At 72.7% G+C, this 54,183-nt stretch carries 58 protein-coding genes (2 of these 58 running past the window's edge); 25 read left to right on the top strand and 33 right to left on the bottom strand.

Annotation, left to right across the window (positions count from 1 at the left end):
• Positions 1-408 carry the 3' portion of a GntR family transcriptional regulator gene (locus tag IE258_RS16625; protein WP_189744193.1) on the top strand. 354 nt of this gene lie to the left of the window's left edge, so 408 of the gene's 762 nt are visible here — the last part of the coding sequence; the start codon falls outside the window, past its left edge; it ends in the stop codon at positions 406-408.
• 41 nt (positions 409-449) lie between these two features.
• On the opposite strand, the gene IE258_RS16620 is transcribed toward IE258_RS16625, so the two are convergent.
• From IE258_RS16620 to IE258_RS16610, 3 genes are all read right to left on the bottom strand, one after another.
• Entirely contained in the window at positions 450-1,604 is a 1,155-nt protein-coding gene (locus IE258_RS16620) for an ROK family transcriptional regulator (protein WP_159324733.1), read from the bottom strand.
• Positions 1,605-1,702: 98 nt separating this feature from the next.
• A complete protein-coding gene (locus IE258_RS16615; RefSeq protein ID WP_189744191.1) occupies positions 1,703-2,365 on the bottom strand; it encodes a response regulator transcription factor in 663 nt (220 codons plus the stop codon).
• A gap of 14 nt (positions 2,366-2,379) precedes the next feature.
• Positions 2,380-3,546, bottom strand: coding sequence for a sensor histidine kinase (locus IE258_RS16610; RefSeq protein WP_189744189.1), 1,167 nt, complete (start codon positions 3,544-3,546; stop codon positions 2,380-2,382).
• Between the two features lie 108 nt (positions 3,547-3,654).
• On the opposite strand from IE258_RS16610, the gene IE258_RS16605 reads away from it, so the two are divergent.
• The 3 genes from IE258_RS16605 (at position 3,655) to IE258_RS16595 (ending at position 5,811) form a co-directional block, all read left to right on the top strand.
• Positions 3,655-4,581 carry an ATP-binding cassette domain-containing protein gene (locus tag IE258_RS16605; RefSeq protein WP_189744187.1) on the top strand — a complete coding sequence of 309 codons (927 nt, stop codon included), beginning with the start codon at positions 3,655-3,657 and terminating at the stop codon, positions 4,579-4,581.
• A complete protein-coding gene (locus IE258_RS16600) occupies positions 4,578-5,303 on the top strand; it encodes an ABC transporter permease (RefSeq protein ID WP_189744181.1) in 726 nt (241 codons plus the stop codon). Before IE258_RS16605 ends, IE258_RS16600 begins: the two co-directional genes overlap by 4 nt.
• A 67-nt stretch (positions 5,304-5,370) precedes the next feature.
• Positions 5,371-5,811, top strand: a complete 441-nt coding sequence (locus tag IE258_RS16595; RefSeq protein ID WP_189744179.1) for a hypothetical protein — start codon at positions 5,371-5,373, stop codon at positions 5,809-5,811.
• A 3-nt stretch (positions 5,812-5,814) separates the two neighbouring features.
• Here IE258_RS16595 and mug read toward each other — a convergent pair whose 3' ends face one another.
• The 7 genes from mug to IE258_RS16560 all read right to left on the bottom strand — a co-directional run bounded on the left by mug (position 5,815) and on the right by IE258_RS16560 (position 12,738).
• Positions 5,815-6,354, bottom strand: coding sequence for a G/U mismatch-specific DNA glycosylase (gene mug / locus IE258_RS16590; RefSeq protein ID WP_189744433.1), 540 nt, complete (start codon positions 6,352-6,354; stop codon positions 5,815-5,817).
• 20 nt (positions 6,355-6,374) lie between these two features.
• Complete coding sequence (gene purB, locus IE258_RS16585) at positions 6,375-7,817, bottom strand: adenylosuccinate lyase (RefSeq protein ID WP_189744177.1); 1,443 nt, start codon at positions 7,815-7,817, stop codon at positions 6,375-6,377.
• A gap of 85 nt (positions 7,818-7,902) precedes the next feature.
• A complete protein-coding gene (locus IE258_RS16580; RefSeq protein WP_159324726.1) occupies positions 7,903-8,685 on the bottom strand; it encodes an SGNH/GDSL hydrolase family protein in 783 nt (260 codons plus the stop codon).
• Between the two features lie 111 nt (positions 8,686-8,796).
• Entirely contained in the window at positions 8,797-9,810 is a 1,014-nt protein-coding gene (locus tag IE258_RS16575; protein ID WP_189744174.1) for a hemolysin family protein, read from the bottom strand.
• Positions 9,807-11,243, bottom strand: a complete 1,437-nt coding sequence (locus tag IE258_RS16570) for a hemolysin family protein (protein WP_189744172.1) — start codon at positions 11,241-11,243, stop codon at positions 9,807-9,809. Before IE258_RS16570 ends, IE258_RS16575 begins: the two co-directional genes overlap by 4 nt.
• An 82-nt stretch (positions 11,244-11,325) precedes the next feature.
• On the bottom strand, positions 11,326-11,751 hold the full coding sequence (locus tag IE258_RS16565) for a GNAT family N-acetyltransferase (RefSeq protein ID WP_189744170.1): 426 nt from the start codon (positions 11,749-11,751) through the stop codon (positions 11,326-11,328).
• Between the two features lie 96 nt (positions 11,752-11,847).
• Positions 11,848-12,738 (bottom strand): LLM class F420-dependent oxidoreductase, encoded by an 891-nt coding sequence (locus tag IE258_RS16560; protein ID WP_189744168.1) that lies wholly within the window; start codon positions 12,736-12,738, stop codon positions 11,848-11,850.
• 118 nt (positions 12,739-12,856) lie between these two features.
• On the opposite strand from IE258_RS16560, the gene IE258_RS16555 reads away from it, so the two are divergent.
• Complete coding sequence (locus tag IE258_RS16555) at positions 12,857-13,084, top strand: toxin-antitoxin system HicB family antitoxin (RefSeq protein ID WP_159324721.1); 228 nt, start codon at positions 12,857-12,859, stop codon at positions 13,082-13,084.
• 19 nt (positions 13,085-13,103) lie between these two features.
• Positions 13,104-13,478 (top strand): fic family toxin-antitoxin system, toxin component, encoded by a 375-nt coding sequence (locus tag IE258_RS16550; protein ID WP_189744166.1) that lies wholly within the window; start codon positions 13,104-13,106, stop codon positions 13,476-13,478.
• Between the two features lie 10 nt (positions 13,479-13,488).
• On the opposite strand, the gene IE258_RS16545 is transcribed toward IE258_RS16550, so the two are convergent.
• The 4 genes from IE258_RS16545 to bioB form a co-directional block, all read right to left on the bottom strand.
• Positions 13,489-14,166 (bottom strand): class I SAM-dependent methyltransferase, encoded by a 678-nt coding sequence (locus IE258_RS16545; protein ID WP_159324719.1) that lies wholly within the window; start codon positions 14,164-14,166, stop codon positions 13,489-13,491.
• 184 nt (positions 14,167-14,350) lie between these two features.
• Entirely contained in the window at positions 14,351-15,067 is a 717-nt protein-coding gene (gene bioD / locus IE258_RS16540; protein ID WP_189744164.1) for a dethiobiotin synthase, read from the bottom strand.
• Between the two features lies 1 nt (position 15,068).
• Positions 15,069-16,355 carry an adenosylmethionine--8-amino-7-oxononanoate transaminase gene (locus IE258_RS16535; RefSeq protein WP_189744163.1) on the bottom strand — a complete coding sequence of 429 codons (1,287 nt, stop codon included), beginning with the start codon at positions 16,353-16,355 and terminating at the stop codon, positions 15,069-15,071.
• A complete protein-coding gene (bioB, locus tag IE258_RS16530) occupies positions 16,348-17,568 on the bottom strand; it encodes a biotin synthase BioB (RefSeq protein ID WP_189744161.1) in 1,221 nt (406 codons plus the stop codon). The genes IE258_RS16535 and bioB overlap by 8 nt, the downstream gene beginning before the upstream one ends.
• A gap of 150 nt (positions 17,569-17,718) precedes the next feature.
• On the opposite strand from bioB, the gene IE258_RS16525 reads away from it, so the two are divergent.
• On the top strand, positions 17,719-18,846 hold the full coding sequence (locus IE258_RS16525; protein WP_189744159.1) for an 8-amino-7-oxononanoate synthase: 1,128 nt from the start codon (positions 17,719-17,721) through the stop codon (positions 18,844-18,846).
• 41 nt (positions 18,847-18,887) lie between these two features.
• Here IE258_RS16525 and IE258_RS16520 read toward each other — a convergent pair whose 3' ends face one another.
• Both IE258_RS16520 and IE258_RS16515 read right to left on the bottom strand, forming a co-directional pair.
• Positions 18,888-19,130, bottom strand: a complete 243-nt coding sequence (locus IE258_RS16520; protein ID WP_229892140.1) for a DUF397 domain-containing protein — start codon at positions 19,128-19,130, stop codon at positions 18,888-18,890.
• A 9-nt stretch (positions 19,131-19,139) separates the two neighbouring features.
• On the bottom strand, positions 19,140-20,000 hold the full coding sequence (locus IE258_RS16515) for a helix-turn-helix domain-containing protein (protein WP_189744157.1): 861 nt from the start codon (positions 19,998-20,000) through the stop codon (positions 19,140-19,142).
• A gap of 216 nt (positions 20,001-20,216) precedes the next feature.
• Here IE258_RS16515 and IE258_RS16510 point away from each other — a divergent pair, with 216 nt between their 5' ends.
• The gene (locus IE258_RS16510; RefSeq protein WP_189744155.1) at positions 20,217-20,729 is read left to right on the top strand and encodes an ATP-binding protein; all 513 of its coding nucleotides are present in this window, start codon (positions 20,217-20,219) and stop codon (positions 20,727-20,729) included.
• Here IE258_RS16510 and IE258_RS16505 read toward each other — a convergent pair.
• The 3 genes from IE258_RS16505 to IE258_RS16495 all read right to left on the bottom strand — a co-directional run bounded on the left by IE258_RS16505 (position 20,700) and on the right by IE258_RS16495 (position 22,640).
• Entirely contained in the window at positions 20,700-21,173 is a 474-nt protein-coding gene (locus IE258_RS16505) for a C40 family peptidase (protein ID WP_189744152.1), read from the bottom strand. The two genes, IE258_RS16510 and IE258_RS16505, sit on opposite strands and share 30 nt — an antisense overlap.
• 515 nt (positions 21,174-21,688) lie before the next feature.
• Complete coding sequence (locus IE258_RS16500) at positions 21,689-21,997, bottom strand: hypothetical protein (RefSeq protein ID WP_189744151.1); 309 nt, start codon at positions 21,995-21,997, stop codon at positions 21,689-21,691.
• A gap of 7 nt (positions 21,998-22,004) precedes the next feature.
• Positions 22,005-22,640, bottom strand: a complete 636-nt coding sequence (locus IE258_RS16495; RefSeq protein WP_189744149.1) for an ATP-dependent Clp protease proteolytic subunit — start codon at positions 22,638-22,640, stop codon at positions 22,005-22,007.
• Between the two features lie 111 nt (positions 22,641-22,751).
• On the opposite strand from IE258_RS16495, the gene IE258_RS16490 reads away from it, so the two are divergent.
• The 8 genes from IE258_RS16490 to IE258_RS16455 all read left to right on the top strand — a co-directional run bounded on the left by IE258_RS16490 (position 22,752) and on the right by IE258_RS16455 (position 29,655).
• A complete protein-coding gene (locus IE258_RS16490; RefSeq protein WP_189744147.1) occupies positions 22,752-23,033 on the top strand; it encodes a type II toxin-antitoxin system Phd/YefM family antitoxin in 282 nt (93 codons plus the stop codon).
• 224 nt (positions 23,034-23,257) lie between these two features.
• Entirely contained in the window at positions 23,258-23,560 is a 303-nt protein-coding gene (locus IE258_RS16485) for an urease subunit gamma (RefSeq protein WP_059297606.1), read from the top strand.
• Positions 23,561-23,574: 14 nt separating this feature from the next.
• Positions 23,575-23,886 (top strand): urease subunit beta, encoded by a 312-nt coding sequence (locus IE258_RS16480; RefSeq protein WP_189744145.1) that lies wholly within the window; start codon positions 23,575-23,577, stop codon positions 23,884-23,886.
• Positions 23,879-25,600: an urease subunit alpha gene (locus IE258_RS16475; RefSeq protein ID WP_189744143.1), complete on the top strand. Its 1,722-nt coding sequence runs from the start codon at positions 23,879-23,881 to the stop codon at positions 25,598-25,600. The genes IE258_RS16480 and IE258_RS16475 overlap by 8 nt, the downstream gene beginning before the upstream one ends.
• An 8-nt stretch (positions 25,601-25,608) precedes the next feature.
• A complete protein-coding gene (locus IE258_RS16470; RefSeq protein ID WP_189744141.1) occupies positions 25,609-26,283 on the top strand; it encodes an urease accessory protein UreF in 675 nt (224 codons plus the stop codon).
• A 167-nt stretch (positions 26,284-26,450) separates the two neighbouring features.
• Positions 26,451-27,128, top strand: a complete 678-nt coding sequence (gene ureG, locus IE258_RS16465) for an urease accessory protein UreG (protein ID WP_159324705.1) — start codon at positions 26,451-26,453, stop codon at positions 27,126-27,128.
• A complete protein-coding gene (locus tag IE258_RS16460; protein WP_189744139.1) occupies positions 27,125-27,889 on the top strand; it encodes an urease accessory protein UreD in 765 nt (254 codons plus the stop codon). The genes ureG and IE258_RS16460 overlap by 4 nt, the downstream gene beginning before the upstream one ends.
• A gap of 152 nt (positions 27,890-28,041) precedes the next feature.
• Complete coding sequence (locus tag IE258_RS16455) at positions 28,042-29,655, top strand: alpha/beta hydrolase (RefSeq protein ID WP_189744137.1); 1,614 nt, start codon at positions 28,042-28,044, stop codon at positions 29,653-29,655.
• Positions 29,656-29,744: 89 nt separating this feature from the next.
• On the opposite strand, the gene IE258_RS16450 is transcribed toward IE258_RS16455, so the two are convergent.
• Together IE258_RS16450 and IE258_RS16445 are read right to left on the bottom strand one after the other, a co-directional pair.
• Complete coding sequence (locus IE258_RS16450; protein WP_189744135.1) at positions 29,745-30,770, bottom strand: NAD-dependent epimerase/dehydratase family protein; 1,026 nt, start codon at positions 30,768-30,770, stop codon at positions 29,745-29,747.
• Between the two features lie 79 nt (positions 30,771-30,849).
• The gene (locus IE258_RS16445; protein ID WP_159324701.1) at positions 30,850-31,572 is read right to left on the bottom strand and encodes a lysophospholipid acyltransferase family protein; all 723 of its coding nucleotides are present in this window, start codon (positions 31,570-31,572) and stop codon (positions 30,850-30,852) included.
• 221 nt (positions 31,573-31,793) lie between these two features.
• On the opposite strand from IE258_RS16445, the gene IE258_RS16440 reads away from it, so the two are divergent.
• Positions 31,794-33,269 carry a helix-turn-helix domain-containing protein gene (locus tag IE258_RS16440; RefSeq protein ID WP_189744133.1) on the top strand — a complete coding sequence of 492 codons (1,476 nt, stop codon included), beginning with the start codon at positions 31,794-31,796 and terminating at the stop codon, positions 33,267-33,269.
• 234 nt (positions 33,270-33,503) lie between these two features.
• Positions 33,504-36,701 carry a M20/M25/M40 family metallo-hydrolase gene (locus tag IE258_RS16435; protein ID WP_189744131.1) on the top strand — a complete coding sequence of 1,066 codons (3,198 nt, stop codon included), beginning with the start codon at positions 33,504-33,506 and terminating at the stop codon, positions 36,699-36,701.
• Positions 36,702-36,783: 82 nt separating this feature from the next.
• Here IE258_RS16435 and IE258_RS16430 read toward each other — a convergent pair whose 3' ends face one another.
• The gene (locus tag IE258_RS16430; protein WP_159324698.1) at positions 36,784-38,298 is read right to left on the bottom strand and encodes an MFS transporter; all 1,515 of its coding nucleotides are present in this window, start codon (positions 38,296-38,298) and stop codon (positions 36,784-36,786) included.
• Between the two features lie 141 nt (positions 38,299-38,439).
• Here IE258_RS16430 and IE258_RS16425 point away from each other — a divergent pair, with 141 nt between their 5' ends.
• Positions 38,440-38,898 (top strand): RpiB/LacA/LacB family sugar-phosphate isomerase, encoded by a 459-nt coding sequence (locus tag IE258_RS16425; RefSeq protein WP_189744129.1) that lies wholly within the window; start codon positions 38,440-38,442, stop codon positions 38,896-38,898.
• A 15-nt stretch (positions 38,899-38,913) separates the two neighbouring features.
• Here the strand turns inward: IE258_RS16425 and rocD are convergent, their stop codons facing one another.
• The 3 genes from rocD to IE258_RS16410 all read right to left on the bottom strand — a co-directional run bounded on the left by rocD (position 38,914) and on the right by IE258_RS16410 (position 41,611).
• Positions 38,914-40,137, bottom strand: coding sequence for an ornithine--oxo-acid transaminase (gene rocD, locus IE258_RS16420; protein WP_189744127.1), 1,224 nt, complete (start codon positions 40,135-40,137; stop codon positions 38,914-38,916).
• Complete coding sequence (gene ddaH, locus IE258_RS16415) at positions 40,134-40,973, bottom strand: dimethylargininase (protein WP_189744125.1); 840 nt, start codon at positions 40,971-40,973, stop codon at positions 40,134-40,136. The genes rocD and ddaH overlap by 4 nt, the downstream gene beginning before the upstream one ends.
• A gap of 125 nt (positions 40,974-41,098) precedes the next feature.
• Positions 41,099-41,611 (bottom strand): Lrp/AsnC family transcriptional regulator, encoded by a 513-nt coding sequence (locus IE258_RS16410; RefSeq protein WP_159324694.1) that lies wholly within the window; start codon positions 41,609-41,611, stop codon positions 41,099-41,101.
• Positions 41,612-41,688: 77 nt separating this feature from the next.
• Here IE258_RS16410 and IE258_RS16405 point away from each other — a divergent pair, with 77 nt between their 5' ends.
• The 4 genes from IE258_RS16405 to IE258_RS16390 are packed head-to-tail and all read left to right on the top strand — an operon-like array spanning position 41,689 to position 45,874.
• Positions 41,689-42,447, top strand: coding sequence for a LytR/AlgR family response regulator transcription factor (locus IE258_RS16405; RefSeq protein WP_189744123.1), 759 nt, complete (start codon positions 41,689-41,691; stop codon positions 42,445-42,447).
• 4 nt (positions 42,448-42,451) lie between these two features.
• The gene (locus tag IE258_RS16400) at positions 42,452-42,811 is read left to right on the top strand and encodes a hypothetical protein (RefSeq protein ID WP_161381663.1); all 360 of its coding nucleotides are present in this window, start codon (positions 42,452-42,454) and stop codon (positions 42,809-42,811) included.
• Positions 42,812-42,839: 28 nt separating this feature from the next.
• Complete coding sequence (locus IE258_RS16395) at positions 42,840-44,660, top strand: sodium/solute symporter (RefSeq protein WP_189744121.1); 1,821 nt, start codon at positions 42,840-42,842, stop codon at positions 44,658-44,660.
• Between the two features lie 8 nt (positions 44,661-44,668).
• Positions 44,669-45,874 carry a sensor histidine kinase gene (locus IE258_RS16390; protein ID WP_189744429.1) on the top strand — a complete coding sequence of 402 codons (1,206 nt, stop codon included), beginning with the start codon at positions 44,669-44,671 and terminating at the stop codon, positions 45,872-45,874.
• A gap of 45 nt (positions 45,875-45,919) precedes the next feature.
• Here the strand turns inward: IE258_RS16390 and IE258_RS16385 are convergent, their stop codons facing one another.
• From IE258_RS16385 to IE258_RS16365, 5 genes are all read right to left on the bottom strand, one after another.
• Positions 45,920-46,090, bottom strand: a complete 171-nt coding sequence (locus IE258_RS16385) for a hypothetical protein (RefSeq protein WP_016325678.1) — start codon at positions 46,088-46,090, stop codon at positions 45,920-45,922.
• A gap of 43 nt (positions 46,091-46,133) precedes the next feature.
• Positions 46,134-47,084, bottom strand: a complete 951-nt coding sequence (locus IE258_RS16380; protein ID WP_189744119.1) for a cytochrome c oxidase assembly protein — start codon at positions 47,082-47,084, stop codon at positions 46,134-46,136.
• A 199-nt stretch (positions 47,085-47,283) separates the two neighbouring features.
• Entirely contained in the window at positions 47,284-48,309 is a 1,026-nt protein-coding gene (locus IE258_RS16375; RefSeq protein WP_189744117.1) for a 6-phosphofructokinase, read from the bottom strand.
• A 217-nt stretch (positions 48,310-48,526) separates the two neighbouring features.
• Positions 48,527-49,255, bottom strand: a complete 729-nt coding sequence (locus IE258_RS16370; protein ID WP_109030302.1) for a type 1 glutamine amidotransferase — start codon at positions 49,253-49,255, stop codon at positions 48,527-48,529.
• Between the two features lie 23 nt (positions 49,256-49,278).
• Complete coding sequence (locus tag IE258_RS16365) at positions 49,279-50,517, bottom strand: Mur ligase family protein (protein WP_087810636.1); 1,239 nt, start codon at positions 50,515-50,517, stop codon at positions 49,279-49,281.
• A 178-nt stretch (positions 50,518-50,695) separates the two neighbouring features.
• Between IE258_RS16365 and def the strand changes: the two genes are divergently transcribed.
• Complete coding sequence (gene def, locus IE258_RS16360; RefSeq protein ID WP_189744115.1) at positions 50,696-51,235, top strand: peptide deformylase; 540 nt, start codon at positions 50,696-50,698, stop codon at positions 51,233-51,235.
• 37 nt (positions 51,236-51,272) lie between these two features.
• Here def and IE258_RS16355 read toward each other — a convergent pair whose 3' ends face one another.
• Positions 51,273-51,929: a TetR/AcrR family transcriptional regulator gene (locus IE258_RS16355; protein WP_087810637.1), complete on the bottom strand. Its 657-nt coding sequence runs from the start codon at positions 51,927-51,929 to the stop codon at positions 51,273-51,275.
• 171 nt (positions 51,930-52,100) lie between these two features.
• Between IE258_RS16355 and IE258_RS16350 the strand changes: the two genes are divergently transcribed.
• Positions 52,101-53,327 (top strand): acyl-CoA dehydrogenase family protein, encoded by a 1,227-nt coding sequence (locus IE258_RS16350; RefSeq protein WP_159324687.1) that lies wholly within the window; start codon positions 52,101-52,103, stop codon positions 53,325-53,327.
• Here the strand turns inward: IE258_RS16350 and IE258_RS16345 are convergent.
• Positions 53,324-53,857, bottom strand: a complete 534-nt coding sequence (locus IE258_RS16345; RefSeq protein WP_229892137.1) for a cupin domain-containing protein — start codon at positions 53,855-53,857, stop codon at positions 53,324-53,326. The two genes, IE258_RS16350 and IE258_RS16345, sit on opposite strands and share 4 nt — an antisense overlap.
• Positions 53,854-54,183, bottom strand: partial view of a cytochrome P450 gene (locus IE258_RS16340; protein ID WP_189744113.1) — the end only. It continues 885 nt past the right edge of the window; 330 of the gene's 1,215 nt are visible here — the last part of the coding sequence; its start codon lies off the right edge, out of view — the gene reads right to left on this strand; it ends in the stop codon at positions 53,854-53,856. The genes IE258_RS16345 and IE258_RS16340 overlap by 4 nt, the downstream gene beginning before the upstream one ends.

Raw genomic sequence — 54,183 nt, 5'->3', positions numbered from 1 at the left:
ACGGACCGCGACGAGCCGGTCCACACCGTCCGCCGCTCCCGGGTGAGCCACGGGCAGCCCGTCGCCGCGGAACTGCTCTACGTCCCGTCGTCGTCGGTGCCCGACCTCACCGCCATCGACGCACCCTCGGGCCCCGCACGCGCGCGCGCCGTCCTGCGCGAGCTGCAGCGCGGGGACCTGGAGCGGCAGGAGAGCTCCGTCGAGCTGGGCTCGGCCGGCGCGGACGACGCGAAGGAGCTGGACCGTCTCCCGGGCGCGCCCGTCCTCGTGGTCACCACCCGCTACCTCGCCGAGGGCCGCACCGCCGCCCTCTCCGTCGCCACCTACCGCGCGGACACCTGCCGGCTGACGTTCGGCGACTCCGGCGACGTGGAGATCCACCACGGCCCCGAGACCCGGGCCTCCTGACCGGCCCGCCCCCGCCGCGGCGCCCCACCGCGGCCCGCGGGTCAGCGGCGGGCCGTCGCGCCCTCGACCGCGAACAACTGCTCCTCCACATGGTCGAGGGCGAGCCGCAGCGCACCCGTCGCCACCGCGGCCTCGCCGAGCAGCGACAGCGCCACGCGCGGCGGACGCAGGCAGTAGCGGGCCAGCTCCCGGCGCAAGGGCTCCAGCACACCGTCGAGCCCGGCCGCCCAGCCGCCGATGACGACCATCTCCGGATCGAGCGCCAGCGCCAGCGCCGCCACATCGTGCACCAGCCGCTGTATGAAACGCTCGACGGCCGCGCGGGCCCGCTCGTCGCCCTCGCGGGCCTCGGCGAAGACCTTGGCCACCGCCTGCTCGTCCAGCGGGTGCAGCGGCTGGTCCGTGGTGGACAGCAGCGTCTCCGGCGTCACGTCCCGGCCCAGCAGGTGCAGCGCGCCGATCTCGCCGGCCGCCCCGCCGTACCCCCGGTGCAGCCGCCCGCCGATCAGCGCCCCCGCCCCGGGACTGAGCCCGGCCAGCACGAACACGATGTCGTCGCACTCGGTGGCGGCGCCCTTCCAGTGCTCGGCCACCGCCGCCGCGTTCGCGTCGTTCTCCACCAGCACCGGGCACTTGAAGGAACGGCTCAGCCGCTCACCCAGGCCGAGACCCGTCCAGCCGGGCAGCGCCGTGCCCAGGCGCACCGTGCCGTCCGCCTCGACGATGCCGGGCGTGGCCGCGCCGACCGCCCGCAGTGAGCCGCGCGCCACACCGGCCCGGCGCAGCAGCTCGGCCACGGCCGTGCGCAGCCGCTCCAGCCGCTCGTCGGCCGGCGCGTTCTCGTCCACGTCCTTGGCCTGGGCGCCGATCACCCGGCCGTCCAGGTCGGACAGGAGCGCGGCGACGCGGTGCGGGCCGATCTCCAGGCCCAGCAGGTGTCCCGCCTCGGCCCGGAACCGGAACCGCCGCGCGGGCCGCCCCTGCCGCCGGGCCGTGCCCTCGTCGGCGGCCGCCTCGACGACCAGGCCGGCCTCGATCAGCCCCTCGACGACCCCCTCGACGGTCGGCCGGGACAGCCCCGTCACCCGGGTGATCTCGGTCAGCGTCGCGGAGTCCGTCGCACGCAACGCGTGCAGCACCACGGCGGAATTGATCCTCCGCAACAGTGAAGGGTCCCCGCCGGTCAGGCCTGCCAAGGTCCGTCCTCCCAGCTCGTGCGCGTGTTGGCCGGATGGTACTCGGCCCGCCGGACCCCGGCGAGTTGCGGTCTCCGCTTCCGGTCCGCGAGGCGTCCTCACCCGGGCGCCACGAACCCCGACTCGTACGCCGTGATCACCGCCTGGGTGCGGTCCCGCGCCCCCAGCTTCGCCAGTACGGCGCTCACATGCGACTTCACCGTCTCCGTGCCGACCACCAGCCGCGCGGCGATCTCCGCGTTCGACAACCCCCGCGCCATCAGCCGCAGCACCTCGCCCTCCCGCTCGGTCAGCCGGGCGCGCTCCAACGCGGCGCGGGCCGCGCGGTTCCCGCCGCCGTCCCCGTACTCGGCGGCCAACTGCCGCACCGAGGCCGGGAACAGCAGCGACTCGCCCTCGGCGATCAGCCGCACCGCGTGCACGATCTCGGCCGGCCGGGCCCGCTTCAGCAGGAACCCGTCGGCTCCCGCGCGCAGCGCCTCGTACACGTACTCGTCGTTCTCGAAGGTCGTCACCACGAGGATCTTCGGCGGGTCCGTCACCGTCCGCAGCAACGCGCGCGTGGCCTCGATGCCGTCCAGCAACGGCATCCGGACGTCCATGGCGACCACGTCCGGGCGCGTCTGCCGCACCAGCGGAATGACCGCGGCCCCGTCGGCCGCCTCACCGACCACCGCCATGTCCGGCTGCGCCTCCAGCACCGCCCGCAGACCGGCGCGGACCAGGGGTTCGTCGTCGACGAGGAGCACTCTGACCGGCATCCGGCCAGCCTAGATCAGCCCGGTGGCAGCTCGACGCGTACCTCCCAGTCTCCGGCACCGTCCGGGCCCGTGCGCGCCCGCCCGCCCAGCAGCGCGGCCCGCTCGCGTATCCCGCGCAGTCCGCTGCCGCGACCGGGCGCGGCCCTCCCGTCCGGCAACGGGTTGCGCACCTCCAGAGTGAGCGCGCCGTCCGCGACCCCGACCCGCACCCGGGTCGGCACGGCACCCGCGTGCCGCAGCACATTGGTCAGCGCCTCCTGCAGGATGCGGTAGCCCTCGCGCGAGACCGGACCCGGCAGGGTCTCCAGCGGGCCGGTGACCTCGGCGTCGACCTTGGCGCCCGAGGCACGGGCGGACTCCAGGAGACGGTCGGCGTCCACGAGCGTGGGCCGCGCGCTCACCGGCCGCTCCGCCTCCCGCAGGACGCCGAGCACCCGCTCCAGGTCCTCCAGCGCGGCCCGGCCCGTCTCCTCGATCGCCGTCAGGGCCCGGCCGGTGAACTCCGGGCTGTTCGCCGCGCGGGCGGCCCCCGCCTGGACGACGGCCACGGTCAGCGCGTGGCCGATGGAGTCGTGCAGCTCGCGGGCGATGCGGTTGCGTTCCAGGAGTTGCTCGGTGCGTTCCTCCAGGGCGGTGAGCCGCTCGGCGGCGGACGGTCCCAGGAGGCGGCGGGCGAGCCGGGTGATCAGCTCCCCGGAGCCGACGACGACCGCCGGGAGCAGCAGGAGCGGCAGCGGCGCGAGCAGGCCGTACCACCAGTGCTCTCCGGTGAGGGGGACGTACGAGCCGTGCCCCTGCTGGCCGCCCCGCGCAGCGTTCACCAGATCGACGGCGAGGACGGGCAACTGCACCGTGAGCATCGCGACACAGGAGCCGATGAGCAGGCGAGCCTCCAGCCACACGACCGTGCGTCCGCGGTCGGCCCAGGTCACGGACGGCGCCACGACGATGTCCGGGTTCGCCTCGTCCGGCCGGCGGCCGGTCAGCAGCAGCCTGGCCTGTACGCCCTCGACCACCCGCATCCAGGGCAGCAGACCGGCGAGCGCCAGCGGCACCACCGACGCGAAGGCCCACGGCTCGTCGACGAAGATCCACATGGCCGGCCACACCACGGCCATGAACAGATGCAGCCATCGTGTGTACGTCACCGCCCGGCCGAACGGGCGCAGCAAGCCGACCATGCGCCCATCGTGTCAGCCGCCACCGACACCGGGCCTCCCCCGCGCGGGGGAGGCGGTCTCCACCGGCGGGGGAGGCCAACGCCCCGCCCCGACCGGCACGCTGCTGCCATGACCACCATCGACGTCCACAACCTCACCAAGGAGTACGGCACCCGGCGAGCCGTCGACGACCTCACCTTCACGGTGCGTCCCGGCCACGTCACCGGCTTCCTCGGCCCCAACGGCGCCGGCAAGTCCACCACCATGCGGCTCGTCCTGGGTCTGGACCGGGCCACCTCCGGGACCGCGACCGTCGGCGGACGCGCGTACACCACGCTCCACGAGCCGTTGCGGCACGTCGGCGCCCTGCTCGACGCGGACGCCGCCCACGGCTCGCGCACCGCCCGGAACCACCTGCGTGTCCTGGCGGCGAGCAACCGCGTCCCCGCGCGGCGGGTCGACGAGGTGATGGAGGAGACGGGCATCGCGTCCGTGGCCCGCAGCCGGGTGAAGGCGTTCTCCCTGGGCATGCGCCAGCGGCTGGGCATCGCCGCCGCGTTGCTGGGCGATCCCGAAGTGGTGATGCTGGACGAGCCGTCCAACGGGCTGGACCCCGAGGGCATCATCTGGATCCGCGAACTGCTGCGCCGGATGGCGGCCGAGGGGCGCACGGTCCTGGTCTCCAGTCACCTGATGAACGAGACCGCGTCCTTCGCCGACCACCTGGTCGTCCTCGGCCGGGGCCGCCTGCTGGCCGACACGCCGATGCGGGACTTCATCGACGCGCGCGTGCGGCCACGGGTCCGTGTGCGGACGTCGGACGCGACCGCTCTGAAAGCCGCACTCGCCCGGCACGGCCACGACGCCGTGGAGCACGACGACGGGTACTGGACCGTGCAGCACGCGCGCGTGGACGACATCGGCCGGATCGTGTCCGGCGCGGGTGTGCCCGTCCTCGAACTGGCCTCGGACGAAGGCACGCTGGAACAGGCATACCTCGACCTGACCGCCGCCGAGACCGAGTTCGCCGCACAGCCCAAGGAGGCCCGACGATGAACCTCACGCCCGTCCTGCGCGCCGAGGCGCTCAAGGTGCTCACGCTGCGCTCGCTGTGCGGCACCCTGCTGGCCCTGTTCGCCGTCACCACGGCCTTCTCCGCACTGGCGGGGGTGTCCGACACCTCCGACCCGGACTTCGACCCGCTGTTCATGGCCCTGTCCGGAGTGATGCCGGGCCAGATCGCGGCCGTCGCCTACGGAGCCGTCGTCGTCTCCAGCGAGTACCAGGGCAACGGGATCCGGCTCACCCTGGCCGCGGTTCCGCAGCGGGGGCGGTGGTTCGCGGCGAAGCTGGTGGTCGTCGCCGTACCGGCCCTCGGGGTGGGGCTGGTCACCGCACTCGCCGCCCTGCTCGCCGCGCGTGCGGGTCTCGGCACGGCGGCGGACGCACTCACCGTCGGCGAGCAGGTCAGGGGCGTCGTCGGCTGCGGCGTCTACCTCATGCTCATGGCCCTGTTCGCGGCCGGGCTCACCGCCCTGTTCCGCAGTGGCGTGGCCACCCTGTCCACCCTGATCCCGTTCATCCTCGTCGTCTCCTTCGTGATCGGGGACGCGGCGGGCACCGTCGCCGACTTCCTGCCGGACAAGGCCGGCCAGATCGTCCTGTACCGGACGTACGACGGGACCCTGGGACCCTGGACGGGGCTCACGGTGACCGCGCTGTGGGCCGTGGTCGCCCTCCTCGGCGGATTCTGGCGGCTGCGCCGCCGCGACGCCTGACCACCGGCCGAACGCGGCGGCGGCTGACGCCCCGCCAATTGTCAGTGGCGGCGGGTTTACTGGACCCATGAACATCGCGCGGCACCTCGCCCTCGTCGACGAGCTGTGCTTCCGGCCCTTCCCGGCGGAGCACGGCCCGTCGGACGGGGGCACCGCGGCTCCCGGGCACTTCACGGCGGTGCTGGAGAGCAGCCGCGGCCTGAGCGGCCGTGACCCGGGGGAGCGGGCGGCGACCATCGAGCAGTACGAGAAGGACCGGGACGCCCTCTACGAGCGACTCGCCCCGCGCTGGGGCGAGACGGACCCCGTCAACCTGCAGACGGTCCTGCTGCGGACCGAGCGGGAGGAGATACCCGAGCCGTGGGCCGGCCTGAGCGCCGGCGCCCGCGCGGCGTACGTCTGGGAGGCCGCCGGCACCGGCCGCTGGGTCGCGGTGGCCGTCGCCGACCGCGACGAGACGGACGAGGTGCGGCTGCTGGCGGTGGTCACCCAGGAGGCACCACCGTGACCGTCACGCCTGCGCCTGCGACCGTGGCTCCGCCGCGACCCGCAACCGGGCGAACTCCTCCGCCATCGTCTGCGCCGTCCAGTGCGCGTTGAGCCCGCTGGGATTGGGCAGCACCCACACCCGCGTGCTCCCGAAGGTCCGCTCCTGCGGACCCACCCGGGCCTTCGGCTCGTCGAACGCCGCCCGGTAGGCGGTGACACCCACGACCGCCAGCCAACCGGGCCGCAGCCGCGCCACCTTCCGCGCCAGCAGCCGGCCGCCCTCCCGGTACTCCTCGGCGGTCAGCTCGTCCGCCCGCGCGCTGGCCCGCGCCACCACGTTCGTGATGCCCAGTCCGTACGCGGGCAACTCGCCCTGCTCCGACGGCTTCAGCAGCCTCGGTGTGAACCCCGACAGGTGCAGGACCGGCCAGAAGCGGTTGCCGGGACGGGCGAAGTGGTGGCCCGTCACCGCCGTCATCAGACCGGGGTTGATGCCGCAGAACAGCACGCGGAGGCCGTCCGCGACGACGTCCGGTACGAGACGGTCGCGGGCGGCCTCCAGCTCGGCCCGGGTGAAGCGGGTCAGAGGATCGCCCCGGGGGTGTATCCGGCGGCCTCCGGGTGCTGCTTGACGATCTCCTCGATCCGGCCGACGACGGCACCGACCTGGTCGGCCGCCGCACCGGTGAAGGAGAGCTTGTCGGCCATCAGAGCGTCCAGGGCGGCACGGTCCAGCGGGATGCGATCGTCGGCGGCCAGCTTGTCCAGCAGCTCGTTGCGCTCGGCGCCCTGCTCGCGCATGGCCAGCGCGGAGGCGACCGCGTGCTCCTTGATGGCCTCGTGCGCGACCTCGCGGCCGACCCCGGCGCGCACCGCGCCCATCAGCACCTTGGTGGTGGCCAGGAACGGAAGGTAGCGGTCCAGCTCGCGGGCCACGACGGCCGGGAAGGCACCGAACTCGTCGAGCACGGTCAGGAAGGTCTCCAGCAGCCCGTCGAGGGCGAAGAACGCGTCGGGGAGGGCCACGCGGCGCACCACGGAGCAGGACACGTCGCCCTCGTTCCACTGGTCGCCCGCCAGCTCACCGGTCATCGAGGCGTAGCCGCGCAGGATCACCATCAGGCCGTTGACGCGCTCGCAGGAGCGGGTGTTCATCTTGTGCGGCATCGCGGACGAGCCGACCTGGCCGGGCTTGAAGCCCTCGGTGACCAGCTCGTGCCCGGCCATCAGCCGGATGGTCTTGGCCAGCGAGGACGGCGCCGCCGCCAGCTGCACCAGCGCGGTGACCACCTCGTAGTCCAGGGAGCGCGGATAGACCTGGCCGACCGAGGTGAAGGACTGCGAGAAGCCCAGGTGCCCGGCGATCCGCCGCTCCAGCTCGGCGAGCCTGCCCGCGTCGCCGCCGAGCAGGTCCAGCATGTCCTGGGCGGTGCCGACCGGGCCCTTGATGCCGCGCAGCGGGTAGCGGCCGAGCAGCTCCTCCACCCGGCCGTGGGCGACCAGCAGCTCGTCGGCGGCGGTGGCGAACCGCTTGCCCAGCGTCGTGGCCTGCGCGGCCACGTTGTGCGAGCGGCCTGCCATCACCAGCTCGGCGTACTCGCCGGCCAGCTTGCCGAGGCGGGCCGCCACGGCCACCGAACGGTCGCGGATCAGCTCCAGCGACTGCCGGACCTGCAGCTGCTCGACGTTCTCCGTGAGGTCGCGGGAGGTCATGCCCTTGTGCACGTGCTCGTGCCCGGCGAGGTCGTTGAACTCCTCGATCCGCGCCTTCACGTCGTGCCGAGTGACCTTCTCGCGCTCGGCGATGGAGGCCAGGTCGACCTGGTCGAGGACACGCTCGTAGTCGGCGATCGCGGCGTCGGGCACCTCGATGCCCAGGTCCTTCTGGGCACGCAGCACGGCGAGCCAGAGCTGCCGCTCCAGCTTCACCTTCTGCTCGGGCGACCAGAGCGTGGCGAGCTCGGCGGAGGCGTAGCGTCCGGCGAGGACGTTCGGGATGCGGGGCTTGGCGGGAGCGGAAGTCACGTGGACCGATTCTACTGGCGATTCGTGCAGGTCGGCGCCGCGGGGCTGTTCGTCGGAACCTACGAAGGCGCGCGGCGCCCGGGGATCACCGCGCCGGGTCCTCGTAGGGGAGCAGGTCCGGGCGCTTGGGCGGCAGGCCGTCCCCGGACGAGCGGCCGGTCAGCCGGCGGCCTATCCAGGGCAGCAGGTGCTGCCGGGCGAACCGCACGTCGGCGGTCCTGCGCGCCGTCCAGCCCGGTGGCGGCGTCGGCGGGACCGGCGCGTGCCACTCGGGGTCCTCGGGCTCGTAACCGAGCGACTGCCACACGGCCTCGGCGACCCGGCGGTGCCCCTCGGCGGTCAGGTGCAGCCGGTCCACGTCCCACAGGCGCGGATCGGCCAGCGACCGGGCGCCGTACAGGTCCACGACCACGGCGCCGTGCCGCGCGGACAGGTCGTCGATGATCGCGAACAGCGCCTCCATGCGTGGCCGGAACCGCTCCAGCACGGGACCCTGGCGACCGGGACTGCGCATCAGCACGAGCTGCTCGCAGTGCGGCGCCAGCCGTTCCACCGCCTGCGTGAGCAGGTCCCGCACCCGGGCCATGTCGCACTTGGGCCGCAGTGTGTCGTTGAGCCCGCCGACCAGTGTGATCACGTCGGCGCCCATGGCCGCGGCCACGTCCACCTGCTCGTCGACGATCTGTCCGATCAGCTTGCCGCGCACCGCGAGGTTGGCGTACCGGAAGCCGGGGGAGCGGGCCGCCATCCGTGCGGCGAGCAGGTCGGCCCAGCCCCGGTAGGAGCCGTCGGGCAGCAGGTCCGACATGCCCTCGGTGAAGGAGTCGCCGACAGCGACGAGACTGGTGTACGTGGGGTTCGTCTGCATGGCGACGGAAATGCTATCCCCTGCACATACCCGCCGGTCGGTCGCCCTCCGGGGCGCCGGCCCGGGCGCGCGGGGCACTCGGGCGCTCGGGGCGCTCGGGGCGCGAAGGGCTCACGCCCGTTGCCCGAACAGCTCCCGCAGGACGTCCTCCATCGTCACCAGTCCGGCCAGCCGCCCGTCGGAGCCCAGGACCGCCGTCAGGTGCGTGCGGCTGCGCCGCATGGCGGTCAGTACGTCGTCCAGCGGGGTTCGTTCGCGGACCCGGGCGATGGGCCGCATGTCCCGCAGGCGGAACGGCACGTCCCGCGGCGAGGCGTCCAGGGCGTCCTTCACGTGCAGGTAGCCGACGATCCGCCGCCCGTCGTCCACCACCGGGAAGCGGGAGAACCCCGACTGCACCGACAGCCGCTCCAACTGCTCCGGGGTGATGCCCACGCGCGCGTGCACGACGCGCTCCAGCGGCAGCACCACGTCCCGCACCGGCCGGCGGCCCAGCTCCAGGGCGTCGCGCAGCCGCTCCCTGGCCCGGTCGTCGATCAGCCCCGCCTCACCGGCGTCCTTGACGATCTCCGCCAGCTCCGCGTCCGTGAACGTCGCCGCCACCTCGTTCTTGGCCTCCACCCTGAGCAGCTTGAGCAGCCCGTTCGCGAAGGCGTTGACCGTGAAGATCACCGGACGCAACGCCCGGGACAGCGCCACCAGCGGCGGCCCGAGGACCAGCGCGCTGCGCACCGGCTCGGCCAGCGCGATGTTCTTCGGCACCATCTCGCCGAGCAGCATGTGCAGGTACGTCGCCAGCGCGAGGGCGATCACGAAGGACACCGCGTGCCCGGCGCCCGACGGCACGCCCACCGCGTGGAACACCGGCTCCAGCAGATGCGCGATCGCCGGTTCCGCGACCACGCCGAGGACCAGCGTGCACAGCGTGATGCCCAGCTGCGCCGCCGCCAGCAGCGCCGACACGTGCTCCAGGCCCCACAGCACCCGCTTCGCCCGGGCGTCACCCTCTTCGGCGTACGGCTCCACCTGGCTGCGGCGCACGGAGATCAGCGCGAACTCGGCGCCCACGAAGAACGCGTTGACGACCAGGGTCGCCAGACCGATCAGCAGCTGTACGGCGGTCACCGGCCGGCCTCCCCTTCGTCCTCCGCCTCGCCTGACCCGTCGCCTGGACCGGCGTCCGGCCGACCGGTCCCGTCGGCCCCGTCGATCGCGCCGTCCGAGTCGGCCGCGTTGTCCGCGTCGTCCGCGTCGTCGAGAGGTGCGTGCATCAGCACCCGGGCGGCCCTGCGCCCCGTGGCGTCGACCACGTCCAGCCGCCAGCCCGCGACGTCGAGACTGTCGCCCACCACGGGGATGTGCCCGAGACCCGCCGCGACCAGCCCCGCCACCGTCTCGTACGGTCCCTCGGGAACCCGCAGCCCCAGCCGTTCCAGCCGGTCCACGCGCGCGGAGCCGTCCGCCCAGTACAGCGCGTGCCCCGCCTCGTCCGTGCCGGCCGGGTCCAGGTCGGGCGTCTCGTGCGGATCGTGCTCGTCCCGCACCTGGCCGACGACCTCCTCGACGATGTCCTCCAGCGTGGCCACCCCCGCCGTACCGCCGTACTCGTCGATCACCACGGCCATCGTGCGCCGCCCCGAGAGCCGGTCCAGGAGCCGGTCCACGGTCAGCGACTCGGGGACGAGCAGCGGTTCGCGCATCAGGTCGGCGACCGGCATCCCGGGCCGCCGCTCGGCGGGCACCGCCAGCACGTCCTTGACGTGCGCGGTCCCGACCACGGCGTCGAGGCTGTCCCGGTAGACCGGGAACCGGGACAGTCCCGTCGCCCGCGTCGCGTTCGCCACGTCCTCGCACGTCGCCCGGGCGTCGAGGGCCACGACCTGGACGCGCGGGGTCATCACCTGCTGCGCCGTCAGGTCGGCCAGGTTCAGCGTGCGCACGAACAGCTCGGCGGTGTCGGGCTCCAGCGCGCCCTCCTTGGCGGAGTGCCGGGCGAGCGCCGCCAGCTCCTGCGGCCCGCGCGCGGACGCCAGTTCCTCGGCGGGCTCCACACCGAAGCGGCGCACGACGCGGTTGGCGGTGTTGTTGAGGTGGGTGATGAAGGGCCGGAAGACGGCGCTGAACCAGCGTTGCGGGCCGCCCACCCGTTTGGCCACGGCCAGGGGCGAGGAGATCGCCCAGTTCTTCGGCACCAGCTCGCCGACGATCATCAGGAAGACCGTCGACAGGGCGGTGCCCAGCACCAGCGCCAGGGAGGACGCCGCCGAACGCGACACCCCGAGGTCCTCCAGCGGCCCCGCGATCAGCGCCGCGACCGAGGGTTCGGCGAGCATGCCGACGACCAGGTTGGTGACCGTGATGCCGAGCTGGGCCCCGGAGAGCTGGAAGGTCAGGTTGCGTACGCCCTTGAGGGCGCTCGCCGCACCCCGCTCGCCCCGCTCCGCCGCGCGCTCCAGCTCACCGCGTTCCACGGTGGTCAGCGAGAACTCGGCCGCGACGAAGGCGCCGCACAAGAGCGAGAGCAGGATCGCCACCAGCAGCAGGAGCACTTCGGTCATCGGGTCACCTCGGATCCATGATCGGCCAGGAGCCGGTGGTTCGCCCGATGTTCAAGCTTTCAACCTTTCGCCTCGCGGGCGCTCAGTCGGTGAGGTGCTTCACCCAGCGCCGCCACTGCTCCTGCGGCTCGTACCCGGCGGCCCGCCAGGCATGCTGGGCCCGCTCGTTGCGCACCAGCACCATCGCGTCCCCGCGGCGCCCGCCGAGCCGGACGAAGCGCTCGTCGGCCGCGGCGAGCAGGGCGGAGCCGATGCCCCGGCGCCGGTGGTCCGGGTGCACCGCCAGCCGGTACAGATGGCAGCGCCAGCCGTCGAAGCCCGCGATCACCGTGCCGACCAGCTCCCCGTCGCGCTCGGCCAGGAGCAGCGCCTCCGGGTCGCGCTCCACCAGGCGCTCCACCCCTTCCCGGTCGTCGCTGATGCTCGTCCCCTCGGCGGCCGTCTTCCAGAAGGCCAGCACGGCGTCCAGGTCCTTCGGCCCACCGGGCCGTATGCGCAGATCGGTCATGCCGCGATCCCACCACGAGGGCCGGGCCCCCGTGCGGTGATTCCGGCATGCGGACCGGCACGGCGCGCGGCCTCGCGGCCCCGGCGCGCGGCGTGGTCAGTCCTCGCGCAGGGCCCGCAGCACCGGCGCGAATGCCTCCATGAACGGCTCCAGCACCGTCAGGTAGGTGAAGCCGTACCGCTCGCGCTGCGCCCGCACCTGTGCGGTGATCCGCTCCAGGGTCCCGGCCAGCAGGATGGGCAGCTCCAGCACCTGCTCCGGGGTGAGGTGGGGGATGCGCTCCAGGTAGGGCCGGACGGCGGACTCGCGGTCCTGCGTGACCGCGACCATCTGGATGAGCAGGTTCAGCTCCGCCGGCTCCTTGCGGCCGGCGGCGAGCTCCCGGTACCGGGCGACGCGCTCGTCGAGCTCCTCGGCGGTGATCGGCGCCAGCTGTCCCGTCGCGCTGCCCCGCACGGTGCGTCCGCCGGTGAACGCGGCGATGTCGGCGTGCCGGGCGGTCAGCTCCAGCATCCGGTCGCCGTTCGCGCCGATCAGCAGCGGCACCCCGGGGCGCTGCACGGGCCGGGGCAGGTGCTCCTCGTCGCCCAGCAGCCGCTCCAGCTCCTCGACGGTGCGCCGCAGGTGGTCCACCCGCTCGCCGGGTGAGCCGAAGGCCAGTTCTGCGGCGTCGTGTTCCGCGCGTACGTAGCCGGTGCCGAGCCCGAGTTCCAGCCGCCCGCCGGTCAGGGCGTCGGTGGTCGCCACCTCCCGGGCCAGCAGCGCCGGGTTCCAGAAGCCGGCGTTGAGCACGAACGTGCCCAGCCGGGGCCGTTCGGTGGCCCGGGCCGCGGCGACCAGGGCAGGGAACGGCGCCGGCATGCCGAGGTGGTCCGGCACCAGGATCACGTCGTAGCCGAGCTCCTCGGCCCGTCGGCACTTGGCGTCCCACTCGTCTGCCGGGGCGGCGCTCATCAGGTTGACGCCGAAGCGGAACGGGCGCGGCATGAACTCTCCTCACGCACGGGGGACTTCCGGTCACGGCGAGTCAATCACTCCCGCGGCCGGAACAGGAAGACGCCGGGCGGCCTTGCCGCTGCTAGCGTTCCGGCGCTAGCTTCTAGGTATGGCGAAGACCCAGAAGGCCCAGCTGAACGTCCGGGTGGACGAGGGCACCGCCCGGGCGGCTCGGGAGAAGGCCCTGGCCCGGGGGCTGAGCGTCAACCGCTACATCGAGGAACTGGTCCGGCAGGACACCGGCGAGGCCGGCCGCACCTTCGTCGAGGCCGCCGCCGACTTCATGCGGCAGTACGAGAAGGTGTTCGCCGAGGAGATCGGCGAGGGCAGCCGCTGAGCCGTCGCACGCGTACCGCATGAACGACCTCACCATCGATCTCGCCTGGCTGCTGATGCTCGCCGAGCAGCGCACTCCCGGTGATCCGCAGGTCACCGACTGGGGAGCGCTCGTCGCCGCCGTCGCCCGCCACCGGGCAGAGATATTCGACACGCCCGTCTACGACACCCCGCACGCCCGCGCCGCCGCGCTGCTCCAGCTGCTGATCCACGTCCCGGCGCTGGAGCGCTCCAACGCCCTGTTCGCCTCCGCGGTCGCCTACGCCTACCTGGTCGCCAGCGGGGTGGAGGTCGCCACCACGCCCGAGCGGGTGCGGGATCTCGCGCTGCTGGTGAAGAAGGGCGAGGCGTCGGTCGACGAGATTGCGGACGAACTGCGCGGCTGGACCGGGTGACCGCGCCGCGTCAGGACGGCCGCCAGGCCGTGCCCAGGACGCAGTACGAACTCGGCAGGGCCGGCCCGTTCTCCGGCATCATCACCCGCCGGTAGGGCCCGAGCGTGAACCCCGCCTCCCGCAGCGCGGCCACCGGCTCGCGGGACAGGTGGCAGCCGCCGGACAGGGGAGGCCACAGCGTCCGGTCCAGGGCGCTCTGGGTGAAGGTCATCACCCGCCCGCCGCCCCGGCCGTGCTCGAAGAACCGCACCTGCGCGCCGGGGCGCAGGACCCGCCGCAGCTCCGCGAGCGCCCGGGGCACGTCCCGGACGCTGCACAGCACCAGCGAGACCACGGCCGCGTCGAACGCCTCGCTCTTGACCGGCAGGGCCTCCGCCGCGCCCGGCGCCACGTCCACCGGCACCCGGGCGCGCTGCCCCGCCTCCACCGCCAACCGGCGCAGTACGCGCTCCGGTTCGATGGCGACGACCTCGGACACGGTGCCCGGGTAGTGCGAGAAGTTCAGCCCGTTGCCGGCGCCGACCTCGATCACCCGCCCGGACAGTCCGGCGAGCAGTCGTTCACGGACGCGGGCCATGCCCATCCGGGTCTCGGCGCTCACGCTGAACCGTGCGTAGTAGCGGGCGAACAGCGGATGGTGCACGGCGTCGCGCGGCACCCCGCGGGCACGGACGGATCGCAACGGCATGGGACCTCCCTCACGAGGTGGCGCCTCACCGCGATTGTCCCCCGCATCGCCGCCCCGCACCCACCGCGCGGACGACTTGCCCGGAGCACCCCCTGATCGGCCCCGGGGACCGGCGCCGCTCCCCGGTCGGCGCGGGGTGGGCGAGGAGGCGGGGGGCTGAGGCCCCGCGCTCCCGGAGGGCCGGTCAGGGGCCGTGCCGGGTGCCGAAGGCGTCCGCGTCCCAGGTGCCGTCCAGCGCGGGCGCCAGCCAGCCGGGTGCTGCCGAGCGGAAGGCGGCCGGGGCGAGGGTCCCCGCTCCGGCGGGCACGGCACCGAGGAGAGGGGCGCCGGACACGTCCGGGAGGTCCGCGAGGTTGCAGCGGGCGGCGAGGTCCGGGGACCCCGGCCAGCTGCCGATCACCAGACCCGGCAGCTCCAGCCCCCGGGAACGCAGCTCGCGCGCCGTCAGCTCCGTGGTGTTCAGGGTGCCCAGCCCCGGCGACGTCACCACCAGCACCGGTGCGCCCAGGAGACCGGCGACGTCCGCCAGAGTCCCCCCGGCCGCGTCGAAGCGTACGAGCAGCCCGCCGGCGCCCTCGACCAGCACCAGGTCGTGCTCGGTGGCCAGCTTGGCCGCGGCCTGGGCCACCTCGCCGGGGCGCACCGGTGCCCGCCCGGCCCGGCGCGCGGCCGTCCCGGGCGCCAACGGCTCGGGGAACCGCGCCACTTCGGCGACCGTCACCTCACCGGCGAGCCGCGCCACCTCCTCGGCGTCCCCGGCCTCGTCCGGTCCCACGCCCGTCTGCGCGGCCTTCAGCACCGCCACCGACCGGCCGCCCGCCAGGGCCGTGGCGGCGACGGCGGCGGTCACCACCGTCTTGCCGACCTCCGTGCCCGTGCCCGTGATCACCAGTACCGCCATGTCATCCCTCCCGTGCCGCCGCGCACACCGCGCGGGCGATGCGTGCCAGGTCCGCGTCGCCCGTGATGTACGGCGGCATGGTGTAGACGAGGTCGCGGAACGGGCGCAGCCACACGCCCTCGCGCACCGCCGCCTCCGTCGCAGCCCGCATGTCGAGGGCGTGGTCGAGCTGCACCACCCCGATGGCGCCGAGCACCCGTACATCGCGCACGCCCGGCAGCTCGGCGGCGGGCGCGAGGCCCTCGCCGAGGCCCGTCTCGATCCGCTTGACCTCCGCGCGCCAGTCCTGGCCGAGCAGCAGTCCGATCGACGCGCACGCCACGGCCGCGGCCAGCGGATTGCCCATGAACGTCGGCCCGTGGGCCAGCACCGGCACCTCGCCCCGGGAGATGCCGTCGGCCACCCGTGACGTGCACAGCGTGGCCGCCATCGTCAGGTAGCCGCCGGTCAGCGCCTTGCCCACGCACATCACGTCCGGCGTCACCGCCGCGTGCTCCGCCGCGAACAACGCGCCCGTACGACCGAACCCGGTCGCGATCTCGTCGAACACCAGCAGCACGCCGTGCGCGTCGCACGCCTCCCGCAGCACCCGCAGATACGCGGGGGAGTGGAAGCGCATCCCGCCGGCGCCCTGCACCACCGGCTCGACGATCACCGCGGCCAGTTCCTCTGCGTGCCGCTCGATCATCGACCGCAGGTGGTCGGAGTACGCCACCTCGTACTCGGCGGGCGGCGCGTCGGCGAAGACCTGGCGCGGCAGGGCGCCGGACCACAGTTCGTGCATCCCGCCCTCGGGGTCGCACACCGACATGGGCTGCCAGGTGTCGCCGTGGTAGCCGCCGCGCCAGGTGAGCAGGCGTTGCTTGCCGGGGCGGCCGAGCGAACGCCAGTACTGCAGGCACATCTTCACGGCGACCTCGACCGACACCGAACCGGAGTCGGCGAGGAACACGTGCTCCAGACCCTCGGGCGACATGTCGACAAGGAGCTTCGCCAGTCGTACGGCGGGCTCGTGGGTGAGCCCGCCGAACATCACGTGGCTCATCCGCTCCAACTGCTCGCGCGCGGCCTCGTTCAGCACCGGGTGGTTGTAGCCGTGGATCGCCGACCACCAGGACGACATCCCGTCGACCAGTTCCCCCGAGCCGTCGGCCGGCCGCAGCCGGACCCCGCTCGCCGACTCCACGACGAGCGGGTCCTGCCGGCCGGGCATGGGCCCGTACGGGTGCCAGACGTGGCGCCGGTCCAGTGCCAGCAGCTCGGCGACGTCCAACGCGGGCTCAGGCATTGGGCGCGAGGTCCGTCCCGGCGCCGCGGCGGCGCACCGACACCAGGTCCGTGCGGGGCTCCTCGGCGGGGCGCGGCGCCGTGGACGCGGGCGCGCACACTCCACCACCGGCGTGCGCCCCGCAACCCGAATCACCGTCGGCGCCCGCGTGCGAGCCGCAGCCGCCGCCACCCTCGTGCGAGCCGCAGCCCCCGCCCCGCACCACCGACGCGCGGTGCTCCGGCAGCGTGACCTCCCCGGCGCCCTCCACCTCGAATCCGGCGTCCGCGATCATCTCCAGGTCGGTGTGGCCCGCCTGACCCTCGCTGGTGAGGTAGTCGCCGAGGAAGATCGAGTTGGCCAGGTGCAGGGCGAGCGGCTGCATGGTGCGCAGGTGCACCTCGCGCCCGCCCGCGATGCGCACCTCGACGTCCGGGCAGACGAACCGCGTCATCGCCAGGATGCGCAGGCAGCGCTGCGGAGTGAGGTGCCACTCCTTGGCCAGCGGCGTGCCCTCCATCGGGATCAGGAAGTTGACCGGCACCGAGTCCGGGTCCAGCTCGCGCAGCGAGAAGACCACGTCGACCAGGTCCTCGTCGCTCTCGCCCATGCCCGCGATGAGGCCCGAGCAGGCGGACAGCCCGGCCGCGTGCGCCTTGTTCACCGTGTCCACCCGGTCGGCGTACGTGTGCGTGGTGGTGATGTCGCCGTACGTCGACTCGGAGGTGTTGAGGTTGTGGTTGTAGGCGTCGGCGCCGGCCTCCCGCAGCCGCTCCGCCTGCCCGTCGGACAGCAGCCCCAGGCAGGCGCACACCTCTACCGAGTCGTCCTGCTCCTTGATGGCCCTGATGGTGTCCGAGACCCGGTCAACGTCCCGGTCCGTCGGACCCCGTCCGCTGGCCACCAGGCACACGCGCTTGGCGCCCCCGGACACTCCGGCGGCGGCGGCCGCCGAGGCCTGGTCGGGCTTGAGCCAGGTGTACTTGAGGATCTCCGCCTTGGAGCCCAGCCGCTGCGAGCAGTAGGAGCAGTCCTCGGGGCACAGGCCCGACTTGAGGTTGACGAGGTAGTTGAGTTTCACCCGTCGGCCGAACCAGTGGCGGCGCACCTTTCCGGCCGCGGCCACCACGTCGAGCACGTCGTCGTCGGAAGTGGCGAGGACGGCGAGCGCCTCCTCGCGGGTCGGCGACTCGCGCCGAAGCCCCTTGTCCACCAGCGTGTTCAGCAGGTCCATGAGAGCCGATCCTGTCCTAAGGGGCCGTTCGCGGCCAAGGAGACTTTGCACAACACTGACAGATCGACGTGTGGGTATTGCCACACCTCGCGGGGGTGGCCGGACCGCTAATGTCTGTTCATTGCCTACAAAACACCGGAGGGCCGCCCCATGGCGTTCGGCTGGATCGAGGAGCAGGACCGGGCGCGCCGCGAGGCCGGACTCGTACGGGTGCTGCGCCCCCGCCCGGCGGCGTCGCCGCTGCTGGACCTGGCGAGCAACGACTACCTGGGACTGGCCCGGCACCCGGAGGTCGTCGAGGGGGCGGCCGCGGCCGCGCGGACCTGGGGCGGCGGCGCCACCGGCTCGCGGCTGGTGACCGGCACGACCGCGCTGCACGCCGAACTCGAGCGCGAACTGGCCGACTTCTGCGGGTTCGAGGCCGCACTCGTCTTCTCCTCCGGCTACGCGGCCAACCTCGCCGCGGTCACCGCGCTGGCCCCGCACGGCAGCCTCGTCGTCTCCGACGCGGGCAACCACGCCTCACTGATCGACGGTTGCCGACTCGCCCGCGGCACCACCCAGGTCGTGGGGCACGCCGACCCGGAGGCCGTGCGCAAGGCGCTGGCGACGCACGACGGGCCTGCCGTGGCCGTCTCCGACACGGTCTTCTCCGTCGACGGCGACGCCGCGCCCCTGGTCGCGCTCGCCGATGCCTGCCGGGCGCACGGGGCCGGACTGGTCGTCGACGACGCCCACGGTCTCGGCGTCCTCGGCGACGGCGGCCGGGGCGCCCCGCAGGGTGCCGGACTCGCGGGCCGCGACGACGTCGTCGTGACGGTCACCCTGTCCAAGTCCCTCGGCGCCCAGGGCGGCGCGGTGCTGGGCCCCGCCCGGGTGATCGCCCACCTGGTCAACGCGGCCCGTACGTTCATCTTCGACACCGGACTGGCCCCTGCCGCGGCAGGGGCCGCCCTGGCGGCGCTCAGACTGCTCGGCCGCGAGCCGGAGCGAGCCGCGCGGGCCCGCGCGGTCGCCGCCGAACTGCACGCGCGCCTGACCGCCGCGGGTCTGGACGCGGTACGTCCGGACGCCGCGGTCGTCTCCGTGCGCTCGCCCTCCCCGGAGGAGGCCGTACGGTGGGCGGCCGACTGCCGGACGGCCGGCCTGTCCGTGGGCTGCTTCCGCCCTCCTTCGGTGCCCGACGGCATCTCACGGCTCAGGCTGACCGCTCGCGGGGACCTCTCCGGGGAACAGATCGAGCGTGCTGTGCGGGTGATCGGCGACACGCGGCCATGAGTCGGCGGGACACGGCCGTGCGCCGTCCGGGGTGCGGCGGGTCAGCCGCGGTGGACTCCGGCGGTGAACGCCGTCCAGCTCTCGGGGGAGATGAGCAGGGCGGGTCCGGCCGGGTTCTTGGAGTCGCGCACGGCGAGCAGTCCGGCGCAGCGGCCGACTGACGGACGGGCCGTCTCCACACAGTTGTTGGCCCCGGTGCTGTAGCTGCTGCGCAGCCACCGCACGCCGGTCATATCGGTGCTGACAGGGATGTTCCGGGGACGTTCGGACAGGGATCCTGACATGGTGCCTCCTTACGCGCCTGCCGCGGTCGCGGCGATGAAGTCCAACGAGTCCTCGGGCGAAAGGGCATGGATCAGAAGGGCGTTGAAGGCCTCGGTGTAGGCCTCCAGGTCTTCTTTCCGTTCGAGGTGCAGGCTACTCGTCAAGTGGTCGAGAACAACCACGTCCAGATCAGAAGTGCTCGAAAATGAGAAGATTACGAAAGGGCCGGTGACGCCGATGTGCGCCCCGGCGGAAAACGGCAGGACCTGGAGGCGGACATGGGGGAGCCGCGCGGCGTCGACCAGTCTGGCCAGTTGACGGGCCATCACCCCGGGCCCGCCCACCTCGCGGCGCAGTACCGCCTCGTCGAGTACCGCGCTCAGCTCCAGGGGCGGCTCGCCGCGCAGCACGTCCTGCCGCGCCAGCCGGACCTCCACCAGCGTGTCCAGCCGTTCCGTCGGCATGCCGTCCACCGCGGCCCGCGTCACCGCGCGGGCGTACTCCGGCGTCTGGAGCAGGCCGGGGACCACCGTGGTCTCCAGCGTGCGCATCGCGCTGGCCTGCGACTCCAGGCTGATGAAGTCGCGGTAGGTCGGGGGCAGTACCCCGCGGTACGCGTGCCACCAGTGGTTGCGTCCCGCCGCGTCCTCGGAGCGCGCCAGCGTCACCAGCAGCCCCCGCAGCTGCTCGTCGTCCACGCCGTAGGCGTCCAGCAGTAACCGCACGTCGGACGGTTTCGCCCCGCTCGTCCCCGTCTCGATCCGGCTGATCTTCGACTGGTGCCAGCCCACGAGCCGGGCCGCCTCGCCGCTGGTGATGCCCGCCGATGTGCGCAGGGCGCGCAGTTCCGCGCCCAGCTTTCGGCGGCGCACCACGGGACCGTGCTGCATGGGACAACTCCCCTACTCCTTATGAGCCGCCCGAATACGCTCTGCCGTCGCAGAGTTCACCGCTTCGAGCGACAGATATATGCATATCTTGGTGGATCGCCGCCCTCCACGGGTCTGTTGGTGGCAGTCTGGCGGCGAAGCACCAGTCCGGGACCGTACTCGAACCATCCGCTCCGTGTCGGGCCTGCGGTCCCGTGAGAAAGGGACGACGTCGCCATGGCAGACCATCTGGAAGCATCCGTCACTCTGCCGAGCGATCCCGCCTCGGTGGCCGCCGCGCGGACCTACGTGGTCGGCACCCTGGCGGAGTGGGGGCTGCCGGGCGACGCCGAACTGTCCGAGACCGTGCGGCTCATCATCTCCGAACTGGCGACCAACGCGGTTCAGCACACGTTCGGGCAGTCGCCCACCTTCACGGTGGACCTCGTCCTCGACCGCGACGAGCGGCTGCGACTCGGCGTCACCGACAGCCATCCCCGCTTTCCCAAGCGGCTGCCCGCCGCCGTCCAGCAGGACAACGGGCGGGGCATGGTGATCATCCGCTGGCTGACCGCCGAGTGCGGCGGCCGGCTGAGGGTCCGGCCCACCCGCGAGGGCGGCAAGACCATTTCCGTCGAACTGCCCTGGACGCCCCCGGGCGGGCCGGGCACACCCGCGGGGGTGACGGCGGGGCAGAGCGCCGTCACCCCCGCGGACGGGCTACTTGACCCGGCCGTACCAGACGCTTGAGGTCCAGATCTTCTGCAGCCGCACCACGTCCCCGGTCTTCGGGGCGTGCCAGAGCCTGCCCTTCCCGGCGTAGATGCCGACGTGGTAGACGCTGCGGCCGGAGTGGAAGAACACGAGATCGCCGGCCTTGCGGTTCTTGGCGGAGACATGGCGGGTCTTGTTGTACTGCTGGGCCGCGGTGCGCGGCAGCTTCTTGCCGGCCTTCTTGAACGAGTACAGCGTCAGGCCGGAACAGTCGAACCGGTGCGGACCGGTGGCGCCCCAGCGGTACGGGGAACCCTTCTTGGAGGCCGCGATCTTGAGGGCTTTCGTCGCATGGCTCGCCGCGGCCGCCTCGGAGGCGACACCGGGAACCACGACGGAGCCGCCCACGGCGGCGAGGGTGAGGGCCGAGGCCGTACCGGCACGAGCCATCAGGGACGGGACGCGATTGAGCGCGGACATGCGCAACCCTTCGTCAGCCGCCTGTGAAGGATGACCTGTCGGATTCGGGCTGGCGAAGTTGCCCGGCCGCACGAGTGCGGCTTCACCCCAAGGACCGCTCGGCCCGGTGCCTCTCGCGGAGGCGGCCGTGCCGGCGACCCGTCGTGCTCGGGTCCTCCACTCCTGCCGATCCACTTCCTCGCGACCGGTCGTCCGGACGGCGGCAGGACTCGGCGTCCGCCCGGACCGCCCCGCCGCTGCGGCGGGGGCTTGTCGTCAGTCACGGATCTTGTCCCGCCCCGAGGGGATTTCCCAACGGAACGTGCCCTTTGTGTTGTTACGTCCCACTCGCCCGTTCGGGTCACCACCTCGTGTTCGAGGTGCCGTCGAGTGCGGTGACGGCCCCGGGACCAGCGGCGGAGCGGCCCGTCGCACCGGCCGGGCACGGGGCGCCGCAACTTCGACCGGTCGTGAATCGAAGGTGTCCCTACGCCGAAAGGGGGTACGCCGTTTGGTCCGTTTCGACTCGGGCCTTCTCAGCTCCCGGTGCGCGGCGGGAGGCCGACCCGCGCGGCGCGGCGCTCACCGTCCAGCACCCGCAGGGCCCGGGCCAGGGTGGCGGCGTGCACCTCCGTCTCGCCGCGCCGGTGCATCAGCGCCAGCGCGTCACGCAGCGCCGTCGCCTTGCCCACCAGCGCCTGGGCGGCCCGCAGCCCGCCGTAGGTGTCGCCGTCACGCCCCGGGTTGATGCGCCCGAGCAGGTCGACGACGTCCAGATAGCGGTCGATGACCTCGGCCTCGGCGCGGGTCAGGGCGGGCAGCGGGGGCAACTCGGGTGGCAGCACGGGCGGATCACCTCGCGCCGGGCGAGGCGGGCGGGGTCCTGCGCCCCGGCACGATCCGGTCCACCAGCCCGTACTCCAGGGCCTGTTGCGCGTCCAGGACCGTGTCCCGCTCGATGTCCGTGCGCACCTGCTCGGGCGTGCGGCCCGTGTGCCGTACGAGGATCTCCTCCAGTCGGGCGCGGACACGGAGCAATTCGGCGGCGTGGACGGCGAGGTCGCTCGCCGGGCCCTCCACCGGTTCGGTGAGCGCCGGCTGGCGGATCACCACCCGGGCGCCCGGCAGTACGGCGCGCTTGCCCGCGGCTCCCGCCGCCAGCAGCACCGCGGCGGACGAACCGGCCTGCCCGAGGCAGGTCGTCGCCACGTCGCAGGCGAGGTGGCGCATCGTGTCGTAGATCGCGGTCATGGCGGTGAAGGAACCGCCGGGCGAGTTGACGTAGAGCTCGATGTCCCGGTCCGGCGCCTGGTGCTCCAGGTACAGCAACTGGGCCGTCACGTCGTTCGCCGAGGTCTCGTCGATCGGTGTCCCGAGGAAGACGATGCGCTCCTGGAGCAGCTTGGAGTACGGGTCCGAAGTCCGGGTCCCCGCACTCGTGCGCTCGGTGAACTCCGGCAGGACATGGCGGGCGGACGGCCGGGTCATGACGAACCCCTCCTCGTGGCAGTACCGACTTCGGCTGCGCTGTCTCTGTAAAAAATGTACAGGACGTACGCTTGCCGGGTGTGGATTCGGGCGAAACCGTAAGCTGGGCCCATGGCCTACGAGATTCCGGTGACGCAAGCCAGGGCCGAGCTGGCCGACCTGATCAACCGGGTGGTGTACGGCGGCGAGCGCGTCGTCGTGACACGGCACGGCAAGCCCCTCGTCGCCCTCGTCTCCGCCGCCGACCTCGAACGGCTGGAAGAGATCCAGGACTCCCCGGACGGCCAGGTGGTCACCTCGGTCGCCGCGGTCCACGACCCGGCCGCCGCGACGCCGCGGGAGCCCCACCGCTTCGGCATCGCCGCGGAGCACCGGGGGCCGAACCCGTCCTAGTGCGGGCATGCCGGAAGCCGCCGACTGCATCGGTAATCAATCGGTCAAAACCGGGTGACGTGGCCGTAACACTGTAGCCCTAGTCTGCACCCCGATCCACCTGCGGTTTTCCACGGACCGGTAGATGCTTTCCGGCCGGTTCACGTGTGTTACATCTAGAGCCGTCGCGGTGGCCGCGGCAGCCGGACCGGCCGGTCCTGGCGTGATGCCCTGTGAGGTGGTAAATGCAACTGACCCCGCACGAGCAGGAGAGACTGCTCATCCATGTGGCCGCGGACGTGGCGGAGAAGCGCCGCGCACGAGGCGTCAAGCTCAATCATCCCGAGGTCGTCGCGCTGATCACCGCGCACATCCTCGAAGGCGCCCGGGACGGGCGCAGCGTCGGCGAACTCATGGCCTCCGGACGCAAGCTGATCCAGCGCGACGAGGTCATGGAGGGCATCCCCGAGATGATCCACGACGTACAGGTCGAAGCCACCTTCCCCGACGGCACCAAGCTGGTCACCGTCCACGAACCGATCATCTGACGGGGGCAGCAGTCGTGATCCCCGGAGAGATCCTGTTCGCCGACGAGCCGGTCGCCTTCAACGAAGGCCGCGAAGTCACCCGCCTGACCGTGCTCAACACCGCCGACCGGCCCGTCCAGGTCGGCTCCCACTACCACTTCGCCGAGGCCAACCCCGGTCTCGAGTTCGACCGCGCCGCGGCGCACGGCAGGCGGCTGGACATCGCCGCCGGCACCGCCGTCCGGTTCGAGCCCGGCGTCCCCGTCGACGTGCGGCTGATCCCCCTCGCGGGAGCCCGTGTCGTCGTCGGACTGCGCGGCGCGACCGGAGGTGCCCTCGATGCCTGAACTGTCCCGCACCGCCTACGCCGACCTGTTCGGCCCGACCACCGGCGACCGCGTTCGCCTCGCCGACACCGACCTCCTCGTCGAGATCGAGGAGGATCGCTCGGGCGGCCCCGGCCGCTCCGGCGACGAAGCCGTCTTCGGCGGCGGCAAGGTACTGCGCGAGTCCATGGGCCAGGCGCGCACCACCCGCGCCGAAGGCGCCCCCGACACGGTGATCACCGGAGCCGTGATCATCGACCACTGGGGGATCGTCAAGGCCGACATAGGCATCCGCGACGGCCGGATCACCGGCATCGGCAAGGCCGGCAACCCCGACACCATGGACGGTGTCCACCCCGACCTGGTCATCGGCCCCGAGACGGAGATCGTCGCGGGCAACGGGAAGATCGTCACCGCGGGCGGCATCGACACCCACGTCCACTTCATCGCGCCCGACGCCGTCCACGAGGCGCTGGCGTCCGGCGTCACCACGCTCATCGGCGGCGGCACCGGCCCGGCCGAGGGCAGCAAGGCGACCACCGTCACGCCCGGCGCCTGGCATCTGGCGTGGATGTTCGCCGCCCTGGAGTCGAGCCCCGTCAACATCGGCTTCCTCGGCAAGGGCAGCACCATGTCGAAGGAGTCCATGCGCGACCAACTGCGCGCCGGCGTCCTCGGCTTCAAGATCCACGAGGACTGGGGCGCGACCCCCGCCGTGATCTCCGCCTGCCTGGACGTGTGCGGGGAGTCCGGTGTCCAACTCGCCGTCCACTCCGACACCCTGAACGAGGCCGGCTTCGTCGGCGACACCTTCGACGCGGTCGCGGGCCGCACCCTGCACGCCTTCCACGTGGAGGGCGCCGGCGGCGGCCACGCGCCTGACATGATCACGGCGGTGTCGCTGCCCAACATGCTGCCGGCGTCCACCAACCCGACCCGGCCGCACACCGTCAACACCGTCGAGGAACACCTCGACATGCTGATGGTCTGCCACCACCTCAACCCCGCCGTCCCCGAGGACCTCGCCTTCGCCGAGTCCCGGATCCGGCCCAGCACCATCGCGGCCGAGGACATCCTGCACGACATGGGCGCGATCTCCATCATGTCGTCGGACGCCCAGGCCATGGGCCGCATCGGCGAGGTGATCCTGCGCACCTGGCAGACCGCGCACGTGATGAAGCGCCGGCGCGGCCTCCTGCCCGGCGACACCCGCGCCGACAACCTGCGCGCCCGTCGCTATGTCGCCAAGTACACCATCAACCCCGCCGTCGCCCAGGGCATCGAGCACGAGGTCGGGTCCGTCGAGACCGGCAAGCTCGCCGACCTGGTGCTCTGGGACCCCCGCTTCTTCGGGGTGAAGCCGCAGCTCGTCATCAAGGGCGGCCAGATCGCGTACGCGCAGGTGGGCGACGCGAACGCCTCCATCCCCACGCCGCAACCCGTCCTGCCGCGCCCGATGTTCGGTGCCCTGGGGGCCGCCCCCGCCACCAACTCGGTCAACTTCGTGTCCGAGCAGGCCGTCGAGGACGGATTGGCACAGCGGCTCGGGCTCGGGCGGGAGTTCGTGCCCATCCGGTCCACGCGCGGCCGTACCAAGGCCGACATGCGCCAGAACGACGCGCTGCCCCGGGTGGAGGTGGCCGCGGACTCCTTCGCGGTGACCATCGACGGCGAACTCGTCGAACCCGCCCCCGTCGCCGAACTGCCGCTGGCCCAGCGGTACTTCCTCTTCTGAGCGCCGGTATGACCCGCGCCGCACTGCTCGTCCTCGCGGACGGCCGATTTCCCGCCGGAGGGCACGCCCACTCCGGCGGGGCGGAGGCCGCCGTCCGGGCGGGACGCATCACCGACGCCGCGAGCCTGGAGGCGTTCTGCCGGGGGCGGCTGCACACGAGCGGGGTCGTCGCGGCGTGCGTCGCGGCTGCCGCCGCCCTCGGTGTCGACCCCGGGGAACTTAACCGGGCCGCCGACGCCCGCACCCCGTCGCCCGCCCTGCGGGTGGCGGCGCGCAGGCTGGGACGGCAGCTGATGCGGGCCGCCCGGGCGACCTGGCCGAGTGCCGAACTCGACGCCCTGGCCGCGCTGTTCCCCAAGGGCGCCCATCAGCCCGTCGTGCTGGGACTGGCCGCGCGTGCGGCCGGTCTGGGGCCGCTCGACGCGGCGTACTGCTCCCTCTACGAGGGGGTGAGCGGACCCGCGACGGCCGTCGTGCGGCTGCTCGGTCTCGATCCGTTCGACGCGACGGGGGTGCTGGCGCGGCTCTCGGACGAGATGGACCGGGTGGCTCAGGAGGCCGTGGAGACGGGCGAGCGCGTCGTGACCGACGGGGTCGACGTGCTGCCCGCGCGGTCCGCGCCGCTGCTGGAGATCGGGGCCGAGGCGCATGCCGCTTGGGCTGTGCGGTTGTTCGCCTCGTAGGCGGGTTGGGTTCGCCCCCGCCGCCCCTTCCCGATCCCGACCCCAGGGGCTCTGCCCCTTCTACCCCGCCAGAGGGCTTTGCCCCCTGGACCCCCGTTCGGCCTGAACGGCCTCGTCCTCAAACGCCGGACGGGCTGATTTCCCCCAGCTTTGACAGGAGTTGCCGTATGCATCTTGACCATCACCTCGAATCCTCCGCCGCTGTTTCCGCCGATGCCCGGCGGGCCGACGGGAGTCGGCGTGCGCTGCGGATCGGGCTCGGTGGGCCCGTCGGGTCCGGGAAGACCGCCACCGTCGCCGCGTTGTGCCGGGCGTTGCGGGAGGAGTTGTCCCTCGCCGTGGTGACCAATGACATCTACACCCGGGAGGACGCCGAGTTCCTGCTCCGGGAGGCCGTGCTGCCGCCCGAGCGGATCACCGCCGTGGAGACCGGCGCCTGCCCGCACACCGCCATCAGGGACGACATCTCCGCCAACCTGGAGGCCGTCGAGGACCTGGAGGACGAGGTCGGTCCGCTCGACCTCGTCCTGGTGGAGTCCGGTGGGGACAACCTCACCGCCACCTTCTCCCGGGGACTCGTCGACGCGCAGGTGTTCGTGATCGACGTGGCCGGCGGCGACGACATTCCGCGCAAGGGCGGACCCGGTGTCGCCACCGCCGACCTGCTGATCGTCAACAAGACCGACCTCGCGCCGTACGTCGGCTCCGACCTCGCGCGCATGGCCGCCGACGCCAAGGCGGCGCGCGGCGAACTGCCCGTCGTCCTCCAGTCGCTCCGGAGCGAGGGCGGGGTCGGGGAGGTCGCCGACTGGGTGCGGGGCCGGATCGCCGCGTGGACCGCGTGACCACCGCTGCGGGCGGCGTCCGGGCGACCGCCCGCGTACTGGCCCGCGGCGACGGGCGCGGCGGCACCGTCCTGCCGGTGCTGGAGGGCGAGGGGCCGCTCGCCGTGCGGCGGACCCGGGGCAGCGGTGCCGAGGCCCGGGTGATGCTGGTCGGCGCGATGAGCGGGCCGCTCGGTGGCGACCACTTCACGGTGGCGGCCCACGCGGCGGGCGGCGCTCGTCTGAGGGTGGGCTCGGCCGCCGCGACCCTCGCGCTGCCGGGGCAGGACAAGACCGGGGCTTGCTACGACGTCCGGCTCGCGGTCGACGAGGATGCCGAACTGTGCTGGCTGCCCGAGCAGTTGATCTCGGCCGGCGGCAGCGACCTGCACGTCACCACCTCCGTCGACCTCGCCGCCGGGGCGCGGCTGCTGCTGCGTGAGGAGCAGGTGCTCGGGCGGGCCGGGGAGGAACCGGGGCGTCTCACCAGCCGTCTGACCGTACGGATCGACGGGCGGTGCGTCCTCGACCAGGAGCTGGCGTGCGGGCCCGGGGCGCCGGGCGGCTGGGACGGGCCCGCGGGACTGGCGGGACACCGCGCGGTCGGCCAGCTGGTCGTCGTACGGCCCGGGTTCGCCACCGAGCCACCGGCGGCGCGCACGTTCGAGGAGGGCGCGGCCGTCCTGCCGCTCGCCGGGCCCGCCGCCCTGGTGACCGCCGTGGCGACCGACGCGCTGCGGCTGCGGCGGCTGCTGGACGGGGCGCTGGCCTCGCTGGACTGAGCCTCCCGCCCTCGGGCCGGCCGGTGGGTCCGCCGATCGAACGCCTTTCTCCGTTTATCGGATTGGCAAAGAAGTAGTACCAGCTCTGTTCTCAGGAATCCCACAGCCGCGAGGATCCCCGTACTTGTCGCGAACACGTACGGGAGGGCCACTTGAGCACGAGCAGCATGCGGCGGAGGGCGACCGCGTTCGGCACAGCCGGAGCGCTGGTCACCGCCACGCTGATAGCCGGGGCCGTCTCGGCGCCCGCCGCGAGCGCCGCCCAGGCCGACGGTCAAGGGCACGCTCGCGGCTGGGACCGGGAGGAGCGCGGGGTCACCATCGCCGCCGCCCGCGCAGCGCGCGCGGGCGTCGACTGGGAGGACTGCGCCGCCGACTGGAACCTGCCGAAGCCCATCCAGTGCGGGTACGTCACGGTGCCGCTGGACTACGCCAAGCCGTTCGGCAAGCAGATCAGGCTCGCCGTCGACCGCATCGGCAACACCGGCACCAGGAGCGAGCGCCAGGGCGCGCTCGTCTACAACCCCGGCGGTCCCGGTGGCTCCGGCCTGCGCTTCCCGGCCCGCGTCACGAGCAAGAGCGCGGTGTGGGCCAAGACCGCCAAGGCATACGACTTCGTCGGCTTCGACCCGCGCGGTGTCGGCCACTCCGCGCCCATCTCCTGCGTCGACCCGCAGGAGTTCGTCAAGGCTCCCAAGGCCGACCCCGTGCCCGGGTCGGAGGCCGACAAGCTCGCCCAGCGCAAGCTCGCCCGCGAGTACGCCGAGGGCTGCTTCGAGCGCAGCGGCGAGATGCTCCCGCACATGACCACGCCGAACACCGCACGCGACCTCGACGTCATCCGCGCCGCGCTCGGCGAGAAGAAGCTCAACTACCTCGGCGTCTCCTACGGCACCTACCTCGGCGCCGTCTACGGCACCCTCTTCCCGGGCCACGTCCGCCGCATGGTCGTCGACAGCGTCGTCAACCCGTCCCGCGACAAGATCTGGTACCAGGCCAACCTGGACCAGGACGTCGCCTTCGAGGGCCGCTGGAAGGACTGGCAGGACTGGGTGGCCGCGAACGACGCCACCTACCACCTCGGCGACACCCGCGCCGAGGTCCAGGAGCAGTGGCTCGCCCTGCGCGCCACCGCCGCGAAGGAGCCGCTGGGCGGCGTCGTCGGACCGGCCGAGCTGATCTCCTTCTTCCAGAGCGCCCCGTACTACGACTCCGCCTGGGCGCCGACCGCCGAGATCTTCAGCAAGTACGTCGCCGGTGACACCCAGGCCCTCGTCGACGCCGCCGCACCCGACCCGTCCGACACCGCGGGCAACGCCTCCGCGGAGAACGGCAACGCCGTGTACACGGCCGTAGAGTGCACCGACGCCAAGTGGCCCACCGACTGGAACACCTGGGACCGGGACAACACCCGGCTGCACCGCGACCACCCCTTCATGACCTGGGCCAACGCCTGGATGAACCTGCCCTGCGCCACCTGGCCGGTCAAGCAGCAGACCCCGCTGAACGTCAAGACCGGCAAGGGACTTCCGCCGGTGCTGATCGTCCAGTCCGAGCGGGACGCCGCCACCCCGTACGAGGGTGCCGTCGAACTGCACCAGCGGTTCAAGGGCTCGCGCCTGATCACCGAGCGGGACGCCGGCTCGCACGGCGTCACCGGACTGGTCAACCCGTGCGTCAACGACCGCGTGGACACCTACCTGCTCACCGGCAAGGTGGACGCCCGCGACGTGACCTGCGCGCCGCACGCCACGCCCAAGCCGTAACCCGGCGGGCGGACCCGAAGTGAGGGGGCGACCGGTCCGACCGGTCGCCCCCTTCCCGTGCAGCGACCGGTCGCCCCTTTCCCGTGCCGCTAGCGTCCCTCGGCCCAGGTGTCCTCCGCCGCGTAGTCGAAGAGGTCGCCGTACGCCCGGAACATCTGCGGGTACGCCTCCCGCCAGTCACGCCCGGCCAGCCGCTCCCGGATGAAGGCCACCGTCTCCGGCAGGGTGTCGGCGTACCGTGCCACCGGGCGGTAGCCCAACTGCTCCCGCGCCGCGCCCATGTCGCACACCACCGGCGCGGGCACGCTCCACGGGGTGTCGCCCACACCGTCCACCGGCGGGCCGTCCAGCAGCACGTCCTGCGTCTCCACGCCCATCACCGCGTCGACGGCCGCCGCGATCTCCGCCACCGTCGGGGCGTCCGGATCCACCGCGTTCAGCACGCGCGTCCCCGGCCGCGGGGCGGCCAGCCGGATCAGCTCCGCGATGTTGCGCACGCCCGCCGGGTGGAAACGGCTCGCACCGCCGTACGCGAGCACGCGCCGGCGCCTGCCGTCGAGGTTGCGCTTGACGAAGTACAGCTCGCGAGGCGTCCGGCAGTACGGCCCGTGGATCGCGCCCGCCCGCAGCAGCGTCACCGGCAACCGGTCGCCCGCCGCGAGGAGTTCCCGCTCCAGCGCCGCCTTGCCGGTGCTGTACGAGCCGTCGCCCGGACGGACGGTGCGCTGCGTCTCCGGGACCGGCACCGGGTACCGGGGGAACCCGTCGGGCTCGGCCTGGGTGTCGAAGTTGCGGCCCTTGTCGTCCTCGTAGACCGAGACGCTGGAGATCACCACCGCCGAGCCGACCCGCCCGGCGAGCGAGACCAACTGCCGTGCCTCCCGCTCCCCGTAGGCCACCACGTCCACCAGGACGTCGCAGCCCTCGCCCACCACCGCCGACAGCGCCGCGTCGTCCTCCCGGTCCGCCCGCGCCACCCGTACGTCCCCCGGCCACCGCGCGTCCCGGTCGCCGCCCCGCGAGACGGCCGTCACCTCCCAGCCGTCCCCGGCCAGCGCGGCGACCGCCGCCCGTCCGATCTGTCCCGTCGCCCCGACTACCACCGCACGTGTCATACGGCGACCGTAGGCGTCCCGTCGCCGGTCGGCCACGCCCTTCTGCCCACGGCAGACGACGGCACCCGAAGGGCCCCGGCTAGCGGTGCGGCAGCCGGGGGAACCTCCGCCCCTGCGCCGCCTTCTGGGCCTCCTCGGCCTTGACGTCCGCCGCGTACCGGTCCACGTACTCCTGACCGGACAGGGACAGGATCGCGTAGACGATCTCGTCGGTGACGGCGCGCAGCACGGCCTTCTCGCCCTCCATGCCGGCGTACCGGGAGAAGTCGAGGGGCTCGCCGAAGCGGATGACCACCGGGTGCAGCTTGGGGATCTTCCGGCCCGGCGGCTGGGCCTCGAAGGTACCGATCATCGCGCAGGGCACGACGGGCACCCCGGCCCTGAGCGCCATCACCGCGACGCCGACCTTGCCCTTGTACAGCCGGCCGTCGTGCGAGCGGGTGCCCTCCGGATAGATGCCGAGCAACTCGCCCCTGCCCAGCACGCCGAGACCCTCGCGGATCGCGGCCTGCCCCGCCTCCTTGCCGGAGCGGTCCACCGGGATCTGCCCCGCGCTGCGGAAGAAGAACGCGGTCAGCCTGCCCTTGATGCCGGGGCCGGTGAAGTACTCGGCCTTGGCGAGGAAGGTGATGCGGCGCTTGAGCACCGCGGGCATGAGGAAGTGGTCCGAGAAGGAGAGGTGGTTGCCCGCCACGATGGCCGCCCCCGATCCCGGCACATGGTCGAGCCCCTCGATCCGGGGGCGGAAGACGACCCTCAGCAGCGGGCCCAGCAGTACGTACTTGAGCACGTAGTAGAACACGGTGTCTCTCCCAGTTCTCCGGGCTCTCGGCCGGTCGTCCGCGGCCGGTGATCGATCGTAGCCCGACCTCGCCGAAACCGGACGGGACCGGTTCGGCCGCTCTTCGGTCAACTCGATTGACGCGTCCCGCCCTCTCCTCTGTGCTGTCCGGTGGCGGAAGGCGCGAAGCCCGGGTGGCGCACGGCCCGCGGCGGGGGCGCGACCCGGGGGGAGGGCGGCGGATGACCGGCGGATCGGCACGGACGAACGGACCGGCGCGAACGGAAAGACCGGCACCGACGGAAAGACCGGCACGGGCGGACGGGGCCCCGTGGGCGGAGTTCGGGCGGCAGTTGCGCTCCCTGCGCCGGGCGGCCGGGCTCACGCAACTGCAACTCGGCCTGCGGGTGGGCTACCACCACTCCGCCGTGAGCAAGCTCGAGGCGGGCCTGCGCGAGCCGCCCGTGGGGCTGGTGCGCAGGCTCGACGCGGTGCTGGAGACGGGCGGGGAGCTGGCCGCGGTCGTCGCCGCACCGCGCGAGGTGCCGCGGCCGGGCAGCGGCCCGGTCGACCCGGCGCTGTTCGCGCCGCTGCCCGGCGCGGACGTCCCCGCGGGGCAGGGCGCGCCGGACGCCCGGATGTGGCCCGCGCGGCTGCCCGCCGAGGGGCTGGCCTGCCCGCTGCACGGCACCGCGGGCTGCGCGGTGCCCGAACCGGGTGAGTTACCGGCGCTGCTCGGCGGGCCGGGACCGGCGGGCGGTGCGGCCCCGGCGTGGGGCGCGGGCGGCGAAACGGCGGTCGCCGAGACGGAGTTGCTGCACGGCCTCACCGCCGTCCTGGCCTGCCTGATCCGCGAGGCGTTCCGGTACGAGGGCCGCGTGAGTGCCGTGGAGGGACTGCTGCGGGCCCTGGCCCGCTGGGCCGGCGAGGTCAACTCCGCCGGGCGGCTGCCGTACGGGCAGTTGCGGCTCGGCGCCCAGTACGCCCAGGTCGCCGGGCGGTTGCGGATGGAGCGCGGTCAGATCGGCGTGGCGATGGCCTGGTTCGGCCACGGCCTGCGCTGGGCGGACGCCGTCCAGGACGCCTCGGCCCGCGCGACCCTGCTCAGCGACATGTGCACCCTGGTCCGGCTCGACGGGGACCCTTCCCTGATGCTCGGGTACGCGCAGGGCATCGGCGCGGTGGACGCGCGACGCCGGTGGATGGCCACCCTCTCCGACCTGTACCAGGCACGCGGCCACGCCCTGGCGGGCGACGCGGCGGCCTGCCGCCACCACATCTCCCTGGCCCGCCGGGGATTCGCCCGCCTCGGCCCGCAGGACCACCTGGAGGCGCCCTGGATGGCCGGGGCCGAGGGCGCGATGCGGGTCGACTCGGCGATCGGCGGCGCCCTGCGCGACCTCGCCGTGGCGACCGGGGACCGGGCGGCGGCCCGGCGTGCGGTGGACGCCACCGCACGCTCGCGCGCACAGGTGCCGCCGCAGATGCGGAGCGCCCGGCTGCTGCTCACCCTGCGCCTGGCGGACAGCTGGGCGTGTGCCGGCGATCCGGGCGCCGCCGTCGCCCTCGCCACGGAGGCCCTGCCGGAGGCGGTGCGCTCGCGCGAGTCGATGGTCACCGCCGAACTGCGCGGCCTGCACAGCCGGCTCACCGGGAAGTGGGCCGACCTGCCCGAGGTCAAGGCGTACCGGGAGCGGCTGCTGGACGCGGGGGAGTGAGCCGGGAGTCACCTCCCCGGCGGCCCCACCCGTACTTGCCGGAATTTGACAGGACCGCACCGCGCCCGCGGAGCCGTTGATTGCGGTGCGTCGGGGTGTGAGGGTTCCGCCAGCCCGCGACCTGACATGCAAATGACATCCGATGGCCGCGTCCCCGCACCCCAGGGTGCGCGTCCGGCATGTCACGGCCCAGGTCGGCCCGCAAGGAGCCCCCCACTCTCACAAGGAGCCACGATGCTCAGACAGACCGCGGTGGCCGGGACAGTCCTGGCCATGACACTCGCAGGGGTGGTGGTACCGACCTCCCTCGCCTCGGCCTCGGAGCGGTCCGCGCCCTCCGCGGCGCAGCCCACCCCCGTCGAGAGGGCCGTCGCCGCGGCCGACCAGGCCGTACGCAGCGGCCTGGACGCCCTCGTCGCCGGCGGCCCCGACGAGCAGTACGACCGCCACCAGGTCACCCCCTGGGACGAGAACCTGTTCTCCGTCGCCTACGAGCGCACCTACAACGGTCTCCCGGTGGTCGGCGGCGACGCCGTCGTCCTCGCCGACGGCAAGGGCAGGGTCCGCGCCGTCCAGTCCGCCACCGAGGCCGCGATAGCCGTGCCCACCGAGACCGGGATCAAGGCCGAGCAGGCGGTGAAGACCAGCCGCAAGCGGCTCGCGAACGTCGACAAGGTCGACTCCAAGCGCCTGGTGGTCCGCGTCAAGGACGACGTCCAGACCCTCGCCTGGGAGACCGTGCTCGTCGGCACCACGGAGGACCACGTGCCCAGCAGGCTGCACGTGTTCGTGGACGCCCGCACCGGCAAGGTCGTCGACAGCTACGACGACGTGAAGGCCGGCACCGGCCACAGCGAGTGGAACGGCCCCGACCCGCTGACCATCGACACCTCCCGCTCCGGCAGCCAGTACGCCCTGCGCGACACCACCCGCCCCGGACTGCAGTGCTCGGACTACAACGGCGGCCTGTTCACCGGACCGGACGACGACTGGGGCACCGGCAACGCGTCCAGCCGTGAGACCGGCTGCGTCGACGTCATGTACGCGGCGCAGAAGGAGTCGGACATGCTCCGCGACTGGCTCGGCCGCAACGGCCACAACGGCAACGGCGGCAGCTGGCCCACCTCGGTCGGTCTCAACCAGCTCAACGCCTACTGGGACGGCTCCCGGGTCACCATCGGCCACAACAGCGCGGGCAAGTGGATCGCCGGCATGGACGTGGTGGGCCACGAGTACGGCCACGGCCTGGACAGCTTCACCCCCGGCGGCGCCAACCACGAGAGCGGCCTGGGCGAGGCCACCGGCGACATCATGGGAGCCCTGACCGAGGCGTACGCGAACCAGCCGGCTCCCCACGACACCCCCGACTACACCGTCGGCGAGGAGATCAACCTCCAGGGCCGCGGACCGATCCGCAACATGTACAACCCCCAGCTGGTCAACAACGACCCCAACTGCTACTCCTCCGCCATCCCGGGGACCGAGGAGCACGCGGCGGCCGGGCCGATGAACCACTGGTTCTACCTCCTCGCCGAGGGCTCCAACCCCGGCGGCGGCAAGCCCTCCAGCCCCACCTGCGACGGCAGCCAGGTGACCGGCATCGGCATCCAGAACGCCGGGAAGATCTTCTACGGCGGCATGCTGCTCAAGACCAGCGGCATGACCTACAAGCGCTACCGCAGCGCCACCCTCACCGCCGCCAAGAACCTCGACCCGTCCTGCGACCTGTTCGACCGCACCAAGGCGGCCTGGAACGCGATCGACATCCCGGCCCAGAGCGGCGACCCGACCTGCGTCCGGCAGGAGACCGACTTCTCGCTGGCCCTCAGCCCGGCGAGCGGCAATGCCGAGGCGGGCTCCGCGGTCAACGCCACCGTGAACACCACCACCGTCGCCGGCAGCGCCCAGCAGGTGTCGCTGACCGCCACCGGCACCCCGCCCGGCGTCAGCGTCACCTTCAGCCCCGCGACGGTCACCTCCGGTTCCAGCTCGGCCATGCGCGTGTCCACCACCTCCGGCACCGCCGCGGGCACCTACTCGCTCACGGTCAAGGGCACCGCGGGCAGCAAGAGCCACACCGCCCAGTACACCCTCACCGTCGGCGGCGGCAACCCGGGCACCCCGCCCGACGTCGACGTGGCCCAGGTGCAGGCCCACCTCGCCCAGTTCGGCTCGATCGCCGCGCAGAACGGCGGCAACCGCCGCTCCACGGGCACCGGGTACGACGCCTCCCTCGCGTACGTGAAGGGCAAGCTGCAGGCGGCGGGCTACACCGTCACCGAGCAGACCTGCACCTCCGGCTGCTCCGCCGGCGCGGGCAACAACCTGATCGCCGAGTGGCCGAAGGGCGACGCGAACAGCGTCTACATGTTCGGCGCCCACCTCGACGGCGTCTCGGCCGGCCCCGGCATCAACGACAACGGCTCCGGTTCCGCCGCGCTCCTCGAGGCGGCGCTGACCCTGGCCGAGCAGAACCCGACGATGAAGAACCGCGTCCGCTTCGCCTGGTGGACCGACGAGGAGCAGGGCCTGAACGGCTCCGACTTCTACGCCCGGACCCTGTCCTCGACCGAGCGCGCCAGGATCAAGGCGTACTACAACTTCGACATGGTCGGCTCCGTCAACGGCGGCTACTTCATCAACAATCTGACCTCCTCGGCCTCCGCCCCGATGCGGGAGTACTGGACCTCCCTCGGCCTCGCCCCGCAGGAGAACGTCGAGGGCCAGGGCCGCTCCGACGACTACTCGTTCCAGCAGGTCGGCGTCCCGACCTCCGGCTACGCCACGGGGGCCTCCGCGATCAAGTCGTCCACGGAGGCCGCCAAGTGGGGCGGCACCGCGGGCCGGTCCTACGACCCGTGCTACCACTCCGCCTGCGACACCACCTCCAACATCAGCGCCACCGCGCTGAACCGCAGCGCCGACGGCATCGCGTACACCATCTGGAAGACCGCCGTCGGCGACGCACCGAACCCGCAGGACGACTTCTCGATCTCCGCGAACCCGTCCTCGGGGACGGTCGAGCCGGGCAACTCCGCGACTGTCACCGTGAACACCGCCACCACCAGCGGTGACGCCCAGAACGTGCGGCTGACGGCCTCCGGCGCGCCCACCGGCGTGAGCGTGGGCTTCACCCCGGACTCGGTCACCTCGGGCCAGTCCTCCACCGCCACGGTCCAGGTCGCCGCGGGCACCGCCCCCGGCACCTACACCCTGACCCTCACGGGTACGGGCACCGTCACGCACACCACCACGTACACCCTCACCGTGCCCGGCGACGGCGGCGGCGAGACCACCTGGCAGCTGGGAGCCACCTACGCGGCCGGTGACGTGGTCAGCTACGACGGCGTCAGCTACCGGTGCATCCAGGGCCACACGGCCTACCCCGGCTGGGAGCCGCCCAACGTCCCGGCTCTGTGGCAGCGCCTCTGACACGCGACTGAGCACCGCCCGACACGCCGACGGGCGGTGGGGTTCGCACCGAACCCCACCGCCCCCGGGCGCGGCTTCGCCCTCAGAACTTCGGCGTCGGCGCCTGCGCCTCGACCATCTCCGCGGCCTCCTCCTCGGTCCCCACCGACGGCGGAGAGCCCGCCAGCGGCTGCTGGGCCGTCTCCTTCATGCAGGCCACGGCCACGACACCGAACAGGGCCGCCGCCATCGAGTAGTAGGCGGGCATCATGTCGGAGCCGGTCACACTGATCAGCGCGGTGATCACCAGCGGCGTGGTCCCGCCGAAGATCGACGCCGACAGGTTGTAGCCGACCGACAGGGACCCGTACCGCACGTTGGTCGGGAACATCGCCGGCAGCGCCGCCGACATCGTGCCCAGCAGACAGACCAGCGACAGGCCGAGCATCAGCATGCCGCCCGAGACCGCGAGCAGACTGCCCTCCTGCACCAGCACGAAGGCCGGGGCGGACAGCACGAAGAACCCGATCATGCCGGTCATCAGGACGGGCTTGCGGCCGAAGTGGTCGGAGAGCCGGCCGACCTGGTTGATGATCAGCATCAGCAGCACCATCGTCGCCACCAGGATCATCAGGCCGTGGCTCTCGCTGTAGTCCAGCTCGTCCGACAGGTACGTCGGCATGTACGACAGCAGCATGTAGTCGGTGATGTTGTACGCGCCCACCAGCGCGATGCACAGCACCAGCGACCGCCAGTGAGTGCGGAAGATCTTGGCGAGGTCGCCCCGCGCGGTGGTCTCCACCGCGGTCGCCGCCTCGGAGATGTGGACGTTGGAGTCCTCCAGCTTCAGGAAGGCGGGCGTGTCGTCCAGCCTCAGCCGCAGGTAGATACCCACGATGCCGAGCGGGGCCGCGACCAGGAAGGGGATCCGCCAGCCCCAGGCGTCCATCGTGTCGCTGCCGAGCCCCGCCGTCAGCGCGGTGACGAGACTGGCCGCACCGGTGTACCCGGCCAGCGTCCCGAGCTCCAGGAAGCTGCCGAAGAATCCGCGCCGCTTGTCGGGCGCGTACTCGGCGATGAAGGTGGACGCGCCGCCGTACTCGCCGCCGGTGGAGAAGCCCTGGAGCAGGCGGAACAGGATCAGCAGCACCGGCGACCAGAAGCCGATCGAGTCGTAGCTGGGGATGAACCCGATGGCGGCCGTGCCGATCGCCATGAGGATCATCGTCAGCGCCAGCACCTTCTTGCGGCCGATCTTGTCACCCATCGGGCCGAAGACCATGCCGCCGATCGGCCGCACCAGGAACGCCACGGCGAACGTGGCGAACGAGGAGAGCAGCTGCGCGGTGTCGCTCCCGGAGGGGAAGAACACCCGGCCGATCGTGCCCGCCAGGTAGGCGTAGATGCCGAAGTCGAACCACTCCATGGCATTGCCGAGAGAGGCCGCCTTGACGGCACGCTTGACGGCGGCCTCGTCCGTGACGGTGATGTCCGACCGGCGCAGTCGGGGGTTCCGCCGGCGCTTGATCGCCCGGAACAGGGCGGGGTGGCGGCGCACCGCCGCGGCGTCGGTCTCCGGTCCGTTCTCGGTGGGGGACGTGGCGGCCTCCCTTTCCACGCGCAGACACTCCGGACGGAGCGCTGCTCGGTCGTACGTCTCTCAGCTCGTACCCGTTCCCCCGATCATGCTGGGTATGGTCGTGACTTCGGTCATGTGACTGGGCCGATGAGGTGAGCGGTCGGTGAGTACGCTTCGCACATGCGTATCTCCGTCTCCTCCGACATGGACGAACCCGTCGCCCGGCTCCTCGTCGAGGAACTGCGCTCACGCGGCCACGAGGTCCGCGCGCACGGCGCGCTGAGCCCCGGGGCGGACCCGCGGTGGGCCGCCTGTTCCGAGCAGGCGGCCCGCGAGGTCGCCGAGGGGCGGGCCGACCAGGCCGTGGTGTGCTGCTGGACCGGCACCGGCGCCTCCATCGCCGCCAACAAGGTGCCGGGCGTCCGCGCCGCCCTGTGCGCCGACGCGTACACCGCCGACGGGGCCCGCCGCTGGAACGACGCCAACGTGCTCGCGCTGAGCCTGCGGCTGACGTCCGGGCCGTTGCTGCGGGAGATCCTCGACGCCTGGTTCGCGGGCGGGCCGAGCGGGGACGCCGAGGACCGGGACAACGTCACCCACGTGGAGCGGCTCGACGAGGACCGTCGAGCCGCTCGGTGAATCCCGGCGGGCGGGTCAGGAGGTCAGGACCTTCTCCAGTGTCCCGAGGGCCCCGGTCAGCTCCTCGGCCGTGACGGTCAGCGGCGGTGCGAGACGGATCGTGGAGCCGTGGGTGTCCTTGACCAGGATGCCCTCGCGCATCAGCCGCTCACTGATCTCGCGTCCGCTGCCCAGTGCCGGGTCCACGTCCACGCCCGCCCACAGCCCCCGCGCCCGGAAGCCGACGACACCCCTGCCGACCAGGGCGGCGAGCCCCTCGCGCAGCACCGCGCCCAGCTCGGCCGCCCGGCGCTGGAACTCGCCGGTCTCCAGCAGCTCCACCACCGCCGTGCCCACCGCGGCGGCCAGCGGATTGCCGCCGAACGTCGAACCGTGCTCGCCCGGGTGCAGCACACCCAGCACCTCACGGCGGCCGACCACCGCCGACACCGGGACGATGCCGCCGCCCAGCGCCTTGCCGAGCAGCACCACGTCCGGCACGACCGACTCGTGCTCGACGGCCAGGGTGTGCCCGGTGCGGCCCAGTCCCGACTGGATCTCGTCCGCGACGAACAGACAGCCCTTGTGCCGGGTCAGCTCCCGCACCCCGGCCAGGTAGCCGTCGTCCGGGATCAGCACGCCCGCCTCGCCCTGGATCGGCTCGATCAGCACGGCCGCCGTCGTCTCGTCGACCGCCGCCTCCATCGCGGCCAGGTCGTTGTACGGGACGATCCGGAAGCCGGGCGTGAAGGGGCCGAAGCCGCAGCGGGCCGTCTCGTCGGTGGAGAAGCTCACGATCGTCGTCGTACGGCCGTGGAAGTTGTCCGCCGCGACCACGATCGTCGCCCGGTCCGCCGGGACGCCCTTGACGTCGTACGCCCACTTGCGGGCCACCTTGATGCCGCTCTCCACCGCCTCCGCACCGGTGTTCATGGGCAGCACCATGTCCGTGCCGGTCAGGGCGGCCAGCCGCTCGGCGAAGCCCGCGAGCCGGTCGTTGTGGAAGGCGCGCGAGGTGAGCGTGAGCCGGTCCAGCTGCCGGTGGGCGGCCTCGATCAGCGCCGGGTGGCGGTGGCCGAAGTTGAGCGCCGAGTACCCGGCCAGCATGTCCAGGTAGCGGCGGCCCTCGACGTCCTCGACCCAGGCGCCCTCGGCGCGGGCCACCACGACGGGCAGCGGGTGGTAGTTGTGCGCGAGGACGGGCTCCTCCGCGCGGATCAGTTCCTCGGAGCCGCGGTCGGTGCGGGCGGGTGCGGTCATGAGCGGGTCTCCCGGATCTCCTGGGTGCAGCACTTGATGCCGCCACCGGCCTTGTGGAACTCGGACAGGTCGACGGGGACCGGCACATAGCCGAGACCGGCGAGCCGGTCGGCCAGGGCCCGGGCCTCCGGCGCGATGAACACGTGCCGCCCGTCGGACACGGAGTTGAGCCCGAACGCCATCGCGTCCTCGCGGGTGGCGATCACCGCGTCCGGGTAGAGCCGCTCCAGCACCTCCCGGCTGCCGGGTGAGAAGGCGCCGGGGTAATAGGCGATGTTACCGCCGTCCGCGTCCGACCCCTCCTCCAGCACGAACAGCGCCGTGTCCAGGTGGTAGAAGTACGGGTCCACGAGGGTCAGCGAGATCACCGGCACGCCGAAGAACTCCTGCACCTCGCGATGGGCCGTACGGGTGGTGCGGAACCCCGTGCCGGCCAGGATCCAGCGGCCGGCCGGGGCCAGATCGCCTTCCCCCTCGCAGACCGACTCGGGATGGTGGACCTCGAAGCCCTCCGTCTTGAACCACGCCTCGAAGGGCACGGACTCCGGACGCCGCTCGGGCGCGTGGAAGAGGGAGCCGAAGACCCGGCCCTCGACCACGACAGCGCAGTTCGCGGCGAAGACCATGTCGGGCAGGCCGGGGACCGGCGCGACGGTGTCCACGGTGTGGCCGTGGGCACGGTAGGTGTCGACCAGCGCCTGCCACTGGTCGAGGGCGCGGACGACGTCGACCGGTCGGCCGGTGCTCATCCACGGGTTGATCGCGTACTGCACGGCGAAGTGTCTGGGTTCGCAGACCACGAAGCGCCGCCGGCGCGGCACACGGGACTCGGGCACGAAGGGGTACCTCCGCTCCTCACGGTGCGTGACTGGTGGTTGACACCACGGTAAGAAGTGACGGCCGAGCCCGACAAGCGACGAAAGCTGCGTGTTCCCGCAAGAACGCTGCGTCTTTCACCTGGTCAGCGCAGCTCTGCTGCGTCTGCCGCGTCGTCGGGGGCGAGCAGGGCCGCTCCTGCCTCGGGACTTTCCGGGATCAGGTGGGACAGCACCATCACGCTGATCGTCTTCCGGATGAACGGCTCCGCACGAATCCGCTCCAGCACCTCCTCGAAATGCTCCACGTCCCGCGCCCGCACGTGCAGCAGCGCGTCCGCGCCGCCGGTCACCGTCATCGCCGCGGTGATCTCCGGATAGCCCCGCACCACCTCCGCGAGCCGCCGCGGCGGCGCCGCCCCCTCGCAGTACACCTCCACGTACGCCTCCGTGCGCCAGCCCAGCGCGGAGGGCCGCACCGTCGCCGTGAAACCGGTGATCACGTCGGTCTCGCGCAGCCGGTCCACCCGGCGCTTGACCGCGGTCGAGGACAGTCCGATCTCCGCGCCGATCTCGGCGAAGGACGTCCTGGCGTTCTCCATCAGGGCGGTGACGATCTTCCGGTCGAGTTCGTCGAACGAAGCGGGCCTGCTGCTCATGCGGGCACTGTATCCAGCGGATACGTGCACGCCGGGCCCGTGTGCAGGCGTACGGATTGCTCCTACACTCCAGCCTCATGCTGCGCGCCCTGGCTGTCGACGACGAACGCCCCACGCTCGAGGAACTCGTGTACCTGCTGAACGCCGATCCCCGCATCGGCGCGGCGGAGGGCGCGAGCGACGCGACCGAGGCGCTGCGCCGCATCAACCGGGCCCTGGAGTCGGGCCCCGACGGCCCCGACGCCATCGACGTCGTCTTCCTCGACATCCAGATGCCGGGCCTCGACGGACTGGACCTGGCCCGGCTGCTCACCGGCTTCGCCCGGCCGCCACTGGTCGTGTTCGTCACCGCGCACGAGGACTTCGCCGTCCAGGCATTCGACCTGGACGCCGTCGACTACGTCCTCAAACCCGTGCGCCGGGAGCGGCTGGCCGAGGCGGTGCGCCGCGCCGCCGAGCAGCGCGGCGCGACACCCCCCTCGCCGCGGATACCGGTGCACGGACCCGACCCCGACCACATCACCGTGGAACTCGGCGGCGTCGCCCGCTTCGTCCCCGTGGACGACATCACCCACGTCGAGGCCCAGGGCGACTACGCCCGCCTGCACACCGACAAGGGCAGCCACCTCGTCCGCATCCCCCTGGCCACCCTGGAGGAACGCTGGCGGGCGCGCGGCTTCGTCCGCATCCACCGCCGCCACCTCGTCGCCCTGCGCCACATCGGCGAACTCCGCCTGGACGCCGGCACCGTCAGCGTCCTGGTCGGCAGCGAGGAACTCCAGGTCAGCCGGCGCCACGCCCGGGAGCTGCGGGACCTGCTCATGCGGAGGCCGTGACCCCATGCCCCAGGACCCCGCAGAACGGCGCGTCACCGTCACCGGCCCGCCCAGGCGCGCACGCCGGGCCTCCGGCTACTACCGCCCGCGCACCGAGATCGACGAGCAGACCACCCTCGGCCACACCTATGTCCGCTCCCTCATGCGCAGCCAGCTGCGGGCCGGCCTCACCGCCCTCGCGGTCCTCGGTCTCCTCGTCGGACCGCTGCCCCTGCTCTTCGCGGCGCTGCCCGACGCCCGCGGCCTGGAGTGGGCCGTCCTCGGCTTCGGCCTGTACGCCCCGCTGGTCCTCCTGGCCCGCTGGTACGTGCGCCGCGCCGAGCGCAACGAACGCGACTTCGTGCGGCTCGTCGAGGACCGGTGACCATGCGGAACGAGGCCGTGCAGGCACCATGAACTCCAGCTACGCGATACCCGCCGTCGCCCTCGTCGTCGTGGCCACCGTCCTCGTCGGCGCCTTCGGCCTGCGCATCTCCCGGACCACCTCCGACTTCTACGTCGCCTCCCGCACCGTGGGCCCCCGCCTCAACGCCGCCGCCATCAGCGGCGAGTACCTCTCCGCCGCGTCCTTCCTCGGCATCGCGGGCCTGGTCCTCGTCCAGGGCCCCGACATGCTCTGGTACCCGGTCGGCTACACCGCCGGCTACCTCGTGCTGCTGCTGTTCGTCGCCGCCCCGCTGCGCCGCTCGGGCGCCTACACGCTGCCCGACTTCGCCGAGGCCCGGCTCGCCTCCCAGGGGGTGCGGCGGCTCGCGGGTGCCTTCGTCGTCGGGGTCGGCTGGCTGTACCTGCTGCCCCAGCTCCAGGGCGCCGGGCTGACACTGAGCGTGCTCAGCGGGGCGCCCGACTGGCTGGGCGGGGTGATCGTCGCCGTCGTCGTCACCGCGATCGTCGCGGCCGGCGGCATGCGCAGCATCACCTTCGTCCAGGCCTTCCAGTTCTGGCTCAAGCTCACCGCCCTGCTCGTCCCCGCCTTCTTCCTGGTGCTGGCCTGGCAGGCCGACGGCGCCCCCGGCCGTCCCTTCGACGAACCCGCCACCTTCCGCGAGCAGCGCTCCGTACAGGTCGACGACAGCCTCACCCTCAAGCTCGACGAGCCGCTCACCGTCACCGTCCACGGCACCGTGGACGGCCGCGCATACCACGGAGACCGCGTCGCCCTGCCCGCGGGCACCCACCGCATCGCGGCCGGCGCCCGCCTCACCTTCGCCGCGGACACCCCCGTCCCGGCCGCCGGACGAGGGGCCGACGACGCCCTGTCCCCGTCCCGGGCCGAAAGCCGCACCGAACGCCCGCTGTACGCCACGTACGGCCTGATCCTGGCCACGTTCCTGGGCACCATGGGGCTGCCGCACGTCGTGGTCCGCTTCTACACGAGCCCGCACGGCGTCGCGGCCCGCCGCACCACCGTCGCCGTGCTCGGCCTGATCGGCGCCTTCTACCTGCTGCCGCCCCTCTACGGCGCCCTCGGCCGCCTCTACGCCCCCGAGCTGACCCTCACCGGGGACGCCGATGCCGCGGTCCTGCTGCTGCCCGACCGGGTCATCGGGGGAGTGGGCGGCGACCTGCTGGGCGCGCTGGTCGCGGGCGGTGCCTTCGCCGCGTTCCTGTCCACCGCGTCGGGGCTCACCATGGCCGTCGCGGGCGTCCTCACCCAGGACGTGCTGCCGTCCCGCGCCGTGCCCCACTTCCGGCTGGGCACCCTGCTCGCCATGGCCGTGCCACTGGCGGCGAGCGCGCTGGTCGGTGGGCTCCCGGTCGCCGACGCCGTGGGCCTCGCCTTCGCGGTGTCCGCCTCCTCCTTCTGCCCCCTCCTGGTCCTCGGCATCTGGTGGCGGCGCCTGACCCCGCCCGGCGCGGCCGCCGGGATGCTGGTGGGCGGCGGCTCCGCCCTGCTCGCCGTCGCCGCCACCATGGGCGGCGTCCCGAGCGGCGGCGGATCGCTGCACGCGCTGCTGGCCTGGCCCGCCCTCTGGTCGGTGCCGCTGGGCTTCCTCACCATGGTGCTGGTCTCCCTCGCCACCCCGGGCCGGGTGCCGGCCGGGACGGCGGCGATCCTGGCCCGCTTCCACCTGCCGGAGGAGCTGGGCACGGAGGAACTGCGTACCGACGCCCCGCGCACCGAGGACCTGCGCTCGAACGGCCTGGAGGCGGCGGCCGACCCGCGCAAGGTGCGCGCTGTGCGCGATGTGCGTGAGGAGCCGACGCGGTGAGCGGCTCCGTGGGCGGTTTCCTGGCGGGGCTGGCCGTCGCCCTGCTCCCGCTGCTGGCCGCCGGTTTCTGGCTGGGGCGGCGCACGGCCCGGCCGCAGCACCTCGGCGGCCTGGGCACCCCGGTCGAGCACGCCACCTTCCAGACTTTGCACACCGCCTCCCTGGCCACACCCCCGCTGCGGGCGGGCCTGACGGAGGAGACCGCCGGGAAGTCGGCCCGCAAGCTCCGCTCGCTGCTCGGCACGGACGCGCTGTGCCTGACCGACCTCAAGGAGGTCCTGGTCTGGGACGGCGTGGGCAACCACCACCGCGCCGAGATCATGGAGCGACTCGCCGGGCCGCTGGAGACCGGCCGCGGCGAGGCATTCCGGCTCACCTGCGACACACCGGACTGCACGGTGCGCTGGGCGGTCGTCGCCCCGCTCACCGTGGACGACCGGGTGCACGGCGCCCTCGTCGCCTGTGCGCCGCGCGAGTCCGCCGTCCTGGTCCGCGCCGCCGGGGAAGTGGCCCGCTGGGTCTCCGTCCAGCTGGAGCTGGCCGACCTCGACCAGTCCCGCACCCGGCTCATCGAGGCCGAGATCAAGGCGCTGCGGGCCCAGATCTCCCCGCACTTCATCTTCAACTCGCTCGCGGTGATCGCCTCCTTCGTGCGCACCGACCCCGAGCGCGCCCGCGAGCTGCTCCTGGAGTTCGCCGACTTCACCCGCTACTCGTTCCGCAGGCACGGCGACTTCACCACCCTCGCCGACGAGCTGCACGCCATCGACCACTACCTGGCGCTGGTGCGGGCCCGCTTCGGCGACCGCCTCGCCGTCACCCTCCAGGTCGCCCCGGAAGTGCTGCCGGTCGCGCTGCCCTTCCTCTGCCTCCAGCCGCTCGTCGAGAACGCCGTCAAGCACGGCCTGGAGGGCAAGGCCGACCGGTGCCGCATCCAGATCACCGCCCAGGACGCGGGCGCCGAGGCCCTGGTCGTCATCGAGGACGACGGCGCCGGCATGGAACCGGACCTGCTGCGCCGCATCCTCGCGCGCGAGGTCAGCCCGTCGGGCGGCATCGGACTGTCCAACGTCGACGACCGCCTCCGCCAGGTCTACGGGGACGACCACGGCCTCGTCATCGAGACGGCCGTCGGCGCGGGCATGAAGATCACGGTTCGGCTGCCGAAGTACCAGCCGGGCGTGCACTCGGCGGGCCGGCTCGGCCGCGACTGAGCGGCCGAGCCGGCCCGCCGAGTGACGGGGCGCCCCGCACGGGGCTCAGGCGCTGCGGGTGGCCACCAGCCCCAGGGTGATCAGACCGAGCACGACCCAGCCGAACCACAGCCAGCCGTTGCTCCCGAGCGCCACCGTGTACGCCGTCACCGCGACGAGGCCGCCGATGGTGAGCGCCCCCATCGTCTTCGTCGAACTGTCCGTGGAACCGGGCATCGCAACACCCTCCTCGTGTCCGTTGCCCTCCATGGTGCCCCGTTCAGCCGCCGCGTGTGTCCAGTGAGGCGAGGTAGGCGTTGTACGCCGCCAGCTCCTTGTCGCCGTCGCGGTCGGCGGCCCGGTCGCTGCGCCGGGCCTGGCGCTCCTCCGAGGCGTACCACTGGAAGAGCAGCGCGAGCAGCACAAGCACGGACGGGACCTCGCTGAAGGCCCAGGCGATGCCGCCGGCCGCGTTCTGGTCGGAGAGCGCGTCGATGCCGAGCGAGGCGGGCGGGTTCTTGAACGTCTCGACCATCGGGGAGGAGGCCATCATCAGCGCGATCCCGAAGAACGCGTGGAACGGCATGCCCGCGAACAGCTCCAGCATCCGCATCAGGTAGCCCGGCCGGTGCGGGCCCGGGTCCACGCCCATGATCGGCCAGAAGAACACCACACCGACGGCGAGGAAGTGCACCATCATCCCGATGTGCCCGGCCTGCGAGCCCATCAGGGTGTCGAAGAGCGGGGTGAAGTACAGGGCGTACAGGCTCGCGATGAACAGCGGGATGGTGAACGCCGGGTGCGTGATGATCCGCATGTAGCGGCTGTGCAGCAGCATCAGCAGCAGCTCACGGGGCCCCTTGCGGCCACGGCCCGCCGGGGGCAGCGCGCGCAGCGCCAGCGTGATCGGGGCGCCGAGCAGCAGCAGGATCGGCGACACCATGCTGATCACCATGTGCTGGACCATGTGCACGCTGAACATGACCATGCCGTAGTCGTTCAGCTTGGTGCACATCATCAGGGCGACGCTCAGCACACCGGCCACGAAGGCCACGGTCCGGCCGACGGGCCACTTGTCACCGCGCCGCACCAGGCGGGCGACGCCCCAGCCGTACAGCGCCAGTCCGAGCAGGCAGGCGACCAGGAAGAAGGGATCCGCCGACCAGGCGAGCCCCCGCCCCAGCGTGAACGGCGGCAGATCCATGGTCATGCCGTGCCCGCTGTGATCCATCCGCCCGCTCCTGTTTCGTGGGGGTTGAGCGCGGTTGAACGCCGCTTGTCCGAAGCAAGCGTAGAACCGCCCCCGGCGACATCTGCGACCGGGGGCGGTGAAAGCGCCCTGAAGGGGCGCGGGGCTGTATCAATCTGAGGCTCCGCCGCGTGGGCGCGAGCAACCACGTACCAGCCGCAGACGGCGTACTACAGCGACCTCAAAGAACGCACTCCGCCTCCGCGTACCGCGCGTCCGGCACCGTCTTCAAGGACTCCACCGCGTCGGCGAGCGACACCATCTCGATGTCCGTCCCGCGCAGGGCCGTCATCTTCCCGAACTCCCCACGGTGCACCGCCTCCACCGCGTGCCACCCGAACCGCGTCGCCAGCACCCGGTCGTACGCGGTCGGCGTGCCGCCGCGCTGGACGTGCCCGAGGATCACCGGGCGGGCCTCCTTGCCGAGCCGCTCCTCCAGCTCGATGGAGAGCTGGCGGGCGATCCCGGCGAAGCGCTCGTGGCCGTAGACGTCCTTGCCGCCCTCGTCGAAGTCCATGGTCCCGGCCTTCGGCTTGGCGCCCTCTGCGGCCACCACGATCGCGAACCGCTTGCCCGCGGAGAAACGCTCCCCGACCTTCGCGGTCAGCTCGTCGATGTCGAAGGGCCGCTCCGGGACGACGACGGCGTGCGCGCCGGCGGCCATGCCCGAGTGCAGCGCGATCCAGCCGGTGTGCCGGCCCATGACCTCGACGATCAGCACCCGCTGGTGGGACTCGGCGGTGGTCTTCAGCCGGTCCAGGGCCTCGGTGGCGACGGTCACCGCGGTGTCGAAGCCGAAGGTGACGTCGGTGACCGCTATGTCGTTGTCGATGGTCTTCGGCACGCCCACGATCGGCAGGCCGTTGTCGGACAGCAGCCGGGCCGCCTTCAGCGTGCCCTCGCCGCCGATCGGGATGATCGCGTCGAGACCCAGCTCCCCGACGTGGCCGCGGGCGCGCTCCACGCCGTCCCGCAGATGCTCGGGACGGACCCGGGAGGAGCCGAGGATGGTGCCGCCGCGGGCCAGGATGCCGCTGACCGCGTCGAGGTCGAGCTTGAGGTAGTCGCACTCCAGGAGGCCCTTCCAGCCGTCCCGGAAACCGATGACCTCGTCGCCGTGGTCGACGACGGCACGGTGCACGACGGACCGGATGACGGCGTTCAGGCCGGGGCAGTCGCCGCCGGACGTGAGGACACCAATGCGCATAGCCCGAAATACCTTCTCAACGTGGCACGGGTCCGGACCGCGCTGTCCGGCTCGATCCCCGCCACCCTAGCGGTACGAGGGGGCGGGGCCGAACCACGCGTCCGCCTACTGGACGCACCCGCTCACCTGTGCGGATGCGTCATCAGACGGGCCCCCGGGAGGGGCTCAGGCAGGCTGCTGCGCAGCTGTGCCTACGCAGGCTGCTGCGCAGCTGTGCCTACGCAGGCTGCTGCGCAGCCGCGATGCGCTCGTTGCGGAGCGCCTCGTACCAGCGGTCGTCGGTCGGCGGCAGCGCGTTCACGTCGAGGGCCAGCTTGAGCAGCAGGTCCGCGATCTGCGGGTTGCGGGCCAGCACGGGGCCGTGCATGTACGTGCCGAAGACCGTGTCGTTGTACGCGCCCTCCGTGCCGTCCCCCGTGCCGTTGCCGTTGCCGAAGCGGACCTGGGCGAGCGGGCGGGCGTTGGGTCCGACGTGGGTGACGCCCTGGTGGTTCTCGAAGCCGGTCAGCGGGGGCAGACCGAGGCGCGGGTCGATGTCGCCGAGGACGTCGCCGACGCACCGCGCGCCCTCGCCGCGGGTGGACACCACGTCGAGCAGGCCGAGGCCCGGCTCGCGCTGGCCGAGGTCGTTGATGAACTCGTGGCCCAGGATCTGGTAGCCGGCGCAGACCGAGAAGACGATCGCGCCGTTCTCCACCGCCCGGTACAGGCCGCCGTCGCGCCGCAGCCGCTCGGCCGCGAGCCGCTGCGGCCGGTCCTCGCCGCCGCCGACGAGGTAGATGTCGCCGGAGGTCGGGATGGGCTGGTCGCTGCGCACGTCGAGCCGGGCCACGTCGAGGCCGCGCTGGCGCGCCCGGCGCTCCACGACGAGAGCGTTGCCCTGGTCGCCGTAGGTGCTGAGCAGGTCCGGGTAGATCCAGACGATCCGCAGTTGGTTGTCGCTCACGAAAATCCCCTGAAGTCTCGCGGTCAGTTGCCGACGCGGCGGCGCAGGTCCTGGAAGGCGGTGTAGTTCGCGATGACCTCGATGCGTCCCGGCGGGCACAGCTGCACCGCCTGGTCGAGGTCCTCGCACACCTGGAACTGCTGGTTCGCGACCTCCAGGCGCACCGCGAGGTCCAGCTTGCGGTCGCCGACCACACAGATCGGGTGGCCGGACAGCCGGGTGTAGTCCACGTCCCACAGCCAGGAGGTGTCGGTGCCGTCGGCGCCGCGCGCGTTCACCGAGAGGATCACCGGGGCGGGCGGCGGGTCGATCAGCGAGAAGGTCTCCAGCCAGCCCGCCGGGTTCTTGGCGAGCAGCAGTCGCAGGTCGCGGCCCTGGAACTGGACCACGTCGTAGCGCCCGGCGACCGCCTGCACCTGGTACATGCGCTCCAGGGCGACCTGCGGCGGCACCCCGAAGACGGCGGCGACGGCGGCGGAGGAGGCGGCGTTGGCCTTGTTGGCGCGGCCCGGCAGCTGGAGGTGGATCGGCCAGGCGGAGCCGTGCGGGTCGAGGACGTGGTCGCCGGACAGGGCCCAGCTCGGCGTCGGGCGCCGGAAGCCGCACTCGCCGCAGAACCAGTCGTCGCCGGGGCGCTGCATCACGCCGCCGCAGGACGGGCAGGACCAGGCGTCGTCCTTCCACATCTGGCCCGCGGCGACCCAGATCACGTTGGGGGAAGAGGACGCGGCCCACACCACCAGCGGGTCGTCGGCGTTGGCGACGACCACGGCCTTCGAGCCGGCCAGGCCCTCGCGCCAGTTCTCGGCGAGCATGCGGGTCTCGGCGGCGCGGTCCAGCTGGTCGCGGGAGAGGTTGAGCAGCGCGATGCACTTCGGTTCGGTGGCCTGGGCGACGCCGACGAGGTACTTCTCGTCGACCTCGATGACCCCGTAACGGGCGTCCGCGCCGCCCGCGAGCGCCGAGGTGATGCCGGCCGGCATGTTGGCGCCGAGCGCGTTGGAGACGACCGGACCGGCCGCCTTGAGCGCCTCGGCGATGAGCCGGGTGGTGGTGGTCTTGCCGTTGGTCGCCGAGACGAGGGTCACGTCCAGGTGCCCGGCGAGCCGGTGGAGGAGGTCGGGGTCGAGTTTCAGCGCGACCCGGCCGCCGATCACCGAACCGCTGCCGCGCCCCGCGGCGCGCGATGCCGCCGCGACCGCCTTGCCCGCGGTCACGGCGATCTTGGCCCGCGGCGTGAGCGGGTCCGAGTTGCCTGCCATCAGTTCTCGATCCTCCTTGCCGTACGCGCCGCGCCTGAAGCCTGTGAAGCCTGACGGCCACGTGGTGTGGACCTCAGCCTATCGAGATCCATTCGCACTCCCGAATCGCGGCACCGGCCACCGGTTCCGGCGGTGGGCGCGTGCCGCCGGGGGACACAGGGACCTTACTCTGACCGCCATGCGACAAGGCTCCATCCCGGGCGCCCACGGGCGCGTCCGTCCCCTCGGCCTCCTCGGCGACCCCGTCCTGCACGCTCCCTGCGCGGAGGTGACGGACTTCGGTCCGCAACTCGCGGCGCTCGTGGAGGACTTGTTCGCGACCATGTACGCCGCCCACGGCGTGGGCCTGGCCGCGAACCAGATCGGCGAGGCGCTGCGCGTCTTCGTGTACGACTGCCCGGACGACGAGGACGAGCGGCACCTCGGGCACGTGGTGAACCCCCGGCTGGTGGAGACCGGCGGGGTGGTGGTGCGCGGTCCCGAGGGCTGTCTGTCGCTGCCGGGCCTGGAGGCGGGGACCGAGCGGCACGACGAGGCGGTGGTGACGGGCTTCACGATGGCCGGTGCGCCGGTCACCGTACGCGGGACGGGGTTCTTCGCCCGGTGCCTCCAGCACGAGTGCGACCACCTGGAGGGGCGGATCTACGCCGATCGCCTGACCGGCCGGCGGCACCGGAAGCTGATGCGCCAGGTGGCCCGGGCGTCCTGGCAGCGCTGAGCGCCCGCGCCGACGACGGACCGGGGGAGGCCGGAGGTCAGAACCCCGGGCCGCCCGCCTTGTCGCCCGCCTCGGCGAGCCGGCCCCACAGCAGGTCGGCCAGGGTGCGGACCAACTCCTCCCGGGGGCAGGGTCGTTCGCCCAGCCACCAGTCCCCGGCGGCGTGCATCATGCCGACGATCCCGTGTCCCCACACCCGGGCCAGCTGCTGGGTGCCAGGACCGACGTCGAGCCGCTCCTCGATGACCTGGGCCAGCTCCTCGCCCATCCGGCGCAGCAGCGGCGCCGAGTGCTTGCCGACGTCGAAGCCCTGCTCGGACTGGTCGCCCGGGGTGCCGGCCCCCTCCGCCGGATGCATCAGGAACCGGTAGACCTGCGGGCGGGCCTCGATGGCCGCCAGATAGGTGTCCAGGGTGGACTCGACGCGCTGCCGCCGCTCCGCCGGAGCGTCCAGCGCGGCCCGCAGCGAGGCGAGGAGGGCGTCCGTGTGCCGGACGGCGAGGGCGGCGTAGAGTCCGCCCTTGTCGCCGAAGTGCCGGTACAGGATCGGCTTGGTGATGCCGGCCTCGGCGGCGATGGCGTTCATCGAGGCGTGCGGACCGTCGCGCAGCACCACCCGGTCGGCGGCCTCGAGCAGCTCGCGCCGTCTGCGGTCGGCGGACGTCTGCTGATCGGTCCGCTGCGTGGTGTTCATGTGCTCTCCCCACCCGTGCTGTTTCGGTGACGCCTGCGCAAACTAACACTCACAGGGCACGTGACATCGAACGGGAGGGCGAGGGGGTCCCGGGAGTTGACTTTTCCTACCCGCCGGTAACAGACTCGGGGTTACCGCAAGTAACATGCATTGGGCGTCACTGGAGGGGACATGGCCGAGTTCACCATGGAGCTGAGCGACGAACAGAAGGAGGTCCGGGACTGGCTGCACGGCTTCGCGGCCGACGTCATCCGCCCCGCGGCCGCCGAATGGGACGAGCGCGAGGAGACCCCCTGGCCCGTCATCCAGGAGGCCGCCAAGGTCGGCATCTACTCCCTGGACTTCTACGCCCAGCAGTACTTCGACTCCACCGGCCTCGGCATTCCCATGGCGATGGAGGAGCTGTTCTGGGGCGATGCGGGCATCGCCCTGTCGATCGTCGGCACGGGCCTCGCCGCCGTCGGCGTCCTCGCCAACGGCACCGAGGAGCAGATCGGCACCTGGATCCCCCAGATGTACGGCGACGCCAATGACGTCAAGGTCGCCGCCTTCTGCTCCTCCGAGCCCGACGCCGGCTCCGACGTCGCCTCCATGCGCACGCGTGCCGTGTACGACGAGGCCAAGGACGAGTGGGTCCTCAACGGCACCAAGACCTGGGCGACCAACGGCGGCATCGCCAACGTCCACGTCGTCGTCGCCGTCGTCGACCCGGACCTGGGCTCCAAGGGCCACGCCTCGTTCATCGTGCCGCCGAGTACGCCGGGTCTTTCCCAGGGCCAGAAGTTCAAGAAGCACGGCATCCGCGCCTCGCACACCGCCGAGGTCGTCCTCGACAACGTGCGCGTGCCCGGCTCCTGCCTGCTCGGCGGCAAGGAGAAGCTGGACGCCCGCCTGGCCCGTGCCCGGGAGAAGGCCAAGAAGGGCGGCGAGCGCGTGAAGAACGCGGCGATGGCCACCTTCGAGGCGTCCCGTCCGGCGGTCGGCGCGATGGCGGTGGGCACCGCGCGCGCCGCGTACGAGGTGGCGCTGGAGTACGCGCAGACCCGTGAGCAGTTCGGGCGGCCGATCATCGACAACCAGGGCGTCGCCTTCCAGCTCGCCGACATGCGCACGTCCATCGACGCGGCGCGGCTGCTGGTGTGGCGGGCCTCCTGGATGGCGATCAACGGCAAGCCGTTCACGGCGGCCGAGGGCTCGATGTCCAAGCTGTTCGCGAGCGAGACCGCGAAGAAGGTGACCGCCCAGGCGGTCCAGATCCTGGGCGGCAACGGCTACACGCGGGAGTACCCGGTGGAGCGGATGCACCGCGACTCCGCGATCTACACGATCTTCGAGGGCACGAGTGAGATCCAGCGGCTGGTGATCGCTCGGACGCTGGCCGGGATGCCGATTCGCTAACCGTGTCGCAGCGGCGTGAGCTGCTCGATGTCGTACTTCGCCCGTAGGGCCTCGATCGCCTCCTGGTCCGGTGGGCCGCCGTTTCCGAGGATCTCCAGCAGTTCCTCGAAGTAGCGCTCGTGGTCCGGGGGCGGGCTGGCCTGGAAGAACATCTTGGCCGGCTCGCCCGTCGGGTTCGCGAACGCGTGCGGGCAGCCCGGGGGTACGACGATGACCGTGCCCGGGGTGGCGCGCACCACCCGGCTGCCCGAACTCGACTCCCACTTTCGCCAGCTGTCCGGCGTACGGACCCTCGGCTCGAAGGCGAGCACGTCCAGCTCGCCCTCCAGCACGTAGAACAGCTCCTCGCTGCGGGTGTGCACGTGGGCGCCGACGTCGAACCCCGGCGGCACGATCACCTCGAAGGTGGACGCCATGCGCGAGTGCGAACCGGTCACCTTGAAGGTCACGTGCTGGGCCGGGGCCTGCACCACCCTGCCCTGACCCGGCGGCACCAGCAGCCCCTCGGCCGCCGCCACCAGGCCGCTCACCAGGTCACCGGCAGGGCCTCGGGCCCGCGGATCAGCGCACCCTTCTTGAAGGGCACGTCCTCGGGCGCCACCGCGAGCTTCATCCCCGGCACCCGGTCAAGGACCGCGTCGACGAGCAGCTCCGACTCCAGCCGGGCCAGCATGCCGCCCGGGCAGTAGTGCGGGCCGAAGCCGAAGGACACGTGCGGGTTGGGGCTGCGCTCGAAGTCGACGGTGTCCGGGTCGGAGAAGACCTCCGGGTCCCGGTTGGCCGCCAGGTACGACACGTAGACCGCGTCGCCCGCGCGGATCCGCACGCCCTTGATCTCCACGTCCTCCAGGGCGAT

The sequence above is a fragment of the Streptomyces tendae genome, assembly GCF_014650435.1.
Lineage (GTDB): Bacteria > Actinomycetota > Actinomycetes > Streptomycetales > Streptomycetaceae > Streptomyces > Streptomyces tendae.
Note: the sequence above shows the minus strand (reverse complement) of the source record. Positions and strands in the feature narration are given on the sequence as shown.

Excerpts from the sequence above, each read along its gene's own strand:
- bioB (WP_189744161.1), bottom strand. The coding sequence starts at position 17,568 with ATGGACCTGCTGAACACGCTGGTGGACAAGGGGCTTCGGCGCGAGTCG.
- IE258_RS16605 (WP_189744187.1), top strand. The coding sequence starts at position 3,655 with ATGACCACCATCGACGTCCACAACCTCACCAAGGAGTACGGCACCCGG.
- IE258_RS16375 (WP_189744117.1), bottom strand. The coding sequence starts at position 48,309 with ATGCGCATTGGTGTCCTCACGTCCGGCGGCGACTGCCCCGGCCTGAAC.
- IE258_RS16355 (WP_087810637.1), bottom strand. The coding sequence starts at position 51,929 with ATGAACACCACGCAGCGGACCGATCAGCAGACGTCCGCCGACCGCAGA.
- IE258_RS16400 (WP_161381663.1), top strand. The coding sequence starts at position 42,452 with ATGCCCCAGGACCCCGCAGAACGGCGCGTCACCGTCACCGGCCCGCCC.
- IE258_RS16570 (WP_189744172.1), bottom strand. The coding sequence starts at position 11,243 with ATGACCGAAGTGCTCCTGCTGCTGGTGGCGATCCTGCTCTCGCTCTTG.
- IE258_RS16425 (WP_189744129.1), top strand. The coding sequence starts at position 38,440 with ATGCGTATCTCCGTCTCCTCCGACATGGACGAACCCGTCGCCCGGCTC.
- IE258_RS16395 (WP_189744121.1), top strand. The coding sequence starts at position 42,840 with ATGAACTCCAGCTACGCGATACCCGCCGTCGCCCTCGTCGTCGTGGCC.
- IE258_RS16475 (WP_189744143.1), top strand. The coding sequence starts at position 23,879 with ATGCCTGAACTGTCCCGCACCGCCTACGCCGACCTGTTCGGCCCGACC.
- IE258_RS16385 (WP_016325678.1), bottom strand. The coding sequence starts at position 46,090 with ATGCCCGGTTCCACGGACAGTTCGACGAAGACGATGGGGGCGCTCACC.
- IE258_RS16510 (WP_189744155.1), top strand. The coding sequence starts at position 20,217 with ATGGCAGACCATCTGGAAGCATCCGTCACTCTGCCGAGCGATCCCGCC.
- rocD (WP_189744127.1), bottom strand. The coding sequence starts at position 40,137 with ATGACCGCACCCGCCCGCACCGACCGCGGCTCCGAGGAACTGATCCGC.
- IE258_RS16535 (WP_189744163.1), bottom strand. The coding sequence starts at position 16,355 with ATGCCTGAGCCCGCGTTGGACGTCGCCGAGCTGCTGGCACTGGACCGG.
- IE258_RS16350 (WP_159324687.1), top strand. The coding sequence starts at position 52,101 with ATGGCCGAGTTCACCATGGAGCTGAGCGACGAACAGAAGGAGGTCCGG.
- IE258_RS16525 (WP_189744159.1), top strand. The coding sequence starts at position 17,719 with ATGGCGTTCGGCTGGATCGAGGAGCAGGACCGGGCGCGCCGCGAGGCC.
- IE258_RS16405 (WP_189744123.1), top strand. The coding sequence starts at position 41,689 with ATGCTGCGCGCCCTGGCTGTCGACGACGAACGCCCCACGCTCGAGGAA.
- IE258_RS16545 (WP_159324719.1), bottom strand. The coding sequence starts at position 14,166 with ATGCCGTTGCGATCCGTCCGTGCCCGCGGGGTGCCGCGCGACGCCGTG.
- IE258_RS16380 (WP_189744119.1), bottom strand. The coding sequence starts at position 47,084 with ATGGATCACAGCGGGCACGGCATGACCATGGATCTGCCGCCGTTCACG.
- IE258_RS16440 (WP_189744133.1), top strand. The coding sequence starts at position 31,794 with ATGACCGGCGGATCGGCACGGACGAACGGACCGGCGCGAACGGAAAGA.
- IE258_RS16580 (WP_159324726.1), bottom strand. The coding sequence starts at position 8,685 with ATGCAGACGAACCCCACGTACACCAGTCTCGTCGCTGTCGGCGACTCC.
- IE258_RS16565 (WP_189744170.1), bottom strand. The coding sequence starts at position 11,751 with ATGACCGATCTGCGCATACGGCCCGGTGGGCCGAAGGACCTGGACGCC.
- def (WP_189744115.1), top strand. The coding sequence starts at position 50,696 with ATGCGACAAGGCTCCATCCCGGGCGCCCACGGGCGCGTCCGTCCCCTC.
- IE258_RS16560 (WP_189744168.1), bottom strand. The coding sequence starts at position 12,738 with ATGCCGCGCCCGTTCCGCTTCGGCGTCAACCTGATGAGCGCCGCCCCG.
- IE258_RS16595 (WP_189744179.1), top strand. The coding sequence starts at position 5,371 with ATGAACATCGCGCGGCACCTCGCCCTCGTCGACGAGCTGTGCTTCCGG.
- IE258_RS16470 (WP_189744141.1), top strand. The coding sequence starts at position 25,609 with ATGACCCGCGCCGCACTGCTCGTCCTCGCGGACGGCCGATTTCCCGCC.
- IE258_RS16365 (WP_087810636.1), bottom strand. The coding sequence starts at position 50,517 with ATGGCAGGCAACTCGGACCCGCTCACGCCGCGGGCCAAGATCGCCGTG.
- ureG (WP_159324705.1), top strand. The coding sequence starts at position 26,451 with ATGCATCTTGACCATCACCTCGAATCCTCCGCCGCTGTTTCCGCCGAT.
- IE258_RS16495 (WP_189744149.1), bottom strand. The coding sequence starts at position 22,640 with ATGACCCGGCCGTCCGCCCGCCATGTCCTGCCGGAGTTCACCGAGCGC.
- IE258_RS16435 (WP_189744131.1), top strand. The coding sequence starts at position 33,504 with ATGCTCAGACAGACCGCGGTGGCCGGGACAGTCCTGGCCATGACACTC.
- IE258_RS16515 (WP_189744157.1), bottom strand. The coding sequence starts at position 20,000 with ATGCAGCACGGTCCCGTGGTGCGCCGCCGAAAGCTGGGCGCGGAACTG.
- IE258_RS16615 (WP_189744191.1), bottom strand. The coding sequence starts at position 2,365 with ATGCCGGTCAGAGTGCTCCTCGTCGACGACGAACCCCTGGTCCGCGCC.
- IE258_RS16550 (WP_189744166.1), top strand. The coding sequence starts at position 13,104 with ATGAACGACCTCACCATCGATCTCGCCTGGCTGCTGATGCTCGCCGAG.
- IE258_RS16410 (WP_159324694.1), bottom strand. The coding sequence starts at position 41,611 with ATGAGCAGCAGGCCCGCTTCGTTCGACGAACTCGACCGGAAGATCGTC.
- IE258_RS16490 (WP_189744147.1), top strand. The coding sequence starts at position 22,752 with ATGGCCTACGAGATTCCGGTGACGCAAGCCAGGGCCGAGCTGGCCGAC.
- IE258_RS16520 (WP_229892140.1), bottom strand. The coding sequence starts at position 19,130 with ATGTCAGGATCCCTGTCCGAACGTCCCCGGAACATCCCTGTCAGCACC.
- bioD (WP_189744164.1), bottom strand. The coding sequence starts at position 15,067 with ATGGCGGTACTGGTGATCACGGGCACGGGCACGGAGGTCGGCAAGACG.
- IE258_RS16450 (WP_189744135.1), bottom strand. The coding sequence starts at position 30,770 with ATGACACGTGCGGTGGTAGTCGGGGCGACGGGACAGATCGGACGGGCG.
- IE258_RS16505 (WP_189744152.1), bottom strand. The coding sequence starts at position 21,173 with ATGTCCGCGCTCAATCGCGTCCCGTCCCTGATGGCTCGTGCCGGTACG.
- IE258_RS16485 (WP_059297606.1), top strand. The coding sequence starts at position 23,258 with ATGCAACTGACCCCGCACGAGCAGGAGAGACTGCTCATCCATGTGGCC.
- IE258_RS16555 (WP_159324721.1), top strand. The coding sequence starts at position 12,857 with ATGGCGAAGACCCAGAAGGCCCAGCTGAACGTCCGGGTGGACGAGGGC.
- IE258_RS16600 (WP_189744181.1), top strand. The coding sequence starts at position 4,578 with ATGAACCTCACGCCCGTCCTGCGCGCCGAGGCGCTCAAGGTGCTCACG.
- IE258_RS16610 (WP_189744189.1), bottom strand. The coding sequence starts at position 3,546 with ATGGTCGGCTTGCTGCGCCCGTTCGGCCGGGCGGTGACGTACACACGA.